This window comes from Clostridium sp. AF32-7AC (genome assembly GCF_003477925.1).
GTDB lineage: Bacteria > Bacillota > Clostridia > Lachnospirales > Lachnospiraceae > Otoolea > Otoolea fessa.
Genome location: NZ_QUEG01000001.1, coordinates 143,548 through 201,218 on the forward strand (window position 1 = coordinate 143,548; position 57,671 = coordinate 201,218).

Annotated in this window: 60 protein-coding genes and 5 pseudogenes (1 of these 65 running past the window's edge); 50 read left to right on the plus strand and 15 right to left on the minus strand. The window is 41.7% G+C overall.

Going from position 1 to position 57,671, the window contains the following annotated elements:
- Nucleotides 1-104 precede the first annotated feature (104 nt).
- The 12 genes and pseudogenes from DWZ45_RS00745 (at nucleotide 105) to DWZ45_RS00800 (ending at nucleotide 10,320) form a co-directional block, all read left to right on the plus strand.
- Nucleotides 105-578 (plus strand): annotated as a pseudogene (locus DWZ45_RS00745) (GNAT family N-acetyltransferase).
- A 54-nt stretch (nucleotides 579-632) separates the two neighbouring features.
- Complete coding sequence (locus DWZ45_RS00750) at nucleotides 633-1,100, plus strand: GNAT family N-acetyltransferase (RefSeq protein ID WP_117498559.1); 468 nt, start codon at nucleotides 633-635, stop codon at nucleotides 1,098-1,100.
- A 183-nt stretch (nucleotides 1,101-1,283) separates the two neighbouring features.
- Nucleotides 1,284-1,604, plus strand: a complete 321-nt coding sequence (locus tag DWZ45_RS00755) for a TfoX/Sxy family protein (RefSeq protein ID WP_117498561.1) — start codon at nucleotides 1,284-1,286, stop codon at nucleotides 1,602-1,604.
- A gap of 20 nt (nucleotides 1,605-1,624) precedes the next feature.
- Entirely contained in the window at nucleotides 1,625-2,224 is a 600-nt protein-coding gene (locus DWZ45_RS00760; protein WP_117498563.1) for an alpha/beta hydrolase, read from the plus strand.
- Nucleotides 2,225-2,487: 263 nt separating this feature from the next.
- The gene (locus DWZ45_RS00765) at nucleotides 2,488-2,868 is read left to right on the plus strand and encodes an Imm50 family immunity protein (RefSeq protein WP_117498565.1); all 381 of its coding nucleotides are present in this window, start codon (nucleotides 2,488-2,490) and stop codon (nucleotides 2,866-2,868) included.
- A gap of 23 nt (nucleotides 2,869-2,891) precedes the next feature.
- Nucleotides 2,892-3,224, plus strand: coding sequence for a hypothetical protein (locus DWZ45_RS00770; protein WP_117498567.1), 333 nt, complete (start codon nucleotides 2,892-2,894; stop codon nucleotides 3,222-3,224).
- Between the two features lie 66 nt (nucleotides 3,225-3,290).
- Nucleotides 3,291-3,710: a nuclear transport factor 2 family protein gene (locus tag DWZ45_RS00775; protein ID WP_117498569.1), complete on the plus strand. Its 420-nt coding sequence runs from the start codon at nucleotides 3,291-3,293 to the stop codon at nucleotides 3,708-3,710.
- Entirely contained in the window at nucleotides 3,701-4,120 is a 420-nt protein-coding gene (locus DWZ45_RS00780) for a DUF1648 domain-containing protein (protein WP_227589615.1), read from the plus strand. Before DWZ45_RS00775 ends, DWZ45_RS00780 begins: the two co-directional genes overlap by 10 nt.
- Before the next feature lie 147 nt (nucleotides 4,121-4,267).
- Nucleotides 4,268-7,255 (plus strand): MobP3 family relaxase, encoded by a 2,988-nt coding sequence (gene mobP3 / locus DWZ45_RS00785; RefSeq protein WP_117498570.1) that lies wholly within the window; start codon nucleotides 4,268-4,270, stop codon nucleotides 7,253-7,255.
- 14 nt (nucleotides 7,256-7,269) lie between these two features.
- The gene (locus DWZ45_RS00790; protein WP_117498572.1) at nucleotides 7,270-8,208 is read left to right on the plus strand and encodes a DUF3991 and toprim domain-containing protein; all 939 of its coding nucleotides are present in this window, start codon (nucleotides 7,270-7,272) and stop codon (nucleotides 8,206-8,208) included.
- A 54-nt stretch (nucleotides 8,209-8,262) separates the two neighbouring features.
- Nucleotides 8,263-10,044 (plus strand): VirD4-like conjugal transfer protein, CD1115 family, encoded by a 1,782-nt coding sequence (locus DWZ45_RS00795; RefSeq protein WP_117498687.1) that lies wholly within the window; start codon nucleotides 8,263-8,265, stop codon nucleotides 10,042-10,044.
- Nucleotides 10,045-10,056: 12 nt separating this feature from the next.
- Nucleotides 10,057-10,320, plus strand: a complete 264-nt coding sequence (locus DWZ45_RS00800) for a helix-turn-helix domain-containing protein (RefSeq protein WP_117498574.1) — start codon at nucleotides 10,057-10,059, stop codon at nucleotides 10,318-10,320.
- 126 nt (nucleotides 10,321-10,446) lie between these two features.
- Here DWZ45_RS00800 and DWZ45_RS00805 read toward each other — a convergent pair whose 3' ends face one another.
- Nucleotides 10,447-10,785, minus strand: a complete 339-nt coding sequence (locus DWZ45_RS00805; protein ID WP_117498576.1) for a helix-turn-helix transcriptional regulator — start codon at nucleotides 10,783-10,785, stop codon at nucleotides 10,447-10,449.
- Between the two features lie 200 nt (nucleotides 10,786-10,985).
- Between DWZ45_RS00805 and DWZ45_RS00810 the strand changes: the two are divergent.
- A pseudogene (locus DWZ45_RS00810) lies at nucleotides 10,986-11,378 on the plus strand (ATP-binding cassette domain-containing protein); the annotation flags it as partial.
- A gap of 872 nt (nucleotides 11,379-12,250) precedes the next feature.
- On the opposite strand, the gene DWZ45_RS00820 reads toward DWZ45_RS00810, so the two are convergent.
- The 3 genes from DWZ45_RS00820 to DWZ45_RS00830 form a co-directional block, all read right to left on the minus strand.
- Nucleotides 12,251-12,721 carry a GyrI-like domain-containing protein gene (locus DWZ45_RS00820; protein ID WP_117498580.1) on the minus strand — a complete coding sequence of 157 codons (471 nt, stop codon included), beginning with the start codon at nucleotides 12,719-12,721 and terminating at the stop codon, nucleotides 12,251-12,253.
- A complete protein-coding gene (locus DWZ45_RS00825; protein ID WP_066545556.1) occupies nucleotides 12,718-12,960 on the minus strand; it encodes a DUF3781 domain-containing protein in 243 nt (80 codons plus the stop codon). Before DWZ45_RS00825 ends, DWZ45_RS00820 begins: the two co-directional genes overlap by 4 nt.
- Nucleotides 12,961-13,190: 230 nt before the next feature.
- On the minus strand, nucleotides 13,191-13,478 hold the full coding sequence (locus DWZ45_RS00830; protein WP_117498689.1) for a competence protein TfoX: 288 nt from the start codon (nucleotides 13,476-13,478) through the stop codon (nucleotides 13,191-13,193).
- Between DWZ45_RS00830 and DWZ45_RS00835 the strand changes: the two are divergent.
- Nucleotides 13,477-13,674: pseudogene (locus tag DWZ45_RS00835) on the plus strand (nitroreductase family protein); the annotation flags it as partial. The gene DWZ45_RS00830 and the pseudogene DWZ45_RS00835 overlap by 2 nt on opposite strands.
- Nucleotides 13,675-13,778: 104 nt before the next feature.
- Here DWZ45_RS00835 and DWZ45_RS00840 read toward each other — a convergent pair.
- On the minus strand, nucleotides 13,779-14,321 hold the full coding sequence (locus tag DWZ45_RS00840) for a hypothetical protein (protein WP_066545577.1): 543 nt from the start codon (nucleotides 14,319-14,321) through the stop codon (nucleotides 13,779-13,781).
- Nucleotides 14,314-14,736: a hypothetical protein gene (locus tag DWZ45_RS00845; RefSeq protein ID WP_182426600.1), complete on the minus strand. Its 423-nt coding sequence runs from the start codon at nucleotides 14,734-14,736 to the stop codon at nucleotides 14,314-14,316. The genes DWZ45_RS00840 and DWZ45_RS00845 overlap by 8 nt, the downstream gene beginning before the upstream one ends.
- Before the next feature lie 200 nt (nucleotides 14,737-14,936).
- On the opposite strand from DWZ45_RS00845, the gene DWZ45_RS00850 reads away from it, so the two are divergent.
- The 5 genes from DWZ45_RS00850 to ltrA all read left to right on the plus strand — a co-directional run bounded on the left by DWZ45_RS00850 (nucleotide 14,937) and on the right by ltrA (nucleotide 19,177).
- Nucleotides 14,937-15,209 (plus strand): helix-turn-helix domain-containing protein, encoded by a 273-nt coding sequence (locus tag DWZ45_RS00850; protein ID WP_009274451.1) that lies wholly within the window; start codon nucleotides 14,937-14,939, stop codon nucleotides 15,207-15,209.
- Nucleotides 15,169-15,546, plus strand: a complete 378-nt coding sequence (locus DWZ45_RS00855) for a TnpV protein (RefSeq protein ID WP_009274452.1) — start codon at nucleotides 15,169-15,171, stop codon at nucleotides 15,544-15,546. The genes DWZ45_RS00850 and DWZ45_RS00855 overlap by 41 nt, the downstream gene beginning before the upstream one ends.
- Nucleotides 15,547-15,662: 116 nt before the next feature.
- Nucleotides 15,663-16,097 carry a MarR family transcriptional regulator gene (locus tag DWZ45_RS00860; RefSeq protein WP_003020286.1) on the plus strand — a complete coding sequence of 145 codons (435 nt, stop codon included), beginning with the start codon at nucleotides 15,663-15,665 and terminating at the stop codon, nucleotides 16,095-16,097.
- Complete coding sequence (locus DWZ45_RS00865) at nucleotides 16,090-17,391, plus strand: MATE family efflux transporter (protein WP_003020289.1); 1,302 nt, start codon at nucleotides 16,090-16,092, stop codon at nucleotides 17,389-17,391. The genes DWZ45_RS00860 and DWZ45_RS00865 overlap by 8 nt, the downstream gene beginning before the upstream one ends.
- Nucleotides 17,392-17,881: 490 nt before the next feature.
- Nucleotides 17,882-19,177: a group II intron reverse transcriptase/maturase gene (ltrA, locus tag DWZ45_RS00875; RefSeq protein WP_118340612.1), complete on the plus strand. Its 1,296-nt coding sequence runs from the start codon at nucleotides 17,882-17,884 to the stop codon at nucleotides 19,175-19,177.
- Between the two features lie 174 nt (nucleotides 19,178-19,351).
- Here the strand turns inward: ltrA and DWZ45_RS00880 are convergent, their stop codons facing one another.
- On the minus strand, nucleotides 19,352-20,158 hold the full coding sequence (locus DWZ45_RS00880) for a helix-turn-helix domain-containing protein (RefSeq protein ID WP_118467128.1): 807 nt from the start codon (nucleotides 20,156-20,158) through the stop codon (nucleotides 19,352-19,354).
- Between the two features lie 483 nt (nucleotides 20,159-20,641).
- Between DWZ45_RS00880 and DWZ45_RS00890 the strand changes: the two genes are divergently transcribed.
- From DWZ45_RS00890 to DWZ45_RS00935, 9 genes are all read left to right on the plus strand, one after another.
- Entirely contained in the window at nucleotides 20,642-20,830 is a 189-nt protein-coding gene (locus DWZ45_RS00890; RefSeq protein WP_055058411.1) for a hypothetical protein, read from the plus strand.
- Entirely contained in the window at nucleotides 20,827-21,168 is a 342-nt protein-coding gene (locus DWZ45_RS00895; RefSeq protein WP_003020305.1) for a DeoR family transcriptional regulator, read from the plus strand. The genes DWZ45_RS00890 and DWZ45_RS00895 overlap by 4 nt, the downstream gene beginning before the upstream one ends.
- Entirely contained in the window at nucleotides 21,161-21,457 is a 297-nt protein-coding gene (locus DWZ45_RS00900) for a DUF3847 domain-containing protein (protein WP_039959346.1), read from the plus strand. Before DWZ45_RS00895 ends, DWZ45_RS00900 begins: the two co-directional genes overlap by 8 nt.
- Before the next feature lie 306 nt (nucleotides 21,458-21,763).
- Nucleotides 21,764-22,774: a C45 family peptidase gene (locus DWZ45_RS00905; protein ID WP_004841069.1), complete on the plus strand. Its 1,011-nt coding sequence runs from the start codon at nucleotides 21,764-21,766 to the stop codon at nucleotides 22,772-22,774.
- 157 nt (nucleotides 22,775-22,931) lie between these two features.
- A complete protein-coding gene (gene mobQ / locus DWZ45_RS00910) occupies nucleotides 22,932-24,512 on the plus strand; it encodes a MobQ family relaxase (protein WP_118467130.1) in 1,581 nt (526 codons plus the stop codon).
- 65 nt (nucleotides 24,513-24,577) lie between these two features.
- A complete protein-coding gene (locus DWZ45_RS00915; protein ID WP_004841066.1) occupies nucleotides 24,578-25,222 on the plus strand; it encodes a CHC2 zinc finger domain-containing protein in 645 nt (214 codons plus the stop codon).
- A complete protein-coding gene (locus DWZ45_RS00920) occupies nucleotides 25,200-26,528 on the plus strand; it encodes a virulence-associated E family protein (protein ID WP_003020317.1) in 1,329 nt (442 codons plus the stop codon). Before DWZ45_RS00915 ends, DWZ45_RS00920 begins: the two co-directional genes overlap by 23 nt.
- A 241-nt stretch (nucleotides 26,529-26,769) precedes the next feature.
- Nucleotides 26,770-26,967, plus strand: a complete 198-nt coding sequence (locus DWZ45_RS00930) for a hypothetical protein (protein WP_117963110.1) — start codon at nucleotides 26,770-26,772, stop codon at nucleotides 26,965-26,967.
- On the plus strand, nucleotides 26,968-28,638 hold the full coding sequence (locus DWZ45_RS00935; RefSeq protein ID WP_118006294.1) for a recombinase family protein: 1,671 nt from the start codon (nucleotides 26,968-26,970) through the stop codon (nucleotides 28,636-28,638). It begins immediately after the preceding gene.
- Here DWZ45_RS00935 and DWZ45_RS00940 read toward each other — a convergent pair.
- From DWZ45_RS00940 to DWZ45_RS00975, 8 genes are read right to left on the minus strand one after another with little or no spacing between them, the layout of a single operon-like run.
- A complete protein-coding gene (locus DWZ45_RS00940; RefSeq protein ID WP_118467132.1) occupies nucleotides 28,522-30,474 on the minus strand; it encodes an ABC transporter permease in 1,953 nt (650 codons plus the stop codon). The genes DWZ45_RS00935 and DWZ45_RS00940 overlap by 117 nt on opposite strands.
- Nucleotides 30,471-31,331 (minus strand): ATP-binding cassette domain-containing protein, encoded by an 861-nt coding sequence (locus DWZ45_RS00945; RefSeq protein WP_117498584.1) that lies wholly within the window; start codon nucleotides 31,329-31,331, stop codon nucleotides 30,471-30,473. Before DWZ45_RS00945 ends, DWZ45_RS00940 begins: the two co-directional genes overlap by 4 nt.
- 4 nt (nucleotides 31,332-31,335) lie before the next feature.
- A complete protein-coding gene (locus DWZ45_RS00950; RefSeq protein ID WP_066545584.1) occupies nucleotides 31,336-31,524 on the minus strand; it encodes a hypothetical protein in 189 nt (62 codons plus the stop codon).
- Between the two features lie 26 nt (nucleotides 31,525-31,550).
- The gene (locus DWZ45_RS00955) at nucleotides 31,551-32,177 is read right to left on the minus strand and encodes an ABC transporter ATP-binding protein (RefSeq protein WP_117498586.1); all 627 of its coding nucleotides are present in this window, start codon (nucleotides 32,175-32,177) and stop codon (nucleotides 31,551-31,553) included.
- An 11-nt stretch (nucleotides 32,178-32,188) separates the two neighbouring features.
- A complete protein-coding gene (locus DWZ45_RS00960; protein WP_182426601.1) occupies nucleotides 32,189-33,637 on the minus strand; it encodes an FtsX-like permease family protein in 1,449 nt (482 codons plus the stop codon).
- Between the two features lies 1 nt (nucleotide 33,638).
- The gene (locus DWZ45_RS00965) at nucleotides 33,639-34,856 is read right to left on the minus strand and encodes an ABC transporter permease (RefSeq protein ID WP_066545587.1); all 1,218 of its coding nucleotides are present in this window, start codon (nucleotides 34,854-34,856) and stop codon (nucleotides 33,639-33,641) included.
- 17 nt (nucleotides 34,857-34,873) lie between these two features.
- Nucleotides 34,874-35,401 (minus strand): hypothetical protein, encoded by a 528-nt coding sequence (locus DWZ45_RS14415; protein WP_147324684.1) that lies wholly within the window; start codon nucleotides 35,399-35,401, stop codon nucleotides 34,874-34,876.
- Nucleotides 35,402-35,425: 24 nt separating this feature from the next.
- A complete protein-coding gene (locus DWZ45_RS00975) occupies nucleotides 35,426-36,166 on the minus strand; it encodes a C39 family peptidase (RefSeq protein WP_117498693.1) in 741 nt (246 codons plus the stop codon).
- A 335-nt stretch (nucleotides 36,167-36,501) separates the two neighbouring features.
- Between DWZ45_RS00975 and DWZ45_RS00980 the strand changes: the two genes are divergently transcribed.
- From DWZ45_RS00980 to DWZ45_RS01085, 22 genes and pseudogenes are all read left to right on the plus strand, one after another.
- A complete protein-coding gene (locus DWZ45_RS00980; protein ID WP_182426602.1) occupies nucleotides 36,502-37,188 on the plus strand; it encodes a response regulator transcription factor in 687 nt (228 codons plus the stop codon).
- On the plus strand, nucleotides 37,182-38,474 hold the full coding sequence (locus DWZ45_RS00985) for a HAMP domain-containing sensor histidine kinase (RefSeq protein ID WP_118467136.1): 1,293 nt from the start codon (nucleotides 37,182-37,184) through the stop codon (nucleotides 38,472-38,474). Before DWZ45_RS00980 ends, DWZ45_RS00985 begins: the two co-directional genes overlap by 7 nt.
- Before the next feature lie 549 nt (nucleotides 38,475-39,023).
- Nucleotides 39,024-39,476, plus strand: a complete 453-nt coding sequence (locus DWZ45_RS00990) for a sigma-70 family RNA polymerase sigma factor (RefSeq protein ID WP_117498594.1) — start codon at nucleotides 39,024-39,026, stop codon at nucleotides 39,474-39,476.
- A 617-nt stretch (nucleotides 39,477-40,093) separates the two neighbouring features.
- Nucleotides 40,094-40,453, plus strand: coding sequence for a type II toxin-antitoxin system PemK/MazF family toxin (locus DWZ45_RS00995; RefSeq protein WP_117498695.1), 360 nt, complete (start codon nucleotides 40,094-40,096; stop codon nucleotides 40,451-40,453).
- A gap of 32 nt (nucleotides 40,454-40,485) precedes the next feature.
- Complete coding sequence (locus DWZ45_RS01000; protein WP_117498596.1) at nucleotides 40,486-40,833, plus strand: recombinase family protein; 348 nt, start codon at nucleotides 40,486-40,488, stop codon at nucleotides 40,831-40,833.
- A 19-nt stretch (nucleotides 40,834-40,852) separates the two neighbouring features.
- Entirely contained in the window at nucleotides 40,853-41,248 is a 396-nt protein-coding gene (locus DWZ45_RS01005) for a hypothetical protein (protein WP_117498597.1), read from the plus strand.
- Nucleotides 41,249-41,396: 148 nt separating this feature from the next.
- Nucleotides 41,397-41,555 carry an SHOCT domain-containing protein gene (locus DWZ45_RS14465; protein WP_182426603.1) on the plus strand — a complete coding sequence of 53 codons (159 nt, stop codon included), beginning with the start codon at nucleotides 41,397-41,399 and terminating at the stop codon, nucleotides 41,553-41,555.
- Between the two features lie 108 nt (nucleotides 41,556-41,663).
- Nucleotides 41,664-43,289: a recombinase family protein gene (locus DWZ45_RS01010; RefSeq protein ID WP_227589612.1), complete on the plus strand. Its 1,626-nt coding sequence runs from the start codon at nucleotides 41,664-41,666 to the stop codon at nucleotides 43,287-43,289.
- The gene (locus DWZ45_RS01015) at nucleotides 43,276-44,265 is read left to right on the plus strand and encodes a recombinase family protein (protein ID WP_182426604.1); all 990 of its coding nucleotides are present in this window, start codon (nucleotides 43,276-43,278) and stop codon (nucleotides 44,263-44,265) included. The genes DWZ45_RS01010 and DWZ45_RS01015 overlap by 14 nt, the downstream gene beginning before the upstream one ends.
- Nucleotides 44,210-45,856: a recombinase family protein gene (locus tag DWZ45_RS01020; RefSeq protein WP_118467142.1), complete on the plus strand. Its 1,647-nt coding sequence runs from the start codon at nucleotides 44,210-44,212 to the stop codon at nucleotides 45,854-45,856. Before DWZ45_RS01015 ends, DWZ45_RS01020 begins: the two co-directional genes overlap by 56 nt.
- Before the next feature lie 171 nt (nucleotides 45,857-46,027).
- Entirely contained in the window at nucleotides 46,028-46,828 is an 801-nt protein-coding gene (locus DWZ45_RS01025) for a PD-(D/E)XK nuclease family transposase (protein ID WP_117498605.1), read from the plus strand.
- A gap of 170 nt (nucleotides 46,829-46,998) precedes the next feature.
- On the plus strand, nucleotides 46,999-47,949 hold the full coding sequence (locus tag DWZ45_RS01030; RefSeq protein WP_118467144.1) for a hypothetical protein: 951 nt from the start codon (nucleotides 46,999-47,001) through the stop codon (nucleotides 47,947-47,949).
- Nucleotides 47,949-49,319, plus strand: a complete 1,371-nt coding sequence (locus DWZ45_RS01035; RefSeq protein WP_117498609.1) for an ABC-three component system protein — start codon at nucleotides 47,949-47,951, stop codon at nucleotides 49,317-49,319. The genes DWZ45_RS01030 and DWZ45_RS01035 overlap by 1 nt, the downstream gene beginning before the upstream one ends.
- Entirely contained in the window at nucleotides 49,316-49,843 is a 528-nt protein-coding gene (locus DWZ45_RS01040; RefSeq protein ID WP_117498611.1) for an ABC-three component system middle component 1, read from the plus strand. The genes DWZ45_RS01035 and DWZ45_RS01040 overlap by 4 nt, the downstream gene beginning before the upstream one ends.
- A complete protein-coding gene (locus DWZ45_RS01045) occupies nucleotides 49,830-52,916 on the plus strand; it encodes an AAA family ATPase (protein ID WP_117498613.1) in 3,087 nt (1,028 codons plus the stop codon). Before DWZ45_RS01040 ends, DWZ45_RS01045 begins: the two co-directional genes overlap by 14 nt.
- A gap of 229 nt (nucleotides 52,917-53,145) precedes the next feature.
- Nucleotides 53,146-53,391: a 23S rRNA methyltransferase gene (locus tag DWZ45_RS01050; RefSeq protein WP_227589610.1), complete on the plus strand. Its 246-nt coding sequence runs from the start codon at nucleotides 53,146-53,148 to the stop codon at nucleotides 53,389-53,391.
- A 131-nt stretch (nucleotides 53,392-53,522) separates the two neighbouring features.
- Entirely contained in the window at nucleotides 53,523-55,223 is a 1,701-nt protein-coding gene (locus tag DWZ45_RS01055) for a DUF262 domain-containing protein (RefSeq protein ID WP_118467148.1), read from the plus strand.
- 433 nt (nucleotides 55,224-55,656) lie between these two features.
- Nucleotides 55,657-55,929, plus strand: a pseudogene (locus DWZ45_RS01065) (hypothetical protein); the annotation flags it as partial.
- 234 nt (nucleotides 55,930-56,163) lie between these two features.
- A complete protein-coding gene (locus tag DWZ45_RS01070) occupies nucleotides 56,164-56,472 on the plus strand; it encodes a type II toxin-antitoxin system RelB/DinJ family antitoxin (protein WP_118467149.1) in 309 nt (102 codons plus the stop codon).
- 101 nt (nucleotides 56,473-56,573) lie between these two features.
- Nucleotides 56,574-56,801 (plus strand): annotated as a pseudogene (locus tag DWZ45_RS01075) (type II toxin-antitoxin system RelE/ParE family toxin); the annotation flags it as partial.
- Nucleotides 56,802-56,839: 38 nt separating this feature from the next.
- A complete protein-coding gene (locus tag DWZ45_RS01080; RefSeq protein WP_333491419.1) occupies nucleotides 56,840-57,400 on the plus strand; it encodes a hypothetical protein in 561 nt (186 codons plus the stop codon).
- A gap of 160 nt (nucleotides 57,401-57,560) precedes the next feature.
- Nucleotides 57,561-57,671: the 5' portion of a helix-turn-helix transcriptional regulator gene (locus DWZ45_RS01085; RefSeq protein ID WP_055166464.1), read on the plus strand. The gene runs 105 nt beyond the window's last position; the window shows 111 of its 216 coding nt (coding positions 1-111); its start codon is at nucleotides 57,561-57,563; its stop codon lies beyond the right edge, outside the window.

The window sequence follows — 57,671 nt, forward strand, 5'->3', positions numbered from 1 at the left end:
CTAGCTGATAGTCTCTTGCATAGAAAATAATTTTTATTCTTTGCGTTGTATGAGCTGATGGATTATAATATATAAAAAGTAAAGCTAAAATTTGGAGTGAGCTGATGGATTATATAATACGAGAAATGAGAAACGAAGAATATTGTTTGTTAGATGATTTCTTGTATGAAGCGATTTATATTCCAGAGGGAATTGAACCGCCACCTAAAACGGTAATAAATTGTCCAGACTTACAAGAATATATCGTTGAGTTTGGAAAGAGAAAACATGACAAGGCTTTAGTTGCAGAAATTTAAGGAAATGTTGTAGGAGCTATCTGGGTAAGAATAATGAATGACTATGGACACATTGATAGTGATACTCCATCACTTGCTATGTCTGTCTATCAAAAGTATAGAGGATTAGGTATTGGAACTTCATTATTGAAAGAACTATTACAGTTAGAAAGATTGTCTGGGTATTCAAAAATTTCCTTATCCGTTCAAAAAAGTAATTATGCAGTGAAGATATACAAGAAAGTAGGATTTACTGTTGTTGATGAAAATAGTGAGGAATATATTATGGTTGTAAATCTATAATGGAAATCCCAGTTTATTAAGTTGGAAAATCAGAATTTGGAGGAGGTACGACAGATGAGAATTGAAGCTGGAACTGAGCAAGATGTTGATAGTTGGATGAGCCTTGTAGAAAAAGTGAAAAATGCATTTCCTGGTCTTGAAACAGAAGAAGCTTTGAAGGAACATAGGAATACGGTTTTAGATTTTATAAGTAAGGATTCTGCAATATGTGCAAAAGAACAAGAAGAAATTGTTGGCGTACTATTATTTTCAAAAGAAAACAATGTGCTATGTTTCCTGGCTGTTGACCCAGAACATCGAAGAAAACATATTGCAGAAAAAATGGTGTCTTATATGCTTACAAAGATGAATCCTCAGAGTGATATATCTGTTACGACTTACAGAGAAGGAGTGCCTGAGGGAATTGCAGCCAGAGCATTCTATAAACGAATAGGTTTTTCTGAAGGTAAACTGACAGAAGAATTTGGAAGCCCTGTTCAAGAATTTGTGTTAAAACGGCAATCCTTGTCTTTGGAAAATTGAACGTGGAGTGTAAAAGATACTTTCATGACAGATAAACTTCAGCAAGAACAAAGCAAACAGCAATAGAAATCAAAAGCCGAGAAGAAAAACGGATATTTGAATTGAAACAGCAAAAGAAGAAAGAAAAACATCAGGCGTTAAGTCTCTGATGTTTTTTATACAAAGTCTAGTTGGGGGTAAATTATGGCATCAAGTGAAGGTTATTTGCAATTTATTTTGGGGCAGTTGTCTGGGCTAGATGAAATTACATATCGGGCAATGATGGGAGAGTTTATTATTTATTATTGTGGTAAGATTGTGGGCGGCATTTATGATGATAGATTGCTTGTAAAACCCACAAAGTCAGCGATTGCTTATATGTCAGATCCGGCATATGAAGTGCCTTATGAGGGAGCAAAAGAAATGCTTCTGGTAGAGGAAGTTGACAATAAAGCATTTTTGACAGGCTTATTTCACGCTATGTATGATGAACTGCCAATGCCAAAATCTAAAAAGAAAAAATAGGTGTTGCGGAGGATAAAACAATGGATAAGGTGATTTTGTATATACATGGAAAGGACGGTAGTCCGGAAGAGGCAGAATATTATAAACCGCTCTTTGGAGAATATGAAGTAATTGGTTTTGACTATGCTTCCCAAACACCATGGGAAGCAGAAGAAGAATTTCCAAGATTATTTGATGATTTATGCGGCACATGTGAATCGGTAACAGTGATTGCGAACAGCATTGGTGCATTTTTTACTATGAGTGCCTTGGTAAATAAGAAAATAGAGCGTGCATACTTTATTTCTCCAGTTGTAGATATGGAAAAGTTGATTCGGAATATGATGCAGTGGGCGAATGTGACAGAAGATGAACTGCACAAGCAGAAAGAAATCCCCACATCCTTTGGAGAAACACTTTCCTGGGAGTACCTTTGCTATGTAAAAGAACATCCCATTGTATGGGCAACTCCGACGCATATTCTGTATGGAGAAAAGGATAACCTGACATCTTATGAAACGGTAGCTGAATTTGTAGCTCAAATTAAAGCAACCCTCACAGTCATGAAAAATGGAGAGCATTGGTTCCATACAAAGGAGCAAATGGACTTTATTTCGGACTGGATCAAACAGTACATTTGACAACTTCCAGATAGGGAAGTTATTACAATGATATTCTAAAAACATGAGGAACCATGGCGTGAAACCATAGGTTCTTTTTGTTTTTTGAAACAGAGCAAACGATAGTTTGAAGGAGCAGTTTGTGTTAAAACTCTTATTTTTTACTTCCCGCTATCTGAAAGAGACACCTGTACAGATAGAAAATGGTTTTTATACTTTACGTTGTATAGGTTGGTGGAATATAATATACAAAGAAGACAAATCGATGTTTGTGGAGGTAAGGTATGTGGTATGATGGAATAGACAGAAACACTTTCATCAAACAAATTTACACAAAAGTCCCTGAATTACTGAATGTCAGAATAGATGCTATTTCATTGAAAAGAGATGGTACCGAAGTATCTGTGGTTTTTGATATGCCAGTTTATCCAGACAATCCTCCTGAAAAATGGAATGGTAACAATACTGTTTCTATTGAAATTTCTTTTTTCGTTATTTCAGAGTTCAAACTGGAGATGAAGGATAGATATATGTACGGAAATATTGACATTTTTTCACATGAAAGCAAAATAAAAATCGTTGTAGATGGATCGATATTATGCTCTTTTGTAGCCGAAGCGGCTGTTATCCAGAAAATTAGCACATACATAGATACAGAAATATAAACGGGAATTTGGAGGGAAGAAATATGCAGACGATTATTGTGTTGTTAAATCCAGGAATGATTGAAAATGCTGATTTGGATTTGAGATATCGCATACCAGACCGTATCGAAGAGGTATCAAATTCTTTGATACAAAGCAATGGATATGATTATATAGACACAGAGGACGGAGAACCTGGACCATTGATGGGTATTTGGTTGGAAACTGAAAATGCACATAGAAACTGGCATATAGTGAGGGATTTGTTTCAAAGGGAAAAATTTATAGGAAATGATTTATCTTTGTCGGCTCAGATATATATTTCCGAAAAAGATACTGACGATTTAGAAAACTGTGTGCTTGTTTTTCCTGAATAACAATTCCAGTTTGTTGGGGATTGAGCAAAGTAGAAAATCGGAAGGAAGTTAGTGAGGTGCTGTATTGTGAATGAAAGAGAAAAAATTATTCACTTGTGGTTTGAAATGTGGCTTACAAAACAGGACTTAGGTATTGATAGTATTTTTGCAGAAGATGTAATTTATACCGAAAGTTGGAGCCCCCAATATAATAATCGTCAAATCGTAAAACACTGGTTTCAGGAATGGAATACCCGTGGCAAAGTCGTTACTTGGGAAATTAAACAATTCTTCCACAAGGAAAATCAGACGATTGTGGAGTGGTATTTTAAAAATGAAATGAACAATGGGAGTGTAGAGGAATTTGATGGAATTTCTCTGGTTGAATGGACAAGGGATAATAAAATAAAATCATTGAAAGAGTTTGGTTGCAATTTGCATAATTATAATCCGTATGAACATAGTGACCAGCCCGAATTTAGGGACGAAAGAGCAAGTTGGTTCTAACATTAGGAATGAATAACTTCTCATTTATTGAAAAAACGAGGAGACAGAAAAATGCAAATTATCAGAAAGAAGGAATTTTTATGCAACTTATAGGAAGCAGAAAATTAACATGGGGAATTTGCGGTATTGGTATTTTATTAGCAATAGTAAGCGTGCTTTTTTTACCTCAGATTATTCCTGTTCACTTTACAAATGGAATAGCAGATGATTTTGGAAATAAGGTAGAGATTTTTTTGTTTCCTATTTTATTACTTATAATTACATTTTTGACAGGAAAAGAAAGCATTAAATATTTTTTGACACATTCAAAAACATTTTTGACAGATATACAGTATAATTTGATGATAGATAGTGTTCTTGGAATTGTTCTGATTGCAGAAAGTTATGTTATATATGCTTCATTTGCTTAAGAGTTTTTAAAGAAAACTCTCAATTTGTGCAACCGTAATACTTTATACCAATACTTATAAACGAAAAATAGAAGGGACCATGGCGTGAAACCATAGGTTCCTTTTGCATTTTTGAAAGAGAACAGTCAATATTTAGAGGAGCGGCTTATGGCAAAACTTATTTTTACTTCCCGCTACCTGCGTGATGCACCACCTGCACAGATGGAAAACTATGTCCGTTATATTGGAACGCGGGAAGGTGTGGAGAAGATGGATAGTAGTAAACATTATCTTCCAGCAACGATCCATCAGAAACAGCTGATCAAACAATTACTCCGGGATATTCCGGAGGCAAAGGAGATGTTGGAGTATGAAGATTACCGGAGAAAGCCAACCATTGGAACCGCTTCGGAGTTTATCTCTTGTGCGTTGGAGCGGAATCTGGATCTAATTGCAAAGCGTGAGAACTATGTGGATTATATTGCAGGCCGTCCCCGAGTAGAACGGATCGGAGAACATGGTCTGTTTACAGATGAAGGAGAACCGGTGATCCTTCGTCAGGTACAAAAAGAAGTAGCAGAGCATAAAGGTGTGGTGTGGACCCATGTGATCTCCCTGCGACGGGAGGATGCAGCCCGGTTAGGGTATGACAGTGCCGCCCAGTGGATGGCATTGCTGCGTTCTAAGCGGGCGATGCTGTGTAAGCATATGAAAATTAACAGTGCCAATTTAAGATGGTATGCCGCATTTCATAATGAGAGCCATCATCCCCATGTGCATCTGATGGTGTACTCGGCAAAAGATAGGGAGGGATATTTGTCGAAGCAGTCCATTGAGGCTATGCGTTCGGAACTGGCACATGATATTTTCCGCCAGGATTTTGCCAATATCTATGAGAAGCAGACGCAGTCCCGTGCAGACTTGAAGATGCAGTCCGCAGAGGTAATAAGGGATTGGCTAAATGAAATCCGGTCAGGGACATTCCAGAGTTCGGAAATTGAAACGAGTATTCTGGAACTTTCCAAACGGCTACAGCATACAGGAGGTAAAAAAGTTTATGGATATTTGAAACGGGATGTAAAGGATCTGGTTGATCACATTGTAGATGAGCTGGGAAAAGACAGCCGGGTGTCTGCTCTATATCAGGAATGGGACTTGTGGCAGAAGGAGATCACATTGAGCTACAAACAACAGACAGAGGAACTGCCGCCTCTGTCCAAACAACCCAAATTAAAGAGTATCAGAAACATGGTGATTGCGGAAGCGTTAAAGCTGGGCAGTTACCATATTTTATTTGAGGAAGAAGAGACGGGATTGGAAGCATCGAATGATTGGACAGAGCAGGAACCAGAACAGGTAGAAGAAATGACAGAAGAAGAGGATACCGATTCGGAACATGTAGAGGAAGAAATTCAGAGGATGTCTTTTTTCAACGGTAGAAAAGGAACGTCCGGTTCTAACTGGTGGATGGATGGATACAAGCAGGCAAGAAACTATTTGTATGGCAGTGATTCTGTGTTGCAGGATTTTGAAAAGGCATATCAGAAATTTCTTCAGGAAGCAGAACAGGGGAATGGGTTTGCCATGCAGGATCTTGGGCGAATGTTTGCAGATGGTTTAGGACGGGACACAGATATGGCTCTGGCACAGGAATGGTATGGGAAAGCTTTGAGAGCTTTTCATACAAAAGAAACATCTGTAAAGGAGAAGCAGAAACCGTATCTCCAATACCGCATTGGAAAAATGTATGCTTCAGGATTTGGAACAGAACAAAATAATGAGCAGGCAGCGTATTGGTTTTTTCAGGCATCTGAAGCAAATCATAAGTATGCCCAATATTCCTTAGCAGGACTTTACCACCGGGGACAGGGAGTGGAACAAAATGATATGCGGGCATTCTCTTTATACAGGAGTTCGGCAGAACAGGGAAATCCTTATGCCAGTCTGGAACTGGCAAAGATGTATCGGGATGGTCTTGGTACAGAGCCGGCTCCCAAACTAGCAGAGAGGGGATTTCAGGATGCGTATTCCGGTTTCGTGATGTTGGAAGAAAAGAGCCATGATGATAAACTGCAGTACCGGATTGGTCAGATGCTCCACACAGGAACGGGAACCGAAGCGGATGATAAGAGAGCAGCTGAATATTGGGAGAAGTCTGCCAAGCTTGGAAATACCAATGCCCAGTATGCACTCGGAAAACTCTGGTTGGAAACAGAAAGTGGAGACAGCAGTCTGGCAGTGGAATGGCTCACCAAAGCGGCAAATGCAGATCATTCCTCCGCTCAGTATGCATTAGGGAAATTATATCGGGATGGTGTGTATTTTGAAAAAGATATAGATCAGGCCATGAAATGGTTCCGTTCCTCAGCAGAGCTTGGAAATGCATATGCGGCATATCAGATGGGACAGCTGTTGCTTTTTGGAGAAGGAGGATCCAAGGATGTGGAAACTGCTATGAAATGGTTGAAGATGTCTTCTGAAAAAGGAAATTCCATCGCTCAGTACCGTTTAGGAATGTTGTATCTGAAAGGGGAGGAGATCCCAGTTCAAGTGGAAGAGGCAGTGAAATGGCTTCAGAAGGCAGCCGACCAGGAAAATGAATGGGCTTTGTATCAACTGGGGAAATTATATTTTTCTGGTGAACAGGTGAGCAAGGATGTGGAGACTGCAGTCCGCTACCTGAAACTGTGTGCAGAAAAAGGAAATCAATATGCCCAGTATAGTTTGGGAATGGTATATCTCAAAGGGGATGAGGTTCCGATTCAAGCGGAAGAGGCAGTGAAATGGCTACAGCAGGCAGCGGATCAAGGATATGAGTGGGCGTTTTATCAGTTGGGAAAGTTGTATCTTTGCGGCAAGGACATCCCATGTGACAGGCAAAAGGCAATGGAGTATCTCACTACATCGGCAGAACAGGGAAATATCTATGCCCAGTTTTTACTGGATCATTTGGATTCATTTCAGAATCCCTCCTTGTTTCTGGCAGCGACCAGGCTGTTGCATCAGCTGGAACGGGTATTCCAGCAAGATGTGCAGAGGTCATTAGGGGTAAGTCGGAATCCGATTGACCGAAAACGTCGGCGGAGGCTGGCAGAGAAAAAGCAGGCTCAGGGATACAAACGGGATGATCGGGAGCAGGTACAAGGCAATTATTGACAAAGGAGGAAGGTATGGGAGGATTTATTTATTTTACAGAAGAACAGAAGCAAAGGGCCAATGCGGTAGATCTGGAAGATTTTCTTTCCAGACAGGGAGAGAAATTGCTTCGTTCTGGAAGAGAAAAACGGTTGGCCAGTGATCACAGTATTACAGTAAGAGGAAACCAATGGTATGATCATGCAACAGAAAAGGGAGGCTGTTCCATTGATTTTGTGAGGATGTTTTACAATCAGAGTTTTCCGGATGCAGTTACTATGCTGTTGGGAGGGGAGCAGGGGGAAGCATATAGGGAAAGCATGGAGCAGGAACAGGAACCGAAAAAACCATTTATACTCCCAGAGGCCAATCGGACGATGCACCGGGCTTTTGCATACCTGGTAAAGACACGCTGTCTGGATCCTAAAGTCGTGTCTGTATTTGCAAGAAGACATATGATTTATGAAGACGCTAAATACCACAATGCAGTTTTTGTGGGGTTTGATGTGGATGGAATTCCACGCCATGCCCATAAGCGAGGAACCTGTCAGCGGGGGAAACCGTTTAAGGGAAATGTGGAAAGCTGCGATCCAAGATACAGTTTTCACTGGATTGGGAAAAGCGATACGGTGTATGTTTTTGAAGCTCCGATTGATATGCTGTCCTTTATTTCCATGTATCAAAAGGATTGGATGGGGCATAGCTATGTGGCACTCTGCGGGGTGGCGGAACACGCACTGGTACAGCTTCTTGAGGATGTACCACATCTTTCCAAAATCACTCTGTGTCTGGATCATGATAAAGCAGGAATCGAGGCAGGAGAGCGGATTAAAAAACGGCTGTCTGAGCGGGGATACAGAAATGTGTTCCCGCTTTTTTCTTGTCAGAAGGACTGGAATGAAGATCTCCAGGCATTACAGAAGCCGCCGCCGGAGTTCGTAGCAGAATGTCAGACAGTCACGCAGATGATGTGAGGGGAGGGAATACCAATACAGGGAATAATTATGTTTGTGTGTATTGGACTGGGAATGTTTGCAGTGATTGGAGGCCTGGTTATGCTGTCCAGTCACTATACACTCAATGGGATCAAGTCAAAAACTGTTGGGGATGGGCAATACGGGACCGCCCGGTTTGCGACAGAAAAGGAAATCAGGGAAATATATGCCCATGTGTCCTATGAACCAGAGCAATGGAGAACTGGAAAGCATCTTCCAAAAGAACAGGGGTTGGTAGTTGGATACAAAAAGAAAGGAAATTCCATCACAGCATTGGTGGACAGCGGGGATATTCATTGCCTTATGATCGGAGCCGCCGGCGTAGGTAAGACAGCTAACTTTTTGTATCCGAATATCGAATACACCTGTGCATCCGGAATGAGTTTCCTGACTACAGATACCAAGGGAGATCTGTTCCGGAATTATGCAGGAATTGCAAAGGACTGCTATGGATACCGGATTTCAATCCTGGATCTGCGGAATCCTACCCGTTCAGATGGAAACAATATTCTGACACTGGTTAATAAATATATGGATGAGTATTTAATGAATCCAAAGAATCTGGCAGCTAAGGCCAGGGCAGAGAAGTATGCAAAAATTACGGCAAAAACCATCATCAGTTCCGATGGGGCATCGGCCAGCAGCTATGGGCAGAATGCCTTTTTCTATGATGCGGCAGAAGGACTTCTGGCATCGGTCATTTTGCTGATTGCAGAGTATTGCCCGCCAGAGAAACGCCACATTATTTCGGTGTTCAAGCTGATCCAGGATCTTCTGGCACCATCCCCGGTAAAGAACCGGAGCCTGTTTCAGTTACTGATGGATAAACTGCCTCCTAACCATAAAGCAAAGTGGTTTGCAGGGGCAGCTTTAAATTCTGCAGATCAGGCAATGGCTTCCGTATTGTCCACAGCCATGTCGCGGCTCAATGCGTTTTTGGATTCCGAAATGGAGCAGATCCTGTGCTTTGACAGCACCTTGGATACGGAAACATTCTGCAGGGAAAAGTCAGCAATCTTTATTGTGCTGCCAGAGGAAGATAATACGAAATATTTTATGGTGTCCCTGTTTTTACAGCAGCTCTATCGGGAAATGCTCATGATCGCTGATGAATGCGGGGGAAAACTTCCAAACCGGGTGATGATGTTTGCAGATGAAATTGGAACCATCCCCAAAATTGAGTCCATGGAAATGATATTCTCCGCAGGACGTTCCAGACGGATCAGCATGGTTCCCATTATTCAAAGTTTCGCACAGCTGGAGAAGAATTATGGAAAAGAAGGTTCCAGTATTATCATCGATAACTGCCAGGACATTCTGTTTGGAGGCTTTGCACCCAACTCAGAAAGTGCGGAGATTTTATCAAAAGCACTGGGAAACAGAACCGTTTTGTCTGGTTCTATTTCCAGAGGAAAAAATGATCCCAGCCAGAGCCTGCAGATGATGAGCCGGCCGTTAATGGCTCCGGAGGAATTAAAGACGCTTCCCAAAGGTCATTTTGTGCTGGCCAAGACAGGAACCTGTCCCATGAGAACCCAGCTTCCTCTGTTCCTAAAATGGGGAATCCAGTTCGGGGAAGCCTATGAGGTGGCAGAACAGGCAGCCAGAACGGTGGCTTATGCGGACCGGTTTGAACTGGAACAGGAGATTGTACGGAGGCAGACTGCCTGTGAAGATGAGGAAGAGTGGGAGGAGGGGAGATTGGAAGAAGAGGGAACAGGAGAGAGCCAGTTTGAGAAAGCATATGAAGAGGAGCATCGAAAATGTAAATGGAGGCATGATTCCCCTCCAAGACCGCCGCTTAGGACAGACTAGAGGAGGATAGGTGTGGGATATTTTTCGAAGATTTATGCATCTGAACTGCCCCATCGGGCCAAAGCTGTCTATATGTACCTGAAAGACCGATGCAATGCAGAGGGACAGTGTTATCCGGCAATTGGTACCATTGCAAGGGAGATGAATCTGTCACGAAGGACGGTAGAACGGGCAATCCAGGACTTGGAAAAGGCTGGTCTACTTCAAAAAGAGCAGCGGTGGAGAGAAAATGGTGGCAGAAGCAGCCTTTTATATACCTTGACTGAGTACAGTTAAAAGAAAAGTGCCACCAGGGGGGACATCTGCCCTTCTGGTGGCATAAGGGATATAGCATTGTGGCGTATCCTGCTAAGAGAACACTTGAAAATTATCATAGGCAGAAAAAGAAATACTTTAGAAAGACTATTTTTCTGTATGGGAATGCCCCAGCATTTCGTGGACTGCAGCCAGGATTACTTTTTTATCTCTGGCAGTTAGCTCCATGAACAGCCGGAGGAGTTCTTGGTCTTCTTTATCGACAAAAGACAGCTGAGGATGGATCAGGGCGTCACCAGGGATGTTGAGCAGGTGTGCTAAGCGAAGCAGGACTTCCAGGCTGGGACGTTTTTCGCCTTTTTCAAGCCCCATAAGAAAGCGGGGGGTGATATCGACCTGTTCAGCTACCTGTTCCTGTGTCAAGCCTGCCCGCTTTCTGGCAGTTTTAAAAATAGCTCCCATATAAGATGTATTGAAAACCTCCACTGATAGTTCACCTCCACTGTCATTTTACAGTTCTTGTTGAAAGAAATGAACGCTCTAATAATTCTTGTTATACATGAACTAATAGTTCAAAAAAGATGGTGTGTTAACATTTTATGAATTGCTTTTTCTTTATGAAATCTTCAAAATAGAAGTTTATCCTTTTTCTTATAATTAATTATAAAGAGAGGATACGACAGAATATGAGTAAGATTTTAAAAACAACAGACCTTTGTAAATCTTTCAGCGGGCAAAGTGTCGTAAACAACTTATCACTGAATATTGAAAAAAATTCCGTTTATGGATTATTGGGGCCGAATGGAGCAGGAAAATCCACAACACTAAAAATGATCACAGGTATTTTGAGGCCGACTTCTGGAAGTATTGAATTTGACGGTCATACATGGAAGCGCAGCGATTTAAATCATATCGGAGCATTAATTGAAATGCCGCCTCTTTATGAGAACTTAACTGCCTATGAAAATCTGAAAGTTAGGACAATCATTTTGGGATTGCCAGATAAGAGAATTGACGAAGTGCTGCAAGTTGTCCGACTGACTGGAACAGGCAAGAAGCGAGCCGGACAATTTTCTCTTCAGTTTTACTGGTAATAGTGAAATTTCTCTTAAAATTTCTTTTTCCTCTAATTCGATTCCTATCACATCTACTTCTTCAATGTTGTACTTAGGATGTCTATTTCTATATCTGATTTGATTTTTGCAGATATTGATACAAACACGCATTAGCCATGCTTTTTCATGTTCTTGATTATTTAACTTAGGTTTTTTTAGTAAATATCTTACATACGTTTCCTGAACCGCGTCCTCAGCATCTTGGACATTAGACAGCATAAACACTGCTATTCGATAAAGATTGTCCATGTACTCGATAAACAATTCCTCTGTTTTCATTTATTTTTACCTCTCTATATAAAACACACCATATAAGCCGTTATGGTGACATATTATTTGAAAAAATTTATTCGGCTTTCATTTGTTTCTTTGATTCATTATTTGAATGCTAAAAAAGGCGGTAGCATATTCGGCTATCGCTGAAGTTTGATAATCAGCGTTCGATATGAACATTGCAGGATAATAGTTTCGTTATATCAGGAAAACGGTTATAAATGTAGAAAATCCCGGCGAGTGTCGGGACTTTGTGGACGGTCTGGGTAATACTATGGTATTGCTTATTCTTTTTTCAAATCGTTATGAAATCTTCAAATATGTTATGTAATATTAAATTTTATATCTAATTTTCGATTATCTGCATAAATACTATACTTTCAAGCATTTTGAAGTATAGTAAAACACTCATTTTACCACGAATTTACCACTATTGAATGAGCCTTGATATGATAATGAAACAGCACTAAAAAGACACGATTGGCACCTGCGTGGTGTCTTTTGTTAAAAAGCAGTCAATCATAAAGACTAACTGCTCTGTGTGTAAGGATATAAAATTGTTTCTAATCTTGAATAGGTATCCAAATTTCAATAATTGAATTATCACTATTCCAATGAAAACGATAATCATATTTTTCAAAGTGTAGGATAATATCTTTTATAGGAATATACGATGTACTAGGAATAATTTCTTGATAAATCTTGCCATAAGTTTCATATATTTTATCCATAGCACCAATATGCTCCACAACCAAATATTTATAAGACGGTATTTTTTTATACAGAAAGCCCTCTGGGGTAATGGCTCTTTTGGGAATAGAACAGAAATAATAAAGTTTTCCATTTCTTCTTTCCATAAAAGCATATTTTACCCAATTTCCCGAGTGTGAAAGATACGCTTTTTTCAAACTACTGTTAAACTTTCTCCAAAACTGTGTACTAATCTGAATATTCTTTTTCTGATAATCAGTAAGTTCTACTTCCTGCCCAATAACTGCAAATGCGTTTAATTCCTTTATAGAAAAATTTATCATTTTACCTTGTGAGCAGTGATAACGGTATAACTGTACGCATTTACCGTTATAATACAATTATCAATCGTTATATACCAGTTTTTTCCTTTTCTTATGATTTCCGCATTAGAAAGACTAATTCTTTCTTTGCACCATTCAATTACATTTTCTATATTCAAAGACAAATTCTTTTTAATTCTAATAACGCCAAGTTCAGTCGTGTGGAGTCTGTCTAAGTTTTCCAGTAATTCATTTTCCATATTTTGATACCTCATTTTTCAACAAATTTATTTGTATGTTTTATATCCCAATTATACCATCCTCATATCAGTATCACAATAAAATTTTATGCACCGATAATCTTGTTGAACAGCTCTAACAGTACATTAGTTTGTCATTCCAATTGGAAATTTAGGTAAGAAAAAGCAGACAATCAAAAAGACCAACTGCTTTGTGTGTATGGATATGAAATTGTAAAACTAGAGGCTGTTCATTTTTTCTTTTTAGGTTTTGGCGTTGGTAGTTCATCATACATCACATCAAATAAACCTGTCAAAAAATCTTTATTATCCACTTCTTCGATTAATAACATTTCTTTAGTATTTTCGCATGGAATTTCATAGATAACTGTTGGTATATAAGAGATTGCAGACTTTGTTGGTTTTACAAGTAGCCTATCATCATATATACCGCCAACGATTTTTCCGCGATAATAGATAGTAAATTCTCCTATCATTGCACGATATGTTATTTCTTGTAAATAAAGAATACAAAAAATGTAATTCCTATATTGCAAAAAAAGATATTCTGTTAGAGCATATGAAGATAAGCCTGTAGAAAAAGAAAAGCTGGATAAAATATTGGCTTCCGCCCATGTTGCACCAACTGCGGCGAATTTACAGCCAGTCAAATTATTGGTGGTACAGGATAAGGAACGGCTAAATAGTATTGCAAAGGCTGGAAATATTTATAATGATTACTTATAGAGCATGAAATAGGTATATGTGGAAATAATGCAGCTGCCGAATCAATCGCTTGAGTTTGGAAATTCAAGCGATTGATTCGGTATATAGGTTACTTATAAAATTATAATTATGATGAAAACGGGAACCAGCATCCAGATGACTAAAAGCCAGGGGAATTTCCGTCCTATGAACCAGCTAATGAGGATATCAATCAGTAATATCGGGATTAGAAGCAGGCAGCCGGGAATCAGCAGAGTTTCCCAGTGATACCAGTGAAAAAATCTTCCGTAAAATACAGCAGCCAGAAGGAATACGGCAGCTATCAGAAGGAGTGATCCTACAAAGGCTGCACTGCATCGAATGAACGCGTAAATCAGTGGATTTACGGGTGTAGCATGGGTGATTACAGATGTTCTCTGTTCCGATTTTGAAAAGAAGAATGACAGAAAGAACAGGGTACCAATCCATAAAAGGGGTAGGAGCCGAAGAAGATAGTCACAAAAACTTTGCACAGAAAAGGGAGCCGTCTGTTCGATTCCTAAAAGCGTTACCTGATTTAAGATCTGCCATCCGGTAAATAGAATAACGGCCAGGATACCAACAAAAAATTGATTCCAAAGAAGCCTTTTTAATTCGTAAAAAAAGATTCTAGTCAAGATTTAAATCCTCCTCTGTCAGCCCGCAGGCATCTAAAAATTCCTGTTCAGTCAAGTAGGGGTACATGGGATCCACTTCCCGGTTAAAAAGCTGGTACAGAATCTGATCCATCGCTTCCTCGCCGCCAACAAGTTCTTCTGCTTTTAAAATTTTTAGAGGCATTTCATTGTAGTACCGCATGGTAGAGAGCTGGTTGGAAATGTCCAAACGTTTTTCTTCTGGCAGTGCCTCCAGGTATTGGGGATTGCGGATGTAAAAGTTATTGTAATAGTCATCAACTGCTGTTTGCCACTGGTCAATGTAATGTTCTTTGGCATAAGCGTCTCCGTAAAGATCTTTGATGATCCGGTATGTGGTATAAACGGTTAGTCCTTCCGCAGACCAGGCACTGTCTGGCTGGGAGACATCGAACATAGCTCCAAGTCCCCACCACTGATGAACCAGTTCATGGCTAATTAAAGGGAACAAAAAGAAAGGAAAAGCACAATCCAGACGGTATCAGCGGCAGTCCACAAGAATAAATTGTGATTTCACAAGATTGGTGCTATAATAAGAGAAAAGTTCCTGCCGGGGCAGCCGCCCCGGTGGTATGGATAGGAAGGCGGGAAAGCAATATGCACATCAGCTATAAACCACTCTGGCATACACTGTTAGAGCGTGATATGAGAAAAGAAGATTTAAGGCTTGCTGCTGGTATGACAACGAATATGATTGCCAACATGAGCAAAGAGGGAAAGCACATCAGCATGGATACATTAGCCCGTATCTGCGAAACGCTGAATTGTGAGATTACCGATGTGATTGAGTTAGTATCAGACGAGCCTGCTTCCACAGGAGGTAAGGAGCATGAGCGAATTGAAACCAAGAATAACGGAAAACGGAATTGATTATATCCTTGTCGGAGATTACTATATCCCAGATTTGAAGCTGCCGGAGGAACATCGCCCTATCGGAAAGTACGGACGGATGCACCGGGAGTATTTAAGAGAAGTCCACCCAGCCAAATTGAACACCTTGACCTTGACAGGGGAGTTATGGACATACCTTGCAGACCTGAACGAACAGGCACAGGAACGGTTAGACACCATCATGGAGCAGATGAAAGATGCCGAGGGCGTGACCGAGGAATTGAAACGAACCCAACAAATGGAATGGGTGCGGCGTTGCAATAACATTCACAACCGGGCAGAAGAAATTATTTTGCAAGAGATGATTTATTCATAACGGTATGGTAGAATGATTATGACAAATAAGAATTTTTTGCTCCATACGCCCTTGACAATAGTCCTTACAATATACTATAATAGTATTTGTAAATACTATTTGTAAGAGGAGGACTTATGGAAAACAATCATTTTAACGTTGCGTGGGCGAAAAGCACTGCGCTATATACAAAAGCAGCTTCAGTACTTGGCGTCGGATACCCGGAAATGATGGTGCTGTATGCGCTGGAATCCATGGGAGAACTGACGCAAAAGCAGATCGCAGAGAATTTCGGTATGCAAAAACAGACGGTTCATACGGTCGTGAGCGCACTTCAAAAGAAGGGCTATTTACTGTTGGAGGCCAGCGAGGGCGATAAACGTGAGAAGCGGATCGTCTTGACTGAAAGCGGACAGGTATACGCCCACAGAATGATTGCGCCTTTACGAAAAGCCGAGGAGAAGGTTTATAGAACAATCGGGAACGAACGGCTCCAAGCCATGTGTGAAATTCTTGACCTTTTCAATCTTCTCTTTGAAAGAGAGCTGAGAGGAGGTCTGGGCAGTGAATAACAAGCGGACTTTCTTTCAGTATGTGATTCCGTCCGTGTTATCCTTTGCGCTTTCCGGGGTGTATGCCATCGTTGACGGTTTCTTTGTAGGCAACTCAATCGGGGATGCCGGACTTTCCGCAATCAACATTGCATATCCCATCACGGCGGTCCTGCAATCCGTAGGGACAGGAATCGGAATGGGTGGTTCAGTCAAATACTCCATTCTGAAAGCAGCAGGAAATGAGAAAAAAGCACGGGAGTTCGTTGCCGGTGCAACATGGCTGATGCTTCTTTTCAGCGCTGTCCTGACTGTCACCGTTTTCTTCACTTCAGAGAAAATCCTTTCTGCCCTTGGTGCATCGGGCGAGTTGCTTACTCTGGGAAATGAGTATATCAAGGTAATTGCCCTTGGAGCGATTTTACAGGTGTTCGGCACCGGACTGGTTCCGTTTATGCGTAATTACGGCGGTTCTTTGTGGGCAATGATCGCTATGATCTGCGGCTTTGCTACCAATGTTGCTCTTGACTATACTTTTGTGTGGGTTCTTGGACGGGGCATGTACGGTGCGGCATTGGCGACCATTATTGGGCAGGGAGTTACCATGGCGGTTGCACTCGTGTATTGCGCCATCAAAAAGAACCTCACTCTGAAAATCGCACCTGTTGATACCCCGAAAACGGCATTTCAGATATTAAAAATCGGACTTGCTCCATTTGGCTTGACCCTTGCCCCAAATATCTCTCTTGTGATCATCAACCGATTTTCGGTTTATTATGGCGGACAGGAGGCTATCGCCACCTATGCCTGTATCTCCTATATCATCTGCATTGTTTATCTTCTTTTGCAGGGTGTCGGTGATGGTAGCCAGCCGCTCATGAGTCAGTTCTACGGAGCAGGCGAAGAAAAATCGCTCAAACAAACCAAAACGCTGGCGTATGAATTTTCCATGGTTTTGGCGGTAATCAGTGCGATTCTGATTTACCTGCTCCGTGGAAAGATTGGACTACTGTTCGGTTCATCTGCCGAGGTAAACGCAGGGGTCATAAAGGTCATGCCGATCTTCCTTGTGTCGGTTCCGTTTGACGCCATCACACGAGTTTCCGCGGCGGCTTTCTACGCAACCGAAAAAAGTGTGCTGTCCTATGTTCTGACCTTTATCGAACCCATCATCATGCTGGTGTTGATGCTGATGCTGCCGCCGGTGTTTGGCGGTCAAATCACGATTTGGTGGAGCGCCGTATTTGCAAAGGTCATTACCGCATCAGTAAGCATTGTGCTGTCCGTTAGATACAGCGCACAAAGAAATCGATAACTTCCAGTTGTGTGCCCAGCTAAGGGTGTGTAGTCAAGCCGGTGGGATTCCGGTTTATCCAAGGTTTAGCCAACCAGATAATAGCGAGTCTTGGGATGATGCCGGTAACGGCATCTGACAAGCGTAGACAGCAAGAAAGCAGGGTTGAATAGTGATTGAGCTTCGAAACGTTAACTTCAGTCGGTCGACGTCTTAACTGGTGCGGAAGACAATATCATGTAATGCGATATGGCGAGTGTTATGTGGCACTGCGGAGTCAGAGAACCAATCATGTTTTACATTGTGAATACACATCAACTGGGGAGAACCTGCCATTTCTCGAAGAAGAGTATGAAGTTGCAACTGAAAACGGAGGATTTCAAATGAATGGTAGGTGGTCGGACAATCCCATAGTACTGTAGAAATCGGGCAATGCCGATGGAGGGAAGGGGATTGCATAGTAAAGGTCTTACTGAGGACACATTATCCGTACTCAGGGACGGAGGAAATAATGGAAACGAAATTAGTAAGAATAGCTGAGATATCGGCAACATCAAAACATCCTATATTTACATCAGTGTACCACTTGATAAATGAAGATATGCTGAAGCAATGCCATAAGGAATTAGATGGGAACAAAGCAGTCGGAATTGACAAGGTAACTAAGGATGAGTATGGGAAGAACCTTGATAGAAATATCAAGGAACTGGTACAGAGGTTGAAAAACAAATCCTTTAAGCCACTTCCGTCACTGAGGGTATATATACCTAAAGGAAATGGAAAGAAACGACCATTAGGGATTGCTTCCTATGAAGATAAGATTGTACAAATGGCAGTGAAGAAAATACTGGGAGCTATTTATGAACCGAGATTCCTAAACTGCATGTATGGATTCAGACCGAATAGGGGGTGTCACGAAGCAATAAAAGAAGTATACCAACGGATAAGCTATGGAAAAATCAGCTATATCGTAGATGCCGATATCAAAGGTTTCTTTGACCATATCGACCATGATTGGATGATGAAGTTCCTTGAATGGAATATACAGGATAAGAACTTATTGTGGCTAATACGTAAATACCTTAAAGCAGGAATAATGGAGCAAGGAAAATTCGAGCCAACAGAGGAAGGTTCGGCACAAGGCTCAGTAATGAGTCCGATGCTTGCAAATATATACATGCATCATGTGTTGACGCTGTGGTTTAAGCTGGTGGTGCAAAGGGAAATGCAGGGAGAGTGTTTTCTCGTCAACTTTGCGGATGATTTTGTTGCAGGATTTCAATATAAGTCAGAAGCTGAAAGATACTATAAAGAGTTAAAGGAACGAATGGAAAAGTTTGGACTGGAGCTGGAAAGTAGTAAAAGCAGACTGATTGAATTTGGGAGATTTGCAGAGCAGAATCGTAGAGCAAGAGGAGAATGTAAGCCTGAAACATTTGGTTTTCTGGGATTTACCTTCTACTGTAGCAAAACGCGAAAGGGAGGTTTCGTGCCAAAGGTACAGACTTCAAGAAAGAAGTTTGAGCTAAAGGTTAGAGCATACAAGAACTGGATTTACGATAATCGAAATCGACCAATGCGAGAAATAATTAAAGAGTTGAACGTAAAACTAATTGGACACTATCGGTATTATGGTGTTACATGGAATTTTCGGAAGATAACAACATTTCTGCATAGAGTACAACAGTTTCTATTCAAAGCCATGAATCGGAGAGGTTGTAGACGGGCATACACATGGAATGGATTTGTGGAAATGCTCAAGTATTACCCGTTAGCAAAACCTAAAACGTACTATTGTTTATATTGAAGCGAATGTTACTATGAGGAGCCGTATGCGGGAAAGCCGCACGTACGGATCTGTGAGGGGCTAAGATTGAGAGGTCTTAGTCTACTCGACTATCGTTCTGATTTTCAACTGAATAACCACAGTAAAAACCGCTGCTACATGGAAGCTAACAAACCATGCAACAGCGGTTTTTCTTTACCGTTTTTTCCTTTGGCTGATAGGCGTTCCCATTTTCTTTGATTTTTTGAGAATCCGAATGAGCCAGCGAAATTCTTCATCTGACAGATTTTTATAGTTGATACCGAGCTGCTTGCAGTAAAGGACAACGAGCTTTTCATCCCGACTGCCCTTGAAATTTTCGACCGCTTCCAGATTTTCTTTCAGTTCATCGGCAACGGTGGTCTGGGGCGCACTCTCACTGTCCTTTTTGTGAGCTTCCCGAATATCCCGGATAATGAGATTGAGGTCATCCAGAACCATGTGGCTGAAATATTCATCATCGCTGATATGGGCGGCTTGCAGCACTTTCAAATGCGGGTCATCTTCGCCGGGGCGATACCGTTCAATGATTTCATGCCGGACGGTATCGACAAGTGCATTGAGATTTTGAATCTGCATGGTGGCAATCCCGTCCACATAAATCTCAATGTCTGCAAGAAACTTGATAAAATCTTTATGTGTGGCAAGCTCACAGAGCAGACGGTTGTTAATCCGACCGCTTTTCAAAAGTGCCACCATCTCATCGTTCAAATGAAGCCCTGTTAATGGTGTGTTGATCTGTTCCCGGTTCTCTGTCCGGCACAGCAGATAATCAACGGAAACCTCATAGAAGTCTGCCAGCGTGATAAGGTTGCCATGATTGATTTCCTTATAATCCTCTTTCTCATAACTTCCAAGAGCTGATTTGGAAATGCCCGTCAGCTCTGATAATTCTTCCAAATTTAAGCCTTTGTCCTTGCGGAGTTCCCAAAGACGTTCCTGTATGGTAGTTGCTCCTTTCATGGGCGCACGCTCCTTTCCAGCGGTTGTATTTCTGCCGCTTAACTGGATTATATCACACTTTCCGCAATCGTGGAAATTTCCGATTTTTACCCTTAATTCCTACTTTGTGGACATACGGCACAGGGCACAAAAATGTTCTATGATACAGGTAGTTCATCGATGGATTATTCCAATCGAATGACCAGCCTGTGTGGGATATGCTTCCCCGGCGATGTAGCGCCATGACTTTTGGCGGGGATATGGAGGAACCCTGACCAAAACGAGCGTACCAACGGGAGCGATACGCCGCTGTGAGATTCAGGGGAGGAACGACACCGGGGAGAACTGGCGAACTGACACCGAAATGATACCGAAACACGACAATCTGATAGGGAGATAGTCTACCCTATCGCTGATACTTCGGGAGATTTTAGGCGGCTCTATGGCTGTAATTTTGCCGAAAATCGCCCCGAAACCATACACTAAAACGGGAGGAAACACAATATGCCGAGAATGAGTAAAAAGAGGAAATATGAGCTTTCCTTTTACCTCAATGACCGGGGGCGTGTCACTTACAACGAATTATGCCGGAAATGCCAGCATGGGTGCAGGCAGAGCTTCCGGGCGGTTGTGATTGACTGCCCCCGTTATTTATCCAAACGAGCAAAGAAAAAGGAGGCACACACCGAATGAATTTTGAATTTATGACGATAGACACACCCTTGCCGCCCTGTATGCCCTTTCCCAGAGCGTTGACAGGATTTCCAGTCAGCAGCACCGCAAAGGTCATGTACTGCCGGATGCTGGACGCTATGCTGTCCAAAGGGCAGGAGGACGAGAACGGAATCCTGTTTGTCTGCTTCCCTGTCACAGCCATTGCCGCAGTCCTGTCCCGCAGTCCCATGACGGTCAAGCGTTCTCTGAATGAACTGGAAACCGCCGGACTTATCATGCGGGTGCGTCAGGGCGTTGGAGAACCAAACAGGATTTATGTGCTGATACCGGGAAAGGAGGACGCTGCCCTTGCCTGATACCTCAAAGCTGGAAAGGCTCAACCGGGAGATGGAGAAAAGCGAAAAGAAACTGCGGAAAGCCATCAATGATGAAAAGGCATTGCAGCACCAGTTAAAGCAGCTTACCCGAAAGGAACGGACGCACCGGCTCTGTACCCGTGGCGGTATGCTGGAAAGTTTTCTGCAAGAGCCGGAACGCCTGACAGATGATGATGTCATGATGTTGTTGAAACTCATTTTTCACAGGCAGGACACGCAGGAACTATTGAAAAAACTGCTGGAACGGGAGAAGCCGGAAACCCCTTAGTTTACTAAGGGCGCAATTATACACCACCCAAAGGTTGGTGCATTGCGTTCTCCGAAGGCTCCTCGCCGGAGGGCTGTGATTTTCCGCAGTCATGGTCTGCTTCAAATCAAACAGGAGACGCTACGCTTCCCCTGCGCTGGCTGCCGCCAGCTACCCTTTTGTGGACCTGCCCTCTGGGGACACCTTGCGCTGCAAGCTGTTCCCAGCCGACAAGTAAAATATGGCTTGACTTAAAATTTTTATTCAGTTACCCTTAGATAAGAGTTACCGGTAGCTCTTTACCTAATCAATAAGGAGCGTGTAAAAATGTATCATGCACATTTTAGGGGAACACACTACGAAGCTGGTTTTCGGTGGGGTTCCTTACTGTTAAAACACAAAAATATAATTTTGGAGAACATACCATTTGAAATCACACAGGAGCGGATTGACTATGCTTTGTCCTGCCTTCCGATTTATGAAAAGTATTACCATGAGATTATGGAAGAAATTCAAGGTCTGGCAGATGGACAACAATGTGATGTCCGTATTCTGCAAGCTGTATTATTTAGTATGTACTCTATGCCGCCATCTTGTAATTGCTCTTGTTTTGCTTTTACAACGGAGCATGAAATTCTTCTGGGACGAAACAGTGATTTTCTGACAGAAATCGAAAGACTAAATCAGAATGTAGTTTATAAATTGACAGATGGAGTTTATTCTTTCACAGGAAATACAACTGCTTTTGTTGAGATTGAAGATGGCGTTAATGAACATGGTTTAGCGGTTGGTCTAACATCCGTCTATCCTAACCAATGCAAACCGGGATTTAACGCAGGTATGATTGTCAGATACCTGCTGGAGAAATGTAAAAATGTATCGGAAGCTGTCTCCTGTTTATATCAACTACCGATTGCTTCAGCGCAAACTTTAACCTTAGCTGATGCAATGGGGACGATAACAGTTATAGAATGTAATGCGGAACAGATAAAAGTAGAAAAGACATTGAATAACAATCTTTCTTTTGTCTGCGCAACAAACACTTTCCATTTTCCAGAAATGATAGGCTATAACAACGATAAAATTGATAATTGGTTTGCAGAAGAACGGTATCAAACATTGTATTCAGCTTTTAACAGAAAAAATGGAGGTTTCAATCTTCCATTTGCAGAAAAATTGTTGTCTGGGGATTATGGTTTTCTCTGCCAGTATGACAGAAGTACTGGTAAAGATACTGTCTGGTCAGTCATCTATGATATGAAACGACACAAAATTTATCGAAGCGAAGGGAATCCCGGACGACACAAATTCAAAGAAGATACTCGTTTTCAGTTTTGATTTTTCAAGCTGATATATTACTACAACTAAATACTCGCCGCCCACACAGCGGCACATTAAGCAGGAAATCTGAAAAAGATCTCCTGCTTTTTTTCTGCCCAAAATGAAGTGGTAAAACGCCACCCCATCCACCAATTACCGAAAGGAGGGACACGAAATGCCCTGTCCACACAACGAAATCACGATTGTGCAGCGCAGCCAGCGACAGTCTGCGGTTGCCGCCGCTGCTTACCAGAGTGGCGAAAAGCTGTTCTGTGAATACGACCAGCAAGTGAAGCACTACTCGGAAAAGCGTGGTATCGTCCACAATGAAATCCTGCTCCCGGCAAATGCTCCGCCGGAGTATGCAGACCGCAATACCTTATGGAACGCCGCCGAAGCGGTGGAGAAGCAATGGAACTCCCAGCTTGCAAGGCGGTGGGTGCTTACCATCCCCAGAGAGATACCGCCTGACCAGTACGCTGTCCTTGTCCGGGAGTTTTGTGAACAGCAGTTTGTTTCCAAAGGCATGATCGTTGACTTTGCCATCCACGACCCCCATCCGCCGGGACACAATCCCCACGCCCATGTCATGCTCACTATGAGGGCAATGGACGAACATGGAAAATGGCTTCCCAAGAGCCGCAAGGTTTATGACCTTGACGAAAACGGGGAACGGATAAAACTTCCGTCCGGCAGATGGAAAAGCCACAAGGAGGATACGGTGGATTGGAACGACCAGAAGTATTGCGAAATCTGGCGGCATGAATGGGAGGTCATCCAGAACCGCTATCTGGAAGCCAATGACCGCCCGGAGCGTGTGGACTTGCGTTCCTATGCCAGACAGGGGCTTGATATTATCCCTACTGTCCATGAGGGAGCTGCTGTCCGGCAGATGGAAAAGCGGGGTATCCAGACGAACATCGGCAACCTGAACCGGGAAATCAGAGCTGCCAACAATCTGATGAAGTCCATCCGACAGCTTATCCAAAACCTCAAAGGCTGGATTACCGAGCTGGGAGAAAAACGAAAAGAACTGCTTGCACAAAAGGCGGCGGAGGAAGCGACACTTCTTCCCAATCTGCTGATGAAGTACATGGAGATACGAAAGGAAGAACGGAAGGACTGGACGAGGGCTGGACAGAACCGGGGGACTTCACAGGACTTAAAGGCAGTCAGCGAAGCCCTGTCCTATCTCCGGCAAAAGGGGCTTTCCACTGTGGAGGACTTAGAAGCATTTCTGGAATCCTCCGGGAAATCAGCCGCAGATTACCGCAATCAGATGAAGCCAAAGGAAGCCCGAAGCAAAGTGATTGACGGGATTCTTGCCAGCCGGACAGACTGCAAAGAATGTAAGGCTGTCTATGAGAAGTACCAGAAGATATTTTTTAAGAAAACAAAGGAAAAATTCAAACAGGAACACCCGGAGGTTGCCCGGTATGAGAAAGCCGCCGCCTACCTTGCCAAGCACCCGGACGATAAGGACAGTACCCAAAAGGAGCTGCAAGAGGAGCAGGAAACGCTTCTGGAAGAAATCGCAGAGCTGAAAGTACCGCTGACCGAGGTACAGGAGGATTTGAAGAAGCTGCGGGACATTCGCTACTGGGTACGGAAAGCCACCCCCGGCACAGAAGAAAGCAAAGAGCCGCCCAAGAAACAGCCTATCAAAGAAGTCTTGCAGGATAAGGCTGACGAGAAAAAAGCACAAAGAACTGCCCCGGTGCAGACAAAACACAAACAACAGGATATGGAACTTTAACAGGCACTTGCCATTTTCAGATTGAGAATGTCAGGTGCTTTTCTTTTTTTCAAGGAGGGATAGATTTGAATGTATTTGAAACTGTGAAGCAGTCCGTCACAACAAGACAGGCTGCGGAGCATTATGGAATCCATATAGGTCGGAACGGGATGGCTTGCTGCCCGTTCCATAACGATAAAACCCCAAGCATGAAGCTGGATCGGCGTTATCACTGCTTCGGCTGCGGTGCAGATGGGGATGTGATTGATTTTGCCGCCGCCCTGTATGGGCTGGGAAAGAAAGAAGCCGCCGTACAACTGGCACAGGACTTCGGGCTTTCCTATGAGGACTGGAAACCGCCGGGAAAGGCAAAAAAGCCCAAGCCCCGGCAGAAATCCCCGGAGGAACAGTTTCAGGAAGCAAAGAACCGCTGCTTCCGTATCCTTGCCGATTATCTCCACCTACTCCGGGAATGGAGAAAAGATTATGCCCCACACTCCCCGGAGGAAGCCTTTCATCCCCGGTTTGTGGAAGCCTTACAGAAGCAAGCCCATGTGGAATATCTGCTGGATGTGCTGCTGTTCGGGGAAACCGAGGAAAAAGCGGCTTTGATTACGGACTACGGAAAGGATGTGATACAGCTTGAACAGCGAATGGCAGAGCTTGCAGCCGCAGACGCAGCAAGAACTAAAAAACACCATAAACGCCATGCAGCCGCCCCAGAGCATTGAGGAAATCAAGGCGGGGCTGGAAACTACCGAGAAAGGCGGTGTCCGTCAGAGCATACGAAACTGCCTGACTGTATTCCAGCGTGACCCGCTGCTTTCCGGGGCTATCGCCTACAACATCCTGACCGACCGCAAAGACATCATAAAGCCCATCGGTTTCCACAGGGAAAGCACCGCCTTAAACGATACGGACATGAAGTATCTGCTTCTCTATCTGGAAGAAACCTACGGGCTTACCAATGAGAAGAAGATTGATAACGCCATCGGGATTGTGGCGAATGAAAACAAGTACCATCCCATCCGGGATTATCTCAATACCCTTGTGTGGGATGGGACAGAGCGAATCCGCTTCTGCCTGCGGCACTTTTTGGGGGCTGACGCAGACGATTACACCTATGAAGCGTTGAAGCTATTCCTGCTGGGTGCAATCTCACGAGCCTTTCAGCCCGGATGCAAGTTTGAAATCATGCTCTGTCTGGTAGGCGGTCAGGGGGCTGGCAAGTCCACCTTCTTCCGTCTGCTGGCAGTCCGGGACGAGTGGTTCTCCGATGATTTGCGGAAGCTGGACGATGACAATGTGTACCGCAAGCTGCAAGGTCACTGGATTATCGAAATGTCGGAAATGATGGCAACCGCAAACGCCAAGAGCATTGAGGAAATCAAGTCATTTTTAAGCCGGCAGAAAGAGGTTTACAAGATACCCTATGAAACCCACCCGGCAGACCGCCCCCGTCAGTGCGTGTTTGGCGGCACTTCCAATGCCCTTGACTTCCTGCCCCTTGACCGTTCCGGCAACCGCCGCTTTATCCCCGTCATGGTGTACCCGGAGCAAGCCGAGGTTCACATTTTAGAGGACGAAGCTGCTTCCAGAGCCTATATCGAGCAGATGTGGGCGGAAGCGATGGAGATTTACCGAAGCGGCAGGTTCAAGCTGGCTTTCAGCCCCGCCATGCAGCGGTATCTCAAAGAACACCAGAGGGATTTTATGCCGGAGGACACCAAAGCCGGGATGATACAGGCGTATCTTGATAAGTACACCGGGAGCATGGTCTGCTCCAAGCAGCTCTACAAGGAAGCCTTGAACCATGTCTTTGACGAGCCGAAGCAATGGGAAATCCGGGAAATCAACGAGATTATGAACCAGTGCATTTCCGGCTGGCGGTACTTCCCAAACCCAAGAATGTTTTCCGAATATGGCAGACAAAAGGGCTGGGAGCGTGAAAACCCGGCAACGGACTCCGGCAACCCGTCTGAAAAAACGATGGACGGTTTTGTGGAGGTCACAGAACAGATGGAGCTTCCATTCTGAAAATGACAGCCCGTTGCATCCCCTGTTGCTATCCCGTTGCCGAGCCGGTTGCCGGGGAAAACCCCATAACTGCGGGCTTTTCTCCCCTATGACAACCAAAACAACAGAAAAATAAAAGAAAAGTATAAATAGTAACCATCGCCAGATTGAGATTGTTTGCAAGGTCTTTTGAAGCCCGTTGCCGGACTTCGTTGCCGACACCCTCTGTCTGGCTATTTTCATGTATGGAGGATAACTGCCTATGGCAAAAAACAAAACAGAGATTCATGTGACCACTGTATTTGACGGGGAGCTGGACGCCACCGATGTGTTCGTCAGCCTGATTTCCCAGAAATACGGAAAAACAAATATAAAAGAATATCTTGCTAAAAAGAAAGATATGGAGTATAATGAAGATGAGGTTCAAAAGAGCCAGATACCGTCTGGATTGTGTGGGTAAATGGCTATGATGAACGAAATGGAATACAGAACAATCGGTTCGGCACTTGCCGGAGGGTATCGTGCAGCGGTCTATTGCAGACTGTCAAAGGACGATGACCTGCAAGGCGAAAGTGCCAGTATCGCAAACCAGCGTGATATGCTGGAAAAATACTGCGAAAAGCAGGGATGGGAGGTTGTGGCAGTCTATCAGGACGATGGCTTCACAGGTCTTAATATGGAGCGTCCTGATCTACAGAGAATGTTGAGAGCCATTGAGCGCAGGCAGGTCAACCTTGTCATCACGAAAGACCTCAGCCGACTGGGGCGTAATTATCTGCAAACCGGGCATTTGATTGAGGACTTTTTCCCAAGAAACGGTGTCCGCTATATCGCCATGAATGACGGTATCGACACCCTGCGGGATAACAACGATATTGCCCCGTTCAAGAATATCCTGAACGAGATGTACAGCAAGGATATTTCCAAGAAAGTCCATTCCTCTTATCTTCTGAAAGCGCAGAAAGGACAGTTTACCGGGTGTCTTGCCCCGTTTGGGTATCGGAAAGACCCGGAGGACAAAAACCATCTGCTCATTGACGAGGAAACCGCCCCGATTGTGCGGCTGATTTTCGGATATGCCCTGAACGGACATGGTCCGAACTATATCCGCAGACGGCTGGAGGAAGAAAAAATCCCCTGCCCCACATGGTGGAACCGGGAACGGGGGCTTCGCAATACCCGCACCAAATGGGAAAAGAAAGACCCGGAAAACGGGCGGTATATGTGGGACTTCTCCGTTATCAAAGACCTTTTGATGAATCCCGTCTACACCGGGGCGATTGCTTCCCAGAAAAAGGACTACCGTTTCAAAATCGGCACGATTGGGGAAAAGAAGCCGGAGGACTGGATTGTGGTGGAGGGGCAGCATGAACCGCTGATTGACCGCATGAGCTTTGACATTGTGCAGAACAAGCTGAAATCCCGCCAGCGTCCGGGGCAGACCAATGAAATCAGCCTGTTTGCCGGACTGTTAAAATGCGGCGAGTGTGGGAAGTCGTTGACGGTACGCTACACAAACGCAAAACATCCCCAGCGGATATACTCCTGCAAGACCTACAATGCCTTTGGAAAGAACCACTGCACCCAGCACCGGATTGATTATGACACCCTTTACAGCCATGTGCTGCGGAAAATACGGGAATGTGCCAGAGCTGCCCTGATGGACGGGGAAGCGGTTGCCGACCGCCTGACCAATACCTGTGAAGCCGAGCAGCGGGAACAGCGGGAAGCAATGGAACGCTCCCTTACAAGGGACGAGGAACGGATTGAGGTTCTGGACAAAATGGTCATGCGGCTTTATGAGGATATGATTGCAGGGCGTATCAGTGAGCAGAATTTCAACACCATGCTGGAAAAGACACAGACCGAGCAGACGGAGCTTAAAGCAAAAGTGTCCGAGGGCAGAAAGCGGCTGTCTGATGAAGTCCAGCTTGCCAATGACGCAAAACAATGGGTGGAAGCCATTCAGGAATATGCCAACATCACAGAGCTGGACGCAGCCACCCTTAACCGCTTAATCAAAGAAATTGTCGTGCATGAACGCATTGACGAAGATAAAACAAGACACATTTCTATCGAAATTCATTTTAATCTCAAACCCATCCCGGAGGTGGAACAGGTCACTGCCTGACCTGTCCCGCCGGGACGGTTCTCTTAAAAACACCATATAGATTTTTTGTACGCCGCCGCCCGCCATCGAGCAGAGTTTTACACCTAATTGGGGATAAAACATTTCATGGATCATGACTTCTCCGGGGATTGCACCTTTATCGGAATCATGCAGATTTTGGGCAGTAAAATCCTGTTCATCTACCAGACTGACACCGGAACGTGCATATCCGCCATTAGAGATACGACCTTGAATTAGTTTTAAAGAGTCGAAAGAGAAGAACTGGGGCATTCCATAATGAGAGGAGCAGTATTCCATAACTGTTTGGATTGCTTCTGCGGCATTGGCTTCTTCCATGATCGGCTGGTGCTTACGACCATAATAGAACTGAATTGTTGTACCCACAGCTTCAATATCCTGGCGGACATAGTCTCCTGCATAGAGAATACCACGGTTTTCTGTATCTTCGATTCTCCATGTAATGGTTCCGTTGTCATGCTCTGCTTCTTTTTTTGCCTCGGCTAGTCCAAACGGGATTACAGTCATGGTGTCTGGAAGAGTAATATCTGTGATGGAAGAAAACGTACCATCTGCAGTTCCTGCATTCATGATTGCGGGAGCCAGAGCCTGATTTTCCAGACATAAATACTTTGAGCTGATCTCCGGTTTTCCCTGCATGGTTTCCATTAGATTCCAGTCCTGTGGGAATCCATGGTAGTCAAAACAAAGATTGATGGACTCAAGAGCAGGGATCGTGACATTTAAAAGTGCCATATTGGATTCCTGATAATCGTCAATTTGGAAAGGCACAGGCTGGCCATTGGCCTGGACAGAATTTACCTTATAGCCGGGATTGAGTGCAAATGCCACCTCTTGCTCTGTTCCTGTTGTATTTTCAATTTGGAAGGATGCAGTGCCGGATACGGTTCCATTGGAAAGATTGGGATGGACATCTGAGAACCTTTTTTCACAGAATACTCCCTCCAGGTAGGGAATTTCAAAAAAGGTGGTGGCAGACAGATCCGGATTGCTGTGATCCAGGAATGGCTGAAACTTATATAAAAAGCCGCAAAAAGCAAAAAGGCAGACTGTAATCATGGGACGCCAGAAGCGGCGGATACTGTACTTCATGGAACCCAAGGGACCTTTGCCATATTGTCGAATACACAGATAGGATAAGAGCCAAACTGCTGCCGCGCCTGTGATCCAAGTAAAACGCATATAAGCTACCGAACGGAAGATACGGAAATTTGTAAAATCATCTGAGATTGCCCATACGCAGGGGTTGAGCCAGCACAGCTGCCAGTTGTCTTTCCAGATGGTCAGGCTCAGTCCGGCCAGGGCAGCCAGTATGACGATAGACAGATCCAGACGGCGGGTGAACTGATATGCACAAGAGGACAACAGGATAGCAATGGGTATGGCCATTCCCATAAATAAAAAGTAGCATAAGAAATAGGTTAGGCTATCAAAAACACTTCCAGAAGCCATCATGGTAAATGGCATCCAGACAACTACAGTGATACTCCATGCTAAACCAGCGGTACCTATAAGAGACAACAGACGGATGCAGGAAACAGTCAGTGGAGAGACAATTGAATATAGGAGCGCCTCCATCTGCCCGCGTTTTACCCGATTCCATTCCCAGACAGTCAGGAATGCAAACAGAAGGCTGGAAAAGATTCCAGCGGCCAGGGATGGATTGGCCAGATAGGTCCCCAAAGTGGTAGCCTCCGTTGGTTGATATAGAAACAGACCCATGACAGGAGAAAGAACGGTAAGTCCCATAATCAGCCAGGTTAGAGGCGAATGCAGAAGACGCCGGAACTCTAACCAGAATAAGGAAAAGATTCTCATCGCAGTTCCTCCTTGGAGATCAGATAAAGGTAGGCGTCTTCTAAGGTGGGTTCTTCGGCGTGAGCGTAAGAGGGAAGTGTTTCCCATACCCCCCTGCAGCGTACCCCGAAAGCAGTATTGACACGGCTTGTAATGTGAAGACCCTGCTCATGGGACGTGTCCTGTTCAAAAAAGGTGCCTACGTGTCCAGCGGCGAGCCGGATCAGGTCAGACGGTGCTCCAGTAAAGAGGATGGAGCCGTGGTGGATAACAATCAGCTGGTCACAGACAGACTGTACATCCTCGATGATATGGGTGCTTAAAAGTACCAGACGTTCCTGGGCAGCCTGGGAAAATAAGTTGCGGAAGTGGATCCGTTCTTCTGGATCCAATCCTACGGTTGGCTCATCAAAAATCAGGAGTTTTGGATCGCCTAAAAATGCTTGGGCAATTCCAACCCGCTGACGCTGACCGCCGGACAGGGTTCGGATCCGGGCATTGGATTTTTCCGTAAGGTTGACTTCCTGGATCACTCTAGTCAGAATGGTTTTTGTGTTGGATAATCCCTTTAAGGCAGCCATATAGTCCAGGAACTGATAAACAGTCAGCTCTTCATAAAGTCCAAATGTCTGGGGAAGGTATCCCAAGTGGCTTTTTAACAGATGTTCCTGTTTCAAAAGTGGCTGTCCATCTACAAGGATACTTCCGTTTGAAGGAACCAAGGCAGCTGTCAGAAGCTTCATCAGTGTGGATTTTCCAGCACCGTTTGGTCCCAAAAGTCCGATCATGCTGGGAGCTTTTAGTTCCAGATTCAAATTTGAAAGAGCTTGTTTCCCATTGGGATAGGTCATACTTAAATCCTGAATGCGAATGTCCATGTTGTTATATCCTTTCGTTTTTAGATTCCTGCATTTTTAGGTTGGACAGTTTTTGTTCCACCCTGCATTTCACATCATCACTCAGTGGGATGGAATCAGCGGCAGCCTTTAACTGTTCTGCAATATAATCATCCAATGGATCCTGACCGGGAATATAGTTGGATGGAATGGTATTTGGGTTTTCTTTTGTCATAAGCGGCCTCTCTTTCTGTTGGTATTTTATATCAGAGTTCCATGATCCAGTTTCAAAATGTGATCCGCTGCCTGAGCGACTTCCCTGCTGTGGGTAACAACGATGACACATTTTCCAAGCTCATGGGCTGTTTGTTTTAGGAGTTCAATAATCTCTCCTGTTGTGGTTTCATCCAGGTTCCCAGTTGGTTCATCAGCAAGAAGAACCTTTGCTTCACTGGCCAGAGCACGGGCAATCGCCACTCTTTGCTGCTGACCGCCTGATAACTGGAGGACATTCCGGTTCCAGGCATCCTGTGGGATATTTACTTTGGTGAGAAGTTCTCTGGGATCTTTGGTTCCGCCCAACTTTACGTTTTCCTGAGCGGTAAGATAATCAATCAGGTTATAGTTTTGAAATACCAGAGAAATATGGTGTCTGCGATGGAAATTAAGTCCACATTTTTGAATATCCTCCCCATCGTATTGGATTACTCCTTCGCCAGGAGTGTCCAGTCCGGCAAGAAGGGAGAGAAAGGTGGTTTTTCCGGATCCGCTGGAGCCTATGATGGAATAAAATCTGCCCGCTTGAAATCCGGCGGATATTTGGTGCAGCACAGGGATGTTTTTTTGTGTTCGGTAAGTATAACTTATATGGTTTGCTTCCAAAATCATTGCAAGACCTCCTAACTCATTTCGCTCAAAATTTCTCTTGGCTTTTTGCGGAACATCGTAATTCCTGCAAGAGAAACAGATAATAAGGTTAACAGTGTGATGCTGATGCCATCAGCACAGAACATGGATGAGGACAGAGATATCTGTACATCCGTTACTGTCAGCTCTGGGGCAACATATTCAGTCTGTATTTGATTTGCCGTTTGATCTTCTTGAAGCTGTGCCTGTTGTTCCTGCTGAACGACCAGGTATTCAGCCGCAGTTTTGGAAACCATGGGAGCAGCCAGAAAAGAAAGGCTGACGGCAATAATTCCGATGAAAAAGGCCTCCAGAATCATTTGAAAAAGGATTTCCAGCTTTGAGATTCCTAAGGACATCAGGATCCCTATTTCATGGGTTCGGCTTTTCATCCAGAAAACAAAAATAAGGGATAAAATAATGAAACTGGCACCAGCAATAATGAGTAAAAGCATTTGGCTGATATGCTCCAGGTCATTAAAATTGGATGCCATAGTATCCAGATTTCCATTGTTATCAATCAAATCATACCGTTCCCAGTTGATGTCAGTCTGTTGGATTCGTTCCTTTACTGCTTCGTATTCATCGACCTGTTCAACTTTGAAATAGGCTTTTTCAAACAGTGGGGAATCCTGTTCCGCTTTTGCCGGAAAGTCCAGATTTGTAAAAATAATGTTTTCGGAGCGGTAGGTGTCGCCGGACATATAAGGAGTCATAGGTTCCCTGACCTGGTAGATACCTACAATCTCTGCATATTGGATTGGACCTTCCCGCTTAACAGGGGAAAAGCCGATCCGGTCACCGACTGTAAGATTATTTAAAAGGGCAAGTTCTTCTGATATTACGCAGACATCCTGGTCTTGGGGGACAGTCATACGCCCATCTTTTATGGTTACGACTCCATTTAAGACATTAGAATCCAAATTCATCGTGCGGTTGCCTACCAGGGAAACACCTTTAGAATCATAGGTTTGATCTTTGTCCGGATCTTCAATTCGGGAAAAGCCCTCTGGCTTTACAGGAGTTGGAACCGTTGTAATATTGTAATCAGAGATTCCGGAAGCAGCAGCTATTTTTTCAATGTCTTCCCGGACGAGGGATTCAAAAGAATGATCCGTCCACACATATCCGGAGGGCTGTCCATTGCTGATGATCGTTTCTGCATGAACGCCTTGATAACTGCCGCTTTGTCCGACTCCGAACTTTTCTTCGATTGCTTTAAATGCTTCCTGAAGACGTTTGTTTCGATTTTCCGGGTTTCCTTCTAACAGGAAACCGGCCCCGATTGCCTGCCGGGTGCTGTCTTTTGCTGCAATATTAGCAGAGCGGCTTGCCATACCAGACAGAAACAGAAGACTGATCGTACCGATTACAAGAAGCAGAAGGATGCTTTTGACTGGTTTTCTGAGGCAGGATCGGATGGCTCTTTGAAATAGATTCACATTATCCCTCCATTCTGGATAAGATATCTTTTGGGTTGGTAGTTAAAACGGGAACCAGGGACAGCAGCACTGCTGTCAAAATTACCAGGCTGCCAGTTGCAAACAGAATGACAATTTCTTTCATCTGAAGGCTTGGCGTCATGACAAGTGCGAGTTCCGAGGCTGAAAGGATGGCCTGCACTACATTAGCACTGAGAGTTCCAAGACAGCACGCCCCTATGGCAGCCAGGAGAAAGATCATGACAGATTCCAGAAAGGTCTGGAGAAAGATGGCTCCCTTTGACTCTCCAAGACTGATGAGTACAGCCATTTCCCTCTGACGGCTTCTCATCCACATACACAGAAGCAGAGAAACAATAACGGTTCCGGACAAAAGTGTGAAGGCCATCATAAGTTTTGTAATCCGAATGATCTGTTCCAGAGGGGCTTTCATCTGCTGGTATAAGAGATCGGAGGATGTAACTTCTGCCTTTTCTCCCAACAATTCCTGCAGTTTCTCAGCCAGAGTCTCTGTCTGCTCTGGCTGATCGGTATAAACAATCAATCGGTTAAACCGATCGGCACCAAATAGGGCTATATAGGATTTGGCATCGATAAAAATCTGATTTTCGATACGGTACAGGGAATCCAGAGTATTGTCCTGTTGGTGTTCATTTCCGGAAAGAAACAGGCCACAGACGGTTGCGGAAATGGTTTTTCCATGCTCATTTTCCAGACGAATCCGATCTCCGATGGAAATACCATTGATTGTGGCAAATGTTTCATTTATGACTGCACTGGAATCAGACTGTGGATTGATCAGTTTTCCACCGGTCAGGCGATAGTTCTGTGTGGCAAAGGGGCCATCTTTTTCTAAATCGTCATAAGCGGTTAAATGAATCTGTGAATTTTCCGGTTTCTGAGAATCACTGGCTGTAATGGGTAAGAAATCGGAAAGATAACCTGGGCTTTCTGCATGACGGTTCAGGAATGTGACATGAGGCAGCTGTGCTGCAGCAGAAATATCCTGACTGGAAAGCTGGTATGTATCCTGCGTGATCTCACAGACTGCTTTCGCCTTTGATTTTTCCTGCATAGACACTTTGGTTGTTTGGGCGGCATGAAGAATCATGACAGTGCCGAGGATCATACTGTTTACCAGTAAAAGGATCAGAAATAATAAAACAGTTTTTGACCGTTTGCGGAACAGGTATAAGCAGGCTCTGTGATAAAATGACATGATAGTTTCCTCCCTGCTTATTCGTAACGGATCAGGAAAATCTGCTTGGCCAGAATCGCTCCGGATTCGTCTGCTTCACCATAGACAGCGATAGATGTTTCTTTTTTGATATCTGCGGCACTTGCGGTTTCCAGTGCAAGTGCTCCAGTAGATTGGTTGATGCGGGCAAGCTGGAACGTGCAGTTTTCCAGATAGTTGACAGTAAGGAGATTTTCCGCATTTTCTGAATCAACGGCCATGATGGCAGCCCCGGCATCTGTTGTTGAGAGCGGGTTAAGGGTCAGATCTGTATCAGAAAAAGCAGTTACCTCGCCAGAGACAGTGGCAGAATTCAGTAATTCTTCTGCACTGGCAGGCACATTGTTCGGATGTGTTTCCGAGGATTCCTGCTGAGGTTGTTCTGTCTGGGGCTCAGACACAGTATTGGTTTGCTGCATTTCGGTTTCTGTCTCAACGGGTTGATTTTGAGGTTTACTCTGACACCCGGCCAATGAGAAAATACATAAGAGAGTTGCGAATCCTACTGTTATTTTTGTGTGTTTCATGTGATATCCACCTTTCTGTTATTTCTATAAGGCTTGAAATGCCCATAGATTACTAATTTGATGTTCCAGTGTTTGATACTCCCAAAGTTGATTGCTTCGCTCTTTACTGTTGGGATCCTTTATGATAAATTTTCCATCCTTGAGTCCCGTGATAACAATGAAATGTCCAGTTGTTGTAAAATCACCGGGACGCATACTGCAGATGATTGGCTGTCCAGATGACAGGGCGTTTTCCATTGCGGATTGAGAGAGGGTTAATTCTTCTCCGATAATGCCGAAATGGGATGCACCATCGCTCATCAGAGACCAGCTGGTGCCCGAATCTGGGGCATAATACCCTTGCTGCGTGGCATAGCTGGCTATTGTATAGGGGGTAATGGTGTTTTTGCCGGTTAGACCAGCAATTACCATAGACAGGCAGGTAGGACCACATCCGTTTACCGCTATTACATCGTCTCCATAGAATGCGTATCCCCATCGTGGATCGTATTGCAGAAGGAGCGGATAGGTTCCAAGTTTTACATCACCGATGGTATCAGAGAAAACCTCTCCTTTTTTATTGGGATACTCCAATACAAAGTCCAACATATCCAGATTTTTGGATAACATTTCGAGGAGTTCGGAGGGGTATTCCTGAAAGTGATCGATAATGTCCTGTATTTTTGGCTCCTGTTTTTTCAATGTCTGTAAGGTCTGCAGCAGATCCGCATCCGTAGAATTTTCTATCGGAGTATCGGATACATTGCCATTTTGATCTGCTGCCATGATTATATAATCAGAATCTGAATCAGATGGTGGGGAAGAGCGGCTCCTGTAAAAAAGACGGATAGCACATATGCTGATAACCGAAATAAGTACCAGGCCTAATATCATACGGAAAATGTTTCGACGATTGTGTTTTTTTCGCCGTTTCCGAGGCCGTTGTTGACATAGCAATTGAATCCCTCCTTTGCTGTTTTCTGCATACCATTTTATTCAAAAACTTATCTAAAACTCCTCTAAGAAAAAGAAAGATTTTGATGAATTTTTAGAGGACTTTTAGAGATTTTCCCTGGTATATTTGATATACTGAACCGTGAAAAAGAAAGGGATGATTTATTGTGAAGATACTCATATTGGAAGATGATATAGAGCTGAGTTTGGCAATGAAGCAGGAACTTTTGAGAAATGATTATATGGTGGACTGCTGCCATGATGGGGAAACAGGGCTTCTCTACGCACTGAATGCAGAATTTGGATATGATCTGGCCATTGTTGACCGGATGCTGCCGGTCATTGATGGTCTGACAATTATTAAAGCCATGCGTAAAAAAGGAATTTCGGTTCCAGTAATTATTATTACAGGAATGTCCTCTATTGATGACCGGATTGATGGTCTGGATGGAGGAGCAGATGACTATCTGGTCAAACCGTTTTATATCCGTGAACTATTGGCAAGGGTACGGGCTTTGACCAGAAGACCTCATGAAATGAAAGAGCAGGATATTCTTTCTTATCAGGACTTAAAGCTGGAACGCTCCAACCGGAAACTTGAGGCCAATGGAAAGGAACTCCTGTTGACAGCCAAGGAATCGGAACTTCTGTACACCTTACTCAAATCACCGGAAACGCTTCTGACAAGAGAACAGCTGGTTCTAAAAGTTTGGGGAACTGATTCAGACATTGAACCTGGAAATGTAGATAACTATATTTCCTTTCTCAGAAAAAGGCTAAAGCAATTAAACAGCATATGTGAGATTAAGACTATTTATGGAAGCGGATATCAGTTGAGGTGCAGCCTATGCTGAACCATTTATTTCAAAAACTGCACCTGTTTTTTGTTATGACAATCATGGTAATTGTTACGGGCGTGATTGGATTATCCTTTTCCAATCATGTAAATGCAAGCGAGGCGGCAGAAGTAACCTTTTTGCAGAGAATGACAGCGCTGATCGTTAATCAGCTGGAGGAAGAAGGGGCGAATGCAAAAGAAGTTCTTTCTGCCTATGAAAAAGATATGTCTGTATCATCAAAATTGACCGATGCATATGGAGAACTTCTCTACGAGAGCAGAACTGGTTTAGAGGATATTGAAGGACAGCTGAACAATGTGGGAATGCAGATTGTTACCTATTCGGCAGAAGAGGAAGGCAATCAGGCCAAACTTCCAGCCGTGGAAGGAATGGTTGAGATGAAAGGAAACCATTATGAGAGGTATCTGATTAACCTGGCCCATTTTACTTCCGAAGATGATACAAACAATTCATTGACTCTGGTTTATGAGCAAACGCCTATATTTCAGATGTTTTTGGAACAGCTGCCGATGTATCTGGCAATCTGGATTGTCACACTGCTTTGTGTCAGTCTGGTCAGCCGCTTTTTGCTGAAGAAAGCCTTGGAGCCAACCGAGCGTGTGATGCAGAGCCAGAAAGAGTTTGTTGCTTCTGCCTCCCATGAATTGAAAGCACCATTGGCTGTGATTGTGGCAAATGTGGAGAATATGCAGCATGAAGCACAAAACGAAGGGCTTCAGGGGAATTTAAAAGTCATTGATTCGGAGTGTATGCGTATGTCCCGTTTAATTAAGGATATGCTTCTTTTAGCGTCATCGGATGCGGAAAAGTGGACGATCCATACTTCTGAGGTCAATGTGGATACGCTACTTATTTCTTTGTATGAAGCCTATGAACCGCGGTGCATGAAAAAGAAGATAAAATTGACTTTGGATCTGGGAGAAGAGTTATTTCCAGTTATTATGACAGACAAGGAGCGATTGTTCCAGCTGCTCAGTATCTATCTGGATAATGCACTGCATTATAGTCCAGAGGGAAAAGAAATCCAGATCCGGGTGGATATGTGTTCAAAAGAACTGACGTTCTGGATTGTAGATCATGGAATTGGCGTGGAAGAAAAGGCCAAACCATTTATCTTTGATCGGTTCTACTGTGCAGACCAGTCTCACACAGATAAATCGCATTTTGGGCTGGGGTTAAGTATTGCAAAAGAACTGGCCCGGATGCTGCAGGGAAAGATTGGTATGGAAGATACGCCGGGGGGAGGGGCATCTTTCTTTTTCACACTGGATTTAAAATGATAGAAAAGGAATGGACGATTCAATGAAGGGAGTTCTTTCATGAATCAAGTATTAATTGAAAAGATATTTGTGGAATACAATGAGATACTGAAATTATTGAATATTTCATTATTCTGTTGAATAGTAAAAAATTTATAATTGCGGATCCAGCCTGTTAAAAAAAACGGTATCTTGACGGGCTGTAGAAGCACGCCATAATTTTATCCCTTCAAGCTCCGTTTGGAGTTTGGGGGGATATTTTCATGTGCTGGAATTGTATGCTGCGAATTCGTAGCTGCACGATTCAATTTTTGATTTAAAGTTTTCTGTTAAGAAACATAACAGCGAAATAGATTTTATAGAGATTTTTGAAAGCTGGTTATGGAAACAGGATGTTTGTGGTCAGAAAAGTGAACTATTAGAGCATATAAAACATGAAATGAGTGCCTGTATGGATAAAACTGTCTGTGCAGGCACTTTTTTGCGTTCTGAGAGCGAAAGTTTCAGGTGTCGAAGCCCTCCGCTTGTCCTTCATTTTCGAGAAATTGAGCGAATGAAGGAGGACAGGCTATGGCAAAGCCATATAAAATACCAGATTTTAGAAAAATGTATCCGGAAGCCAGCGAGGAAGTCATCGCTGTTTTAAGAACAACAGAAAGAAAAATGCAGTATCAGGAATATGACTTAAAAAGAGCGAGGAATATCGTGGATCCGAAAACAGGAGAAGTAATGACGGTTCCAAGCAGAGAAGATTCTTATGAGAGGCTGCAGGAGATGGCGGTACAGTTTCCAGAAGAAGACGATGGTGTGGAGGATCAGATCTTACAAAAGTTGGAGTTTGAACGGTTACATAAAGCAATTTTGACACTTTCAAAAGAGGAGCAGTGGCTGATCCATGAACTTTATTTTGAAAATCAGACAGAGCGAGAAGTAGCAAAACAAATGGGTGTCTATCACAATGCAGTTCATAAACAGAAAAAGAGGATTTTGGAAAAACTCAAAAAAATATTAGAAAAAAATTGATTTTAGGGTGTGCAAAATCTTCTGCCAGCGTGGAAGAGAGTGAAGGGGATTGATTTCCTCTTCTGTTCCTTGGCAAATACTGTTTTGACAGTCATATCCGGCAATACAGATACTTTAGCTGTTCAGCCCAAAAGGAGAAGCACAGAGGAGAATCCGCCATGACCACCTGCAGACGGTCAGAGGGTCTGTCAATAAGATGACATCAAAGGTGCAGAGCGGGAACGATTTGTCCTCAAAGCAGTCTATGGCAGGCTGCCTGCAACGACCTGAACAGCCTATAATGATACTTCCGTCCAGTCACAGCCCCTTAAGAAGGGATCACGCAATGAGGGCGGCTCGGAGAGATCCTCGGAGGGGATAAATCCCATGACAGCCATGAGCCATGGCTGGTTTGCATTGCCGCCCAGAGAGAACAACAGGATCACTTATGAGTGTTCCTGTTGGTATCCGGTTCCGGGAAGTAGTGTCGAATAGGAGCCAGTGAAAATGAAGAACAGGTGATTTTATAACAGAAACTACGGTGACAGTCTTATGCAGAGGATTCATACCGAATCAATCACAGAATAAGGCTGTCACTGCCCTTGTGTTATAAAGTCAAAAGGGAAAGCGAGGTGAACATCACGATAAAAAAAGGAGACATTTATTATGCAGATCTGACTCCCGTTGTTGGTTCTGAACAGGGAGGGATCCGCCCGGTTTTGATTATTCAAAATGATATTGGCAATTATTACAGCCCAACCGTAATCGCTGCAGCAATTACCAGCCGATTTCAGAAGCATTCCATTCCTACTCATATTCAGCTAGAGCAGGAAGTAAGAGGACTTCGCAGAAATTCGGTCATCTTGCTGGAGCAGGTGCGTACCATTGATCGTATGCGACTGAAACGATACATAGGAAGCTTGAATGGGAGCATGATGCAGAAGGTGGATCGGGCTATACTCATCAGCTTTGGATTAAAAGAACAAAATCGGGCATAGAATGGTGTTTGGATGTTTGACAGGAGGCAGGAATGGAACAGAGAAGAGGGGCATGGATTTATTGTGCGATTGATGCACCGGATGATACCCATGACACATTGAAAGAACAATTTAAACAGTTGATTGATTATGCAGACCAGATGGAACTTGAAGTGGTCGGGAGCTCCAGTGATGTAGGAGCAAAACCACTTTGGGAGAGAAATGGATTCCGGCAGTTTGTAAGCCAGGTTCAGAAAGGTAGTGTGAAGGTGCTTTTGATTATGAATAGGAACTGCCTGTCTAGGTCTTCCATGCAGCTGGCAAGGGTACAGATTTTGCAGGAGAGCCATGGAGTGCGTGTTTATTCCCCAATGGAGGGAGAGATTGGATTCAGCCATTAAAAATAAGGAGGAGTTTACAATGAAGCCGGAAGATAAAAAGATGGTGGAACGGATTATGGGTACAGGAACGATGGGGTATGCCTATGAGTATCCATATGGTGGAGGAGCCAGAAAAGAGTATATGTTGGCACTGACTCCGGAAAATTTGGCGAACTTTATAGGTGCAAGAGGATGCGAAGCAGAAAAAATTATTATAACTGACATAGCGGACAGGCTGGTTGTGAACACCATGTTTGGAATGTTAGATGTTTGTCCCGATCAGAAGTTATGTAGGAGAATTGTGCAGCATCTGTTACCAATTCAGATGGGAGAAAAAGAGGCAGGTAAAGTGTTAGCTGTGAATCGGAATGTGTCAAATCAATACTTTGCTATGGAAGATGAAGCAGTTACGATGGCAGAATACCAGATGTTATAGGAATTACTGGGTGGATGGGAGAATGATAATGATTGGAATATTGATTATTGCAGTGGTCGGAATCGGTAGCTTTTTGGTAATTGCTGGTATTGCATTTGAAGTGGCAGGGAGCTACCAGATCGATTAAAGAAATGGGGAGGGACTTGGCTTGGAGAAGAAAGAGAGCAGGGAAGTCAATTATAAGCTGGCTGTGAAGCTGTTGGATCTGATGTTGAAAAATGGTTTTTTACTGCCAGAGGAATATGAAAAAATTGATGCTTTAAACCGCCTGACATTTGAACCGGAACTTTCCAAAGTATATGCTTAAAGCCCTGGATATCCTGCAGAAACTGTGGTATTGTGTGGTACTAACAGGAGAGATGATTATAAGAAAAGTATATCTGAATCCTGAAAAATGGAGGAAAGGAGAAGAAAAATGAAGGCAAAAAAGGAAAAGAAAATCACGCGGATCGAGCCGGTTCGTACCACACAGTCCCTTGAAAAAACACAGATAAAACGAGTGTGTGCGTATTGTAGAGTTAGTACAGATTCCGAAGATCAGAGGCATTCGTTTGACTCACAGGTGGCATATTACAATCGGATGATTGGAGAACGAAACAACTGGATTTTTTCAGGTATCTATGCGGATGAGGACAGGAGCGGAACAAAGATGAATGGCCGGGATGAATTTCAGAAGATGATGCAGAACTGCCGCCGGAGACAGCATGATTATATTATCACAAAATCAGTCACACGATTTGCAAGAAATACAGTAGACAGCATTCAGGCGATTCGTGAATTAAAGGCTCTTGGAATTGGCGTATACTTTGAAAAGGAACGGGTTGATACCCTTTCTGAAAAAAGTGAACAGCTTCTTACCATCTTAAGTTCCATTGCCCAGGGAGAATCAGAGAATACTTCTACCAATGTCAGATGGTCTGTGGTACGGAGATTTCAAAATGGTACCTTTATCATCAGTGAGCCTGCTTATGGATACTGTAAAGATCCAGATGGAAATCTGATCATTGAACCGAAGGAAGCGGCAGTGGTACGAAGAATTTTTGAAGCATACCTGGGAGGGATGGGTTCCTATGCAATCGCCCGGAGCTTACAAGAGGAGAGAATCCCTACCAGCCGGAAATCGAATGGCTGGCAGGAGGGTTCTGTTAAAGAAATTCTTAAAAATCCGGTTTACGAAGGGGATCTGCTTTTGCAGAAGACCTGTACTACAGAAGGGGTACCATTTAGAAAGAAACGGAACCATGGAGAACTTCCCCAATATCTGATCCGCGATAACCATGAACCCATTATCAGCAGAGAAGAAGCGGAAGCAGTTCGTAAGCTCTGTGCATATCGAAAGGAACAGCAGTGTGTCGAGAACACAGAGGTATATCAGAACCGTTATGCATTTAGCAGCCGGATTCGGTGTGGGGTGTGCGGCAGCACATTCCGCAGGCAGAAAATATACATAGGAAAACCTTATGAAAAAGTCCAGTGGTGCTGCCATAAACATATTCAGGACAGAAAGGTCTGTGGTCAAAAGGCAATCCGGGAAGACGATATCCAGTGTTTGTTTACCAGGATGTGGAACCGACTGGCTGGAAATTATGAGGAAATCTTGATACCTTTGCTGGCAGGACTCAAAGCGGTTCCAAGAGATCCAAAGCAGGAAAAGGAGATTGGGGAGTTAAGTCATCAAATAGAGGAATTAAGAAAGCAGAGCCATATGTTGCGGCAAGTCCTGGTGGACGGTAACATTGGCTCTGCTGTTTTTATAGAAAGACGGAACCAACTGGATTCAGAACTGGAAACAGCGATCCACAGGAGGCAGCTTTTAGAGGAGGATCAGTTTTTTGAGCAGGAGATCATGCAAACAGAATATCTGCTGACCGTATTTCGGAGCCGCCCAGCCAGGATGGAGGATTACGATGAAGAAGCATTTTTGATGATTATTGACCATGTGACGGTATATCCAGAAAAGAGAGTTCAGTTTTGCCTGAAAAATGGTTTGGAGCTGGAAGAGTCACTGGAGGAAGGAGACATGGCGGATGGCAGGAACTAAACAGCAAAGGCATTTGCCAATCGGATATCGAATTCAAAATGGCAGGGCAGAGATAATTCCAGAAGAGGCAGAATTGATACAACGCATTTTTCAGGATTATCAGGAGGGAGCCACCATCTATGGAATTGCAAAGTGGATGACAGAGATGGGAGTGCTGAATGCAAACGGACATCCTTCATGGAATCATGGTTCTATCGGAAATTTGTTGAAGAACCCAAGATATTGTGGGGATGAATATTATCCGCCAATTATTTCAAAGGAACTGTTTCAACAGGTACAGGAGAGACGGGCAAATAAGGCCAGTCAACTGGGACGCAGGTACCATCCAAACAGCTATGCAAACAAAGGTATTTTGAATGGGAAGATCTTTTGTGGAGAGTGTGGATTAGAATATCGAAAATATGCAAAGAAGCGGCAAAAGCCAGAAGAAGATAAATGGTGCTGGAAATGCTCCAAATATCAGAAGGGAAGGAAGGTGTCCTGCGGAAACAGAATTCTGTCAGAGGAGCAGATTCAAAGTGCGGCTATGGAAGCTATGAATATGGTAGCAGAGCACCCGGAACTGGCTCAGATGGTTCAAAAAGAAAGAGTGGCATTGGAAACACCTAAATACAGAAAGCTGACCAGACAGATTGAAGAACTTCTGCAAATGGAAGAGTTTTCAGCAGAAGAGATCAAAACACTGCTTTACGAGAGAGCAATGGAACAGTATCAATCCATGGAAATACAAAGCCAGCCTTATTATGCAGAGCAGATGGCAGAAATCCTGTGCAGAGGTGGAAAACAGGAACAATTTAATGAAGGATGTTTTCAAAAGACGGTGGAGAAAATCATGGTTTTTAAGAATGGAACCATGGATGTACATATGAGAAACGGAGTCATAATCCAGATTAAAGAGAATGGAGAGGAGGGAAGCAGCGATGCAGGCAAGTGTAAAAAAGAACATATCTGTCATACCGGCAAAGCCAGCTTATGACCGGAGCATCAGGCCGCAGATGCGAACCCTTCGGGTGGCAGCCTACTGCCGTGTCAGTACCTTGATGGAACAGCAGGAATCCAGCTATGAAGCCCAGGTGCAGTATTACACAGAAAAGATTAAAAGTAATCCCAATTGGAAACTGGCGGGGATTTATGCAGATGATGGAAAGAGTGCAACCAGTACCAGAAAGAGATCGGATTTCCAGTCCATGATCGATGACTGCATGGCAGGAAAGATTGACATGGTCATTACAAAATCCATCAGCCGGTTTGCCAGAAATACCGTAGACTCCCTGACCAATATCCGGAAGTTGAAAGAAAAGAACATTGCCGTATTTTTTGAAAAAGAAGGGATTAACACGCTGGAGGGAAGCGGAGAACTGCTGATTACGATCCTGAGCAGCCAGGCACAGGAGGAGAGCCGGAATATCAGCGAAAACTGTCACTGGGGAATCGTAAGACGATTTGAAGCAGGACAGGTCATTGTCAACCACAGTAAGTTCCTTGGATATACGAAGGACAGGGACGGAAATCTGGTGATTGTACCAGAAGAAGCGGAACTGGTGCGGCGAATTTACCGGCTGTTTCTGGAAGGAAACAGCAGCTATAGGATTAAAAGGATCCTGGAATCAGAGGGGATTAAGACGGTAACCGGAAATACCGTGTGGCAGGCAACCGTGATCGATAAGATGCTGACCAATGAGAAATACATGGGAGATGCCCTTCTGCAGAAGACCTATACCGTAGATTTTCTGACCAAGAAAAAGGTGGCCAATAAGGGGATTGTTCCCCAGTATTATATCGAGGATGATCATGAAGCCATCATACCAAAAGAATTATTTTACCGGGTACAGGAAGAGAAAGCCCGAAGAGGAAATATTTATCGGGCAGCTATTAAGAAAAAACGGGGAGAAGAAAAAAGTAAATACAGCGGCAAGTATGCATTGTCGGATTTGATGGTCTGTGCAGAATGCGGACAGCCCTACCGGAGGCAGGTATGGTCCAAATATGGAAAGAAAAGTGCTGTGTGGAGATGTGATAACCGGTTGAAACATGGTTCCGAGCGGTGCAGGAATTCCCCGACTCTAAAAGAGGAAATCCTCCACGAAGCGATTATGACGGCTATCAGCAAGGTGGTAGAGGATCAGGGCGAATTTGTACAGGCGTTCCGTGAAAACGTGATCCGGATTATCGGAAACTATGGAAGTAAAGCAGAACCGACAGAATACGATACGGAGATTCAGAAACAGGAGAAGCGTCTGATGACACTGATCGAAGAAAGTGCCAAGGGAAACTGCCAAGAGGCAGATTTTGATCGGGAATACCGGGGCGTTACAGAGCAGTTGAAGGAGCTGAGAAAAAAGAAAGAACAGTTCATGAAGGAACAGCGTCTGGCAGAAGCCTATGACCAGAGAGTGGAAGAGATGGATAGTTACATGAAAAAAACAGGAGTTTTACGCCGGGAATTCGATAATGACCTGGTGTGGAGGCTGATTCAGACGGTCAAGGTTATCAACCAGAATAAGATCGAGATCCAGTTCCGGTCGGGGATCGTGATGGTGCAGAGGCTGGATGCATGGGAAGACTAGAAATGGATATTAAGGAAGAAATACGGGGACCGCCTGACTAAAAACATAAAATTCAAACATAAAATGAACTGTAATGAACCTTGCAACAAAAGTGTGCCTGTGATAAAATTTAGGTATGATAGGGGAAGTATATGCTTCTGATAAAAACAGGCAGAGAAAGGAAGAGCAGACATGAGTAAGGATTGGGAAGAAAAGTTCAGACCGGAAGATCTGCAGCGACTCCGTGGATTTCGCCTGATGGATGATGACTTTATGTCAAAATGTTTTGAGGAAAATATTGAGTGTACGGAGCTGGTACTGCAGATTGTGCTTGGCAGGGATGATTTGAAGGTGGAAAAGGTAGCAATCCAGCATCAGCTTAAAAATTTGCAGGGCAGATCGATTATTTTTGACATCTATGCCACAGATCATGCCGGAAAAAGATATAATGTGGAAATCCAGAGAGCAGATCGCGGTGCGGGAGCAAAAAGAGCCAGGTATCACAGCAGTTTGATTGATGCCAATGTGACAGAGCCAGGAGAGAAGTTGGAAAATCTGGTAGAGACTTATGTAATCTTTATTACAGAACGAGATGTGCTGGGAAAGGGAAAACCAATTTATCATATTGACCGGGTAATCAAAGAAACCGGCGAGAATTTTGGCGATGAGGCACATATTTTATATGTGAACGGTGAATACCGGGATGAGTCGCCTATAGGGATTTTGATGCATGATTTTTCCTGTACCGATGCCAAAGATATGAAGTATAGAGCATTGGCAGAACGTGTAAGATATTTCAAGGAAGATGAGAAAGGAGTGGCTGCTATGTGTAAGGCGATGGAAGATATGCGGAATGAGGCTAAATTAGAAGAAAGAAAAGAAATTGCTTGCAGTTTGCTTGCAGATGGTGAGTTATCTTATGAGAAGATTGCAAAGCATACAGGATTTACAGTCGAAGAGATTCAGAAACTCGCTGCTCAAAAAGGAGCATGATATAACTAATAGAGCATAAATAGTGGAAGGGGTTGCCAGTATCACAACGGCGGCCCTTTCCTGTAATATGAATAATTATAGAAGCATTTTGTGAAGAGATTATGGTATGAACCTGTTTAGAATAAGATCTGCTAAATATATAAAAAATGTGAGGTAAAGGAGTTGCTGAAATGGTTGAAATAGAAGTACAAAAAGCTCGCCAGGGAGATTGTATTTGGCTTCGTTGTGTTGCAGAGAAAAGTGTAAATGTTGTGATAGATGCGGGACCTTCGACATTTGCAGCAGGTTTCAAAAATTTAATAGATAAAATAACAGGAAATAAAGAAAGAATAGATTTGTTGGTTTTTTCACATATAGATGATGACCATATAAGAGGATGTATTCGATATCTGCAAGATGAAGATGAAAAAATTATTGATAAAGTTTGGATAAATGGAGTTGGCACAAGCGTATATTCTAATATGCAAGAACATTCTGCAAATAATGTGTCTGATTTAGTTTCTTTAATTGAAGAAAAAGGAATCTCGATAGAGTATCCGGTTTTTGAGGGGAAGGAATATAACTTTTGTGGGGGAGTGATTAGAGTAATTGGTCCAACAGAGAAAGAGGTTTTAAATGTAGCAAAAAAAATAGAGAAAAGGAATAAAATGCAAGAACATGCATCAGATTTGTTTTTAGGCAATATTGATGAAGCTGTAGATGAATATAAGTCTGATACGTCAGAAACAAATAGAGCATCAATTATAATTTGTGTGGAATTTGAAAATAAAAAATTGTTATTTTCAGGAGATAGTACATCTGAAAATATACTACGAGCCATAAATAAATATTATGCTTGCGATGAGTTTGAAATAGTGAAATTGCCTCATCATGGAAGCCCAAGGAATATATCGAGAGAATTAATAAAGCAAATAAAATCAGAGAGATTTATCATTTCAACTAATAAGAGGGTTGATAAGGTTACGCTTCGACGTTTTTTGGAAGAAAAAGAAAATACGGAATTTTTGCTTAACTATGACTGGTGGTCTAATGGGTATTTTACAAATGATGATAGGAAAAAATATATTGATACTAATAAAATAGTAATGAGATACATAGGGGAAGAGAAAATAAGAGTGTAATGGGAAATCATGTTGAAGATTTAAATAAATATGCTGTTAGGATAAAAGAAGGACAGAGGGTTTTAGGCAGTGGAGTATTATGGAAGCCGAAATCATGTGAACAGAATCACATATATGTATTCACAGCAGCGCACGTTATAAAAAATCACGAAAATATAGAAGTTGAGTTTTGGCACTATGAAAATGTAGTGAAGTTGTCAGTTGAAAAGAACATGATTGCGATATCAAAAACATATCGCCATGAAGGAGACTTCGAAGATGTTGGAATTATTGCATTGGACTATACTTATGATAATTTTCCGAGCTATAGATTTGCCACATTTCAAAGTGGGGCAAAAAATATTTGTCAGAATAAAAAGTTGATTATGATAGGATTTCCAAAAGAGGGGCATATAGAGCAATCTTATGCCTTATCTATAGACACAATGGAGTTTGAGTATGTTGGTGTTGATAATGAACTATCAACATTGAAATATAGGATTTTGTCTAGTAGCATTGATGCATCAAATAGAAATTCAGAGGTTGAGGGATTTTCGGGTGCAGGTGTTTTTTGTAATTTGGATTCAGAATATGTTTTGGTTGGAATACATAAGGGGGCTATAGGGAGCAATGCAGAACGGGGAAATTTGTTAGGAACAACATCAGATTTTGTTAGAAAGATGTGCTGTGAAAATCAGTACGATGTTCCCGCCGTGATAAATGAAATAAATGGAAATCTCTCAGATCAACGTGAATATTTTCGAGAAGAAATACTAGTAGATTTAGAACTGGAAGATATGGAAAAAGTGTCTTTGCTGCTTGATGAAGTGATTGGACAAGATATGACAGAGGCTGTTAATGGGAGTTTTTATAACTTCTGTGAGGAATGTCATTATAGAACAAATTATCATCAATGTAATTATTTTAGAGGTTTTTTATTAGTTTTAGCTGTTTTTTTGAAAGTAGTGAATGAAAATGTAGATTTGACAATGCCCCAAGTTAATGAGCCGAAAGAGACACCAATATATTTTGTGTGTAGCGAAGGATTAGGAAAAAGTACACATGCGAAGTTAAAATTAAATCATTTTGTTTATGCGTTGAAATCACAAAGAGAATTAGCACATAGATTAGAGAATGATTGTATTATCATATGGGGATCAGAACAATCACCAAGAGATAATCAAAAGAAGTGTACATATTCCGAATACAAAAATGTGTTAAGAGACATTACCCGTGTGCAAGGGAACACTTTGGATATAACAAGCATTTTTAAAGATCCTAAACCAAAAGCAATTATACATATTGATGAAATAATTTGTATGCTTCGAGAAGGAGATATACAACAGTTACAGGAAAAGTTCGCTGAATATATTGGAGAATTGGAAAAATGAGAGATTATAATTATATTGATGATGTAGAAGTATTAAAAGACAATATTTTAGACGAAGATTGTAAAATTATATACATGAAACAAAAAGCAGAAGATTATTTTATCCATATTATATGCTGCCAATTTACTGACGTAGAATCATTAAAAATGAACTGGAAAGAACTAGTAAATAATGTATCAGAAGTAGTTCAAAAAAGGCTTAATGATCTAATTGAAATTTATAATGTATATATTGTATTCTTCCAACCACAAGTGGAAGATTCCGTAGTATATAATATTGAACAAAATAAATATTCTTCTAGAAAGATTGTTTTGCGAAAAGAAATGCCAGATGATAAAACAAAATTAGAACAAATTATAAGTTCCAAATTATTTGATTTAAAAATTGAAAAAGAGAATAGTGAACAGTGTTGTTTTACTGATAGCATGGATTTTATAACATCTTTTAATGATGAAAATTGTGAAAAAGAACTGGAAAAATATATCGAAGAATGTGCTTGGGAGGCAATGAATGAAAAAAATTAGTAAAATCACTTTGGAAAACTTCAGGGCTTTCTCAGGAAAAAGAGAAATAAATTTTAATAATCCTGATGATAAGCCAGTAGACTTTGTTTGCATATATGGGAAAAATGGATTTGGAAAAACTTCTTTATTTGATGGATTTGAGTGGTTCTTTACTGGTGAAATCCATCTATTGGAAAAGGAGTTGCAAAGTAATGTTTCAAGATATGCTGGAAATGTTTTGAAAAATAGATATGCTTCTAATGATGAAAGCGCAGGAATTAATGTAGAATTTTCAGATGGAAAACAAGGACGGCGAACGGTAGTAAAGAGAAGTGACTCTATAAATGATTATGGTAAAGGTATGCCAAGCGGCGAGTATAAGGATATGGTGAATAAGAAACAAATTTTACCTCATAGCAAAATAGATAGTTTTGTCTATGCCAGTAAGCCAACACAAATGTATGAGGAATGGGGTAATTTTTGGGATCCGGATAACAGTCAACGGAAACTTTTTAAGACTATTTATAGTGTTTATAAAACGATTGGTAATGCAAACGAAGATTGTGGTGATAAATTACGTAAATTATTGGCAGAATTAACAGTTTTGGAAATAGAATCAAAAGTAGCAGAATTTAATAAGGCAGTGTCAGAATATAACAAAATGGTCATACCTGGAATTGGAAAGCTGGAACCGTTACAATACTGTAAAAATGGAAAAATAGATATTCAGAATCTTTTATCAGGAGAAAAATTAGTAGAGCCTTTAAAAAAACTTGTATCAGATTGTAGTTATTTGAGGGTTCAGTGTGAGTTCTTGGAAAATTATTTTAAAGAGTATAAGGAGATTGAACAACATCAAGAGGAACTTTTTTATAAGAGAAAAAGATGGGAAGCAATAATAATAAAGTGTAAAGAAAAAAAAGAATTTTTGGAAAAAAAGAAAATTCTACTTTCAAAAATGAATAAGATTAGAAAAAATCGGGACAGCATAGCAAATGTATTTGATGAACGGTGGTTTGTAGAATATCAAAAATATTTAGAAACACAAACAAAATATACACAAACAAATATAGATATACAAAATAATGATTTGCAACGACAGAATATTTGCAAAAACATTGAAGCTCTTGAGGAAAGTCGAAAATCATATTCTTTAAAATTAAATAATTTATCAGATAATTACATTGAATGGACAGCACAAATACAGGAGTTAGAACTACAGGAAAAGTCTATTTTAAGTGAAAATAAGCGAAATAAGATTATTGAAAAAAAAGACGAAGTTGAGAAAAAAATATATGCATATGAAAAGGAACTACAGTATTTGGTAAAGGCATCTGAGGGAGATTATGAAAAATTTGTAAAATCTTTAGAGAAAGATGAATTATTGCAGTTTGATTGGATAATACAGTTTTATGAAAGAATTAGAAAATTTAAGGATATATTGGCAGATTGCAGAAAAAAGGAAAAGGAAATAAAATCTCATTATGAAAAAATAAAAGAAGACAATGATAATTTAGATGAATTATTAACATTAGCGAAAAAGGAAATTTACAAAGAAAAAACACATACGTGCCCGGTATGTAAGAGTCCATTTTCTAATATGCAGGAACTGATTGATAAATTAGATTTATCCGTTCAACAGGAAATATTATCATCAACAAAAGAACAGTGGGATATCAATAAAAAAATGCTAAAGAAGGTTGAGGAGGATTACGAGAACGAGTGCAGTAATATAAGAGAAAATCTAGAAAACATGATATATATAAATCAACAGTATATTATAGATTGTAAAAATAAGGTTGCAGAATATAAAGGAGAGATGGAAGACAATGAAAAACATCTTCAGGAAATAAAAGATAAAAAAGAAAAAATAAAATTGAAGGTTAGTGAGAGTACAGGCGTAGAAATTATTGAAGTGTCTAAACTATATGTTAAAGAAGCTTATGATAAAAAGACAATTGATTTAAAAACGAAAATAGAAGAATATAGTAGAAAGGCTGATGAAAAGCAAAGAGATATAGATAAACTTAATATAAGGATTGAAGCAGATAAGAAACAATTAGAAGAATTAGAAAAAATTAAGAGCAATTTTTATGAAGACAAAGATAATCAAGAAAAATTGAGGGTTTTAGAACAAAGACAATTGTTTTCACATGATGATTATTTGGCATTGATAAATGAATATGACTGTGAACTAGAGAAGAATTTATTAGAAATTGAAGAAACAGAAAAGTTACTTCAATTGTATAGAATATATAGCGATAAAAATATCGAGAGATATTCATTACTCTTGAATGATTTGGAAAAAACTCCAGATAAATGGGTGGATACTTATAAAAAGTATAAAAATAATGTGTTCAAGAGGAAAAGCATATCATTCAAAACTATCGCTAAGTACAAGAAAAATCTTGAATGTAAGGAGGATTTAGCACAGAAAAAAATAGAAGTTTTAAATAAATGCCTAAGTGATTTAGCAATAAAAGAATATGTAAAAAAATACAATCGGTTAGAAGAAGAAAGAACAAAATTACAGATGGAAAAGGAATTTGGCGAATGTAAATTACAAATTGCAAAACAAATTTTTCTGTCTGCACAAAAACAACTGGAAGAACATATAAAAAAGATATTTGGTGGAATTACGATTAGTCATATATATGAAAAGATAGAGCCACATAAACGATTTAGGCGATTGCAATATCAAATTGAGTTTAGTGATGACGGGAAACCGGAATTATATGTTAAGGTTCTAAATGACGAAGAAGATGGAGTAGTACCTGAACTGTTTTTTAGCTCAGCTCAACTTAATACAGTTGCACTAAGTGTGTTTTTGGGCGGTGCACTTTCTTCACATAATCCTGAAGTTAAAACTATTTTTATTGATGATCCTATTGGACATTTTGACGATTTAAATGTCTTATCATTTATCGATGTTATTAGAACTATAATAAGTGAAACAGACTGGCAGATAATTATTTCAACTCATGAGGAAAATTTTTATGAAATTATGAAAGTTAAATTAAATCCCAAATACTATAATTCTAAATTTTTAGTTTTTAAAGATGAAGGTATAGTTGTGGAAGATGAAGTGCTGTAAGTGGAGGGGGATGTTAAAAAGGTGAAAAAAATATATAAAATGAAGGTATCGTGATATATTACATGAATAAAATTTAGGATAGGTTCGATAGAGAAAGGATAAAGCGGTTTCTTTTGCAGGTTAATTCCGCCTTCCGGGAATCTAAATCACACCCTCAACACATGTGGAGACGGTATGTTTATTGTCCAAACTTCACGAGGCGAAGCATCATGTGAATGTGAGACTGGATATGGACGAATTGGATTTGACATCTGCGGAGAGTAAAGCTACCTATGAGGAAATTAAGGAGTATGTCTTTGAACATACCGGCTTGAAGGTCAGTCACCTCTATATAGCCCAGGTCAAACAAAAATACGGTATTATCGAGCGTGAGAACTATAACAAACCAAAGTCTGAAAATGTCAGACAGCCGAAATGCCCACCAGAAAAGGAATCGGCTATCATAGATGCGTTGAGATATTTTGGAATGATATAAACTATTGTTGTTTTTGTGCTTTTCTATACAAATTTATTGTTTTTCTGTATAATTAATTGAAACACAAACAAAAGATTATCACGATAAGTATACTTGCTTTTCAAAATTTACAGATAGAAAGAAGGAGAAGAATGTCTTTTGAAGCGAAAGATTATCCTATTAGTGACATTCTAAATAAAGTTGTTTTTGATATTCCTCGAAATCAGCGCAGATATGTTTGGAAAAAATCCAGTTGGCAAGATCTTTTTGAAGATGTATTGTTTTCAATAACAGAAGAGAAGCCTCATTTTATTGGAAGTATCGTTTTGAAAAAGGGTTCCAAAAAAGATGGACTATCTTATTATACAATTATTGACGGTCAGCAAAGACTAACAACTATTACGTTGTTTCTGGTTGCAATTATGAAACACTTTCATGAAAATGATATGATGGATGATTTTTGGGGAACAGTTTCGTATCTTCAGTCAAAGGATAATCGAAATCAAGATATGGTTATTCTTAATTCAGAATTTCATACGTCAATTAGTCATATCATTGCTGGTATGATTAATATCAAAGATCCTAAAATGTCAATTACTGCTTTTGTTGATACACATATTCTGTCTAAATCAAGAGATAAGAATATTGGTGATGCTATAAAATTTTTCTACTTTTCTATTAAGGAAGATTTAGAATTAGTAAAAGATAGTCAAGAGAGACTTAGAGATATACGAGCAACACTTTTAGATATGACGGCTGTTAAAATAGAATCATCATCTGAGGAAGATTCGTACACTATTTTTGAGATATTAAACGCTAGAGGACAGGATTTGGCATCACATGAGTTGTTAAAAAATTATATTATGCGATATATTCAACCTGTTGAACTACGTGACGAGGCAAAAACGAAATGGGAGGATATGGAAAGAGTCCTTGGATCATCCATTGATAAGTTTGTACGGCACTATGCAATTCATCGTTATGGAGACATACGAGATAAATATAATTCACCATACCAAGCTATTCAAAAAAACAGTCGTGGGAAACAAGTTGCGGATTTGTATAATGATATTAAGTTAAAATCAGAATACTATGAAAAGCTAATACATCCAAGCAATGGAAGGGAAGGAAATTGTAGTTCCACTGAACTTGAGATTTTTGACTTTTTTAGAGTGAAAAGATTTGAACAATTTAGACCGATCCTACTTAGCTTAATGCATCAAAAAGAAAAGGAAATTCTTGATGCAAAGAAATATGAGCTTACTCTAAAATATATTTATAATTTTTTTGTGTGTTATACAATTATTGGAGAAGAAAAATCCAATAAATTAGAAGATGTGGTGTTTAAGTATTCAAAGCTCCTTGAAGAGAATTATTCTGATGAGGTATTACAGGAATTTTCCACTGACCTAAAAGGAAAATTACCGGGCTATGAGTGGTTTTTAAATGCTTTTAAAAATATTGGTTGGTCTAAACATTTTGGTCTTTATACAGGAGATAAAAACAAAAAACGTGTTCAAGTGGTTCTTGAAGTGATTGAAAAGTTTGTCTCTCAAAGAAATGAAGTCTCTGAGTTTTCTATAGAGCATATGCTTCCGGATGCTGAAGATATAAAAAATTCTCAGATAGGTAATTTAATTCCTCTAGAAGAGAAATTAAATGGAAATCTCGGCAAGAAACCGTTAAGCGAAAAATGGGATGTATATGAAAAATCTACATTTTTTTCTTGTCGGGGTGTTGTAAAACAGTATAAAAGTAAAAGTTTTGATCCGCAAAAGAGGACAGAATTCTTAGCTAAACTTATATTTAATAATGTTTTGGAATTAAATCAGTTTGATTTTTCAAAGGATTAATAACGATGTATCACGTTTGTTAACTAAGCGTTCAGCTGCCTTGAAATTGATATGAACAGGGGCACGATCAGCTGGATTCGGAGAAAAATCGAATACAGGAGACCAGCTATGAAAAGTCAAGCTTAAATTAGCTAGAAATTAATAAATCCTTTTCGTGGTAAAAATGGGTAACCTTAATAAGGCTCCCTGGTGGGCGCTTTTAAACAAATCTATCTCTTTGTCAAAGTGTCCATGCGAGTTCACTTTGAGAAGATGAGCCAGATGAGTCATAGCATAGAAGCAATAGTTTCCGGTGTTGGTGCGTCCTTGAGAAGCGCATAGACAGATTTTTGATGCAGACCTGATTTGAAGAAATACTGCAATTCAGGGAATATCTCATCCACATAAGAAGTCAGCTGAATCTTTAAGTGACGGGGGGGCGGACAAAAATGTGGAGGACGCATCTACGCTTGATACATTTTCACTTGAGATGTTTGAGAACATCGCTTATGTGATGGCAAAGCATGCAGATGCCAATATTCCGGATACGCCAGAAGAATGGTTAGATGGATTTAATACGTTCTCAATCTATCAGGTTCTTCCACAGCTCATTGAGCTCTGGGGGTTAAACGTTCAGACGGATGTAAGTGCTAAAAAAACTTCGTCCAACAGATCGCTCGATGACAACACCTTTATTTTTGCTTCGTTGCGTACAGATGGGGATTAGTATCCGAGACCTGGATTTGCTTACCATTGGCCTCGTGAATGATATGTATGCTGAAAACAGCAACGATGATTATAAAGGATATATGGAAGTGGCGACTCAGGAGGACTTCGACAAATTTTAATGAACTGGTAGCTTTTGGAGTATGAACAATTTGTAAAATACTGATTTTGTATTGCTTTTGTCCGGACAAATGGATGTAATAGAGTTAGAAAAAATTCGAAAGGGGTGTTTACTATGGCAACAAAATCAGCAAATTTATACGCACGCATTGAGCCCGATGTAAAAGAACAGGCAGAAGGAATCTTAGCAGCATTAGGAATTCCTGCATCCAATGCAATAAATATGTTTTACAAACAAATTATTCTTCAAAGAGGACTTCCTTTTGAAGTGAAAATGCCATCCGCTCGTCCTGTAGACGTTAGTGCATTATCAGAAGCACAGGTGAATGCAGAACTAGAGAAAGGATATGCGGATATGCAGGCTGGTCATACTAGAGCAGCAAAATCTGTTTTTGCTGATATCCGCAAGGATTACAATTTATGATTTATGATATCGTGATTTCAGATCAGGCCGAGATAGACCATCGTGGAATCTTCGAATACATTGCTTTTGAACTGTAGGCACCAGAAAATGCAAGTGGTCAGTTTGATAGGCTTGAAGCATGTATTATGGATCTTGATCATATGCCGAAGAGATATCGACAATATGAATTGAAACCATGGAAAAGTCGAGGGCTACGTGTAGCGCCAGTAGACAATTATCTTGTTCTATATATTCCGGATGATGATACACAAGTGGTTACGATTATCCGTGTTATGTACGGTGGACGAGATGTGAATACGCAATTAAACAGATTTACAAAAACAAAATAATTTGAAAGCATTAATCAGAAATGGTTGGTGCTTTTTTCATGCCTGGAGAAATCTGCGCTTTTTTTATGCCAATTTTTACGGAAAGAGCAGAGCAGGCAAACACAGCTCTTGCAAATGGCGATATTTCTCAGGAACAGTATGACGCACTTCAAAGAGAAATCATTGAGACAGAGCAGGATTTAAAGAAATTAGAAACACAGGCAAATCAGTCAGCTACAGCCATGCAGAAGATTGCAGCTACTGGTGAGAAGCTTAAGACTACAGGAGATAATATTTCGAGTGCCGGTCAGAAGCTCCTACCGGTGACTGCAGCAGTTACTGGTATGGGAGCTGCTTCTCTTAAAACGGCAGCGGATTTTGAAAGTTCGATGTCCCAGGTACAGGCGACAATGGGTATCACGAAAGACTCCATGTCTACCGTTGATGGCCAAAGCGTCAATACGATGATGACGATTGTTCCTAAAATTTCCGGAGCAATTACAGCAGTAAAAAAGATGCTTTGCGATAATTCTGAACTGGAAGCCAAGCGTGATGCCCTGCAGGAAGAAATCGCTGTGACGGTGATATTCAAAGACGGCACTGAAATGAAAGCAGAATAAGGTATGAAGCAGATACGACACTCGGGATTTATGTCCTGGGTGTTTTTGCTATGTGTACAAAGTGCAAATTTCGAGATGAGTAGATTGAAGTGAAAGCAAAGATGTGTTATAATATTATCCGATTAGTGTTATTTTACAAATTTCAGATGAGGTGATACGAATGCTGAAAAATAATATAGAAGTAGATGTAAAAATCAAGTGTATAGAAGCTGGAAAAACACAGGCACAGCTGGGAGAGATGATTGGTTCAACAGGACAATATGTAAATCGT

Bases quoted from the DNA above. Each gene is read 5' to 3' on its own strand.
- DWZ45_RS00750 (WP_117498559.1), top strand. From the start codon at position 633: ATGAGAATTGAAGCTGGAACTGAGCAAGATGTTGATAGTTGGATGAGC.
- DWZ45_RS00755 (WP_117498561.1), top strand. From the start codon at position 1,284: ATGGCATCAAGTGAAGGTTATTTGCAATTTATTTTGGGGCAGTTGTCT.
- DWZ45_RS00760 (WP_117498563.1), top strand. From the start codon at position 1,625: ATGGATAAGGTGATTTTGTATATACATGGAAAGGACGGTAGTCCGGAA.
- DWZ45_RS00765 (WP_117498565.1), top strand. From the start codon at position 2,488: ATGTGGTATGATGGAATAGACAGAAACACTTTCATCAAACAAATTTAC.
- DWZ45_RS00770 (WP_117498567.1), top strand. From the start codon at position 2,892: ATGCAGACGATTATTGTGTTGTTAAATCCAGGAATGATTGAAAATGCT.
- mobP3 (WP_117498570.1), top strand. From the start codon at position 4,268: ATGGCAAAACTTATTTTTACTTCCCGCTACCTGCGTGATGCACCACCT.
- DWZ45_RS00790 (WP_117498572.1), top strand. From the start codon at position 7,270: ATGGGAGGATTTATTTATTTTACAGAAGAACAGAAGCAAAGGGCCAAT.
- DWZ45_RS00795 (WP_117498687.1), top strand. From the start codon at position 8,263: ATGTTTGCAGTGATTGGAGGCCTGGTTATGCTGTCCAGTCACTATACA.
- DWZ45_RS00820 (WP_117498580.1), bottom strand. From the start codon at position 12,721: ATGATAAATTTTTCTATAAAGGAATTAAACGCATTTGCAGTTATTGGG.
- DWZ45_RS00825 (WP_066545556.1), bottom strand. From the start codon at position 12,960: ATGGAAAATGAATTACTGGAAAACTTAGACAGACTCCACACGACTGAA.
- DWZ45_RS00845 (WP_182426600.1), bottom strand. From the start codon at position 14,736: ATGTTCGATGTCTCCCAGCCAGACAGTGCCTGGTCTGCGGAAGGACTA.
- DWZ45_RS00850 (WP_009274451.1), top strand. From the start codon at position 14,937: ATGCACATCAGCTATAAACCACTCTGGCATACACTGTTAGAGCGTGAT.
- DWZ45_RS00855 (WP_009274452.1), top strand. From the start codon at position 15,169: ATGAGCGAATTGAAACCAAGAATAACGGAAAACGGAATTGATTATATC.
- DWZ45_RS00860 (WP_003020286.1), top strand. From the start codon at position 15,663: ATGGAAAACAATCATTTTAACGTTGCGTGGGCGAAAAGCACTGCGCTA.
- ltrA (WP_118340612.1), top strand. From the start codon at position 17,882: ATGGAAACGAAATTAGTAAGAATAGCTGAGATATCGGCAACATCAAAA.
- DWZ45_RS00880 (WP_118467128.1), bottom strand. From the start codon at position 20,158: ATGAAAGGAGCAACTACCATACAGGAACGTCTTTGGGAACTCCGCAAG.
- DWZ45_RS00890 (WP_055058411.1), top strand. From the start codon at position 20,642: ATGCCGAGAATGAGTAAAAAGAGGAAATATGAGCTTTCCTTTTACCTC.
- DWZ45_RS00895 (WP_003020305.1), top strand. From the start codon at position 20,827: ATGAATTTTGAATTTATGACGATAGACACACCCTTGCCGCCCTGTATG.
- DWZ45_RS00905 (WP_004841069.1), top strand. From the start codon at position 21,764: ATGTATCATGCACATTTTAGGGGAACACACTACGAAGCTGGTTTTCGG.
- mobQ (WP_118467130.1), top strand. From the start codon at position 22,932: ATGCCCTGTCCACACAACGAAATCACGATTGTGCAGCGCAGCCAGCGA.
- DWZ45_RS00920 (WP_003020317.1), top strand. From the start codon at position 25,200: ATGCAGCCGCCCCAGAGCATTGAGGAAATCAAGGCGGGGCTGGAAACT.
- DWZ45_RS00930 (WP_117963110.1), top strand. From the start codon at position 26,770: ATGGCAAAAAACAAAACAGAGATTCATGTGACCACTGTATTTGACGGG.
- DWZ45_RS00935 (WP_118006294.1), top strand. From the start codon at position 26,968: ATGGCTATGATGAACGAAATGGAATACAGAACAATCGGTTCGGCACTT.
- DWZ45_RS00940 (WP_118467132.1), bottom strand. From the start codon at position 30,474: ATGAGAATCTTTTCCTTATTCTGGTTAGAGTTCCGGCGTCTTCTGCAT.
- DWZ45_RS00945 (WP_117498584.1), bottom strand. From the start codon at position 31,331: ATGGACATTCGCATTCAGGATTTAAGTATGACCTATCCCAATGGGAAA.
- DWZ45_RS00950 (WP_066545584.1), bottom strand. From the start codon at position 31,524: ATGACAAAAGAAAACCCAAATACCATTCCATCCAACTATATTCCCGGT.
- DWZ45_RS00955 (WP_117498586.1), bottom strand. From the start codon at position 32,177: ATGATTTTGGAAGCAAACCATATAAGTTATACTTACCGAACACAAAAA.
- DWZ45_RS00965 (WP_066545587.1), bottom strand. From the start codon at position 34,856: ATGTCATTTTATCACAGAGCCTGCTTATACCTGTTCCGCAAACGGTCA.
- DWZ45_RS14415 (WP_147324684.1), bottom strand. From the start codon at position 35,401: ATGAAACACACAAAAATAACAGTAGGATTCGCAACTCTCTTATGTATT.
- DWZ45_RS00975 (WP_117498693.1), bottom strand. From the start codon at position 36,166: ATGGCAGCAGATCAAAATGGCAATGTATCCGATACTCCGATAGAAAAT.
- DWZ45_RS00985 (WP_118467136.1), top strand. From the start codon at position 37,182: ATGCTGAACCATTTATTTCAAAAACTGCACCTGTTTTTTGTTATGACA.
- DWZ45_RS00990 (WP_117498594.1), top strand. From the start codon at position 39,024: ATGGCAAAGCCATATAAAATACCAGATTTTAGAAAAATGTATCCGGAA.
- DWZ45_RS01000 (WP_117498596.1), top strand. From the start codon at position 40,486: ATGGAACAGAGAAGAGGGGCATGGATTTATTGTGCGATTGATGCACCG.
- DWZ45_RS01005 (WP_117498597.1), top strand. From the start codon at position 40,853: ATGAAGCCGGAAGATAAAAAGATGGTGGAACGGATTATGGGTACAGGA.
- DWZ45_RS01010 (WP_227589612.1), top strand. From the start codon at position 41,664: ATGAAGGCAAAAAAGGAAAAGAAAATCACGCGGATCGAGCCGGTTCGT.
- DWZ45_RS01015 (WP_182426604.1), top strand. From the start codon at position 43,276: ATGGCAGGAACTAAACAGCAAAGGCATTTGCCAATCGGATATCGAATT.
- DWZ45_RS01020 (WP_118467142.1), top strand. From the start codon at position 44,210: ATGCAGGCAAGTGTAAAAAAGAACATATCTGTCATACCGGCAAAGCCA.
- DWZ45_RS01025 (WP_117498605.1), top strand. From the start codon at position 46,028: ATGAGTAAGGATTGGGAAGAAAAGTTCAGACCGGAAGATCTGCAGCGA.
- DWZ45_RS01030 (WP_118467144.1), top strand. From the start codon at position 46,999: ATGGTTGAAATAGAAGTACAAAAAGCTCGCCAGGGAGATTGTATTTGG.
- DWZ45_RS01035 (WP_117498609.1), top strand. From the start codon at position 47,949: ATGGGAAATCATGTTGAAGATTTAAATAAATATGCTGTTAGGATAAAA.
- DWZ45_RS01040 (WP_117498611.1), top strand. From the start codon at position 49,316: ATGAGAGATTATAATTATATTGATGATGTAGAAGTATTAAAAGACAAT.
- DWZ45_RS01045 (WP_117498613.1), top strand. From the start codon at position 49,830: ATGAAAAAAATTAGTAAAATCACTTTGGAAAACTTCAGGGCTTTCTCA.
- DWZ45_RS01050 (WP_227589610.1), top strand. From the start codon at position 53,146: ATGGACGAATTGGATTTGACATCTGCGGAGAGTAAAGCTACCTATGAG.
- DWZ45_RS01055 (WP_118467148.1), top strand. From the start codon at position 53,523: ATGTCTTTTGAAGCGAAAGATTATCCTATTAGTGACATTCTAAATAAA.
- DWZ45_RS01070 (WP_118467149.1), top strand. From the start codon at position 56,164: ATGGCAACAAAATCAGCAAATTTATACGCACGCATTGAGCCCGATGTA.
- DWZ45_RS01080 (WP_333491419.1), top strand. From the start codon at position 56,840: ATGCCTGGAGAAATCTGCGCTTTTTTTATGCCAATTTTTACGGAAAGA.